This is a genomic window from Streptomyces sp. NPDC101178, from assembly GCF_044767965.1.
Classification (GTDB): Bacteria; Actinomycetota; Actinomycetes; order Streptomycetales; family Streptomycetaceae; genus Streptomyces.
In genome coordinates, this window is record NZ_JBIWOZ010000005.1 from 113,916 (window position 1) to 169,232 (window position 55,317).

55 protein-coding genes (2 of these 55 running past the window's edge) are annotated in these 55,317 nt (G+C 72.2%); 16 read left to right on the plus strand and 39 right to left on the minus strand.

The window, feature by feature from the left end; all coding sequences use genetic code 11:
* Both ACIRR8_RS16210 and ACIRR8_RS16215 read right to left on the minus strand, forming a co-directional pair.
* Nucleotides 1-43, minus strand: the 5' end (the start) of a protein-coding gene (locus ACIRR8_RS16210; protein WP_356836762.1) for a sigma-70 family RNA polymerase sigma factor. It extends 533 nt beyond the left edge of the window; only the first 43 of its 576 coding nucleotides appear in the window; the start codon lies at nt 41-43; the stop codon falls past the left edge of the window.
* A gap of 287 nt (nt 44-330) precedes the next feature.
* Nucleotides 331-942 (minus strand): response regulator transcription factor, encoded by a 612-nt coding sequence (locus ACIRR8_RS16215; protein WP_003948568.1) that lies wholly within the window; start codon nt 940-942, stop codon nt 331-333.
* Between the two features lie 451 nt (nt 943-1,393).
* On the opposite strand from ACIRR8_RS16215, the gene ACIRR8_RS16220 reads away from it, so the two are divergent.
* Entirely contained in the window at nt 1,394-1,735 is a 342-nt protein-coding gene (locus tag ACIRR8_RS16220; RefSeq protein ID WP_026238029.1) for a WhiB family transcriptional regulator, read from the plus strand.
* Between the two features lie 93 nt (nt 1,736-1,828).
* Here ACIRR8_RS16220 and ACIRR8_RS16225 read toward each other — a convergent pair whose 3' ends face one another.
* Entirely contained in the window at nt 1,829-2,719 is an 891-nt protein-coding gene (locus ACIRR8_RS16225) for a LysR family transcriptional regulator (RefSeq protein ID WP_404064579.1), read from the minus strand.
* 80 nt (nt 2,720-2,799) lie between these two features.
* On the opposite strand from ACIRR8_RS16225, the gene ACIRR8_RS16230 reads away from it, so the two are divergent.
* Nucleotides 2,800-3,492, plus strand: a complete 693-nt coding sequence (locus ACIRR8_RS16230) for an MOSC domain-containing protein (RefSeq protein WP_404064581.1) — start codon at nt 2,800-2,802, stop codon at nt 3,490-3,492.
* 10 nt (nt 3,493-3,502) lie between these two features.
* Nucleotides 3,503-4,276 carry an SDR family NAD(P)-dependent oxidoreductase gene (locus ACIRR8_RS16235; protein WP_404064583.1) on the plus strand — a complete coding sequence of 258 codons (774 nt, stop codon included), beginning with the start codon at nt 3,503-3,505 and terminating at the stop codon, nt 4,274-4,276.
* 99 nt (nt 4,277-4,375) lie between these two features.
* Here ACIRR8_RS16235 and groL read toward each other — a convergent pair whose 3' ends face one another.
* The 3 genes from groL to ACIRR8_RS16250 form a co-directional block, all read right to left on the minus strand.
* On the minus strand, nt 4,376-6,001 hold the full coding sequence (gene groL, locus ACIRR8_RS16240; protein WP_018510538.1) for a chaperonin GroEL: 1,626 nt from the start codon (nt 5,999-6,001) through the stop codon (nt 4,376-4,378).
* Between the two features lie 100 nt (nt 6,002-6,101).
* Nucleotides 6,102-6,410, minus strand: a complete 309-nt coding sequence (gene groES, locus ACIRR8_RS16245) for a co-chaperone GroES (RefSeq protein ID WP_030084405.1) — start codon at nt 6,408-6,410, stop codon at nt 6,102-6,104.
* Between the two features lie 224 nt (nt 6,411-6,634).
* Nucleotides 6,635-7,588, minus strand: coding sequence for a polysaccharide deacetylase family protein (locus tag ACIRR8_RS16250; RefSeq protein ID WP_404064590.1), 954 nt, complete (start codon nt 7,586-7,588; stop codon nt 6,635-6,637).
* 105 nt (nt 7,589-7,693) lie between these two features.
* On the opposite strand from ACIRR8_RS16250, the gene ACIRR8_RS16255 reads away from it, so the two are divergent.
* Complete coding sequence (locus ACIRR8_RS16255; protein WP_404064593.1) at nt 7,694-8,920, plus strand: methyltransferase domain-containing protein; 1,227 nt, start codon at nt 7,694-7,696, stop codon at nt 8,918-8,920.
* On the opposite strand, the gene ACIRR8_RS16260 is transcribed toward ACIRR8_RS16255, so the two are convergent.
* The 3 genes from ACIRR8_RS16260 to ACIRR8_RS16270 form a co-directional block, all read right to left on the minus strand.
* Nucleotides 8,838-9,569: a hypothetical protein gene (locus ACIRR8_RS16260; protein ID WP_404064596.1), complete on the minus strand. Its 732-nt coding sequence runs from the start codon at nt 9,567-9,569 to the stop codon at nt 8,838-8,840. The genes ACIRR8_RS16255 and ACIRR8_RS16260 overlap by 83 nt on opposite strands.
* Nucleotides 9,570-9,608: 39 nt before the next feature.
* Nucleotides 9,609-10,073, minus strand: a complete 465-nt coding sequence (locus ACIRR8_RS16265) for a VOC family protein (RefSeq protein ID WP_404064599.1) — start codon at nt 10,071-10,073, stop codon at nt 9,609-9,611.
* Nucleotides 10,074-10,150: 77 nt separating this feature from the next.
* Complete coding sequence (locus ACIRR8_RS16270; protein ID WP_404064602.1) at nt 10,151-11,647, minus strand: MFS transporter; 1,497 nt, start codon at nt 11,645-11,647, stop codon at nt 10,151-10,153.
* 103 nt (nt 11,648-11,750) lie between these two features.
* Between ACIRR8_RS16270 and ACIRR8_RS16275 the strand changes: the two genes are divergently transcribed.
* A complete protein-coding gene (locus ACIRR8_RS16275) occupies nt 11,751-12,455 on the plus strand; it encodes a TetR/AcrR family transcriptional regulator (RefSeq protein WP_404064605.1) in 705 nt (234 codons plus the stop codon).
* Between the two features lie 33 nt (nt 12,456-12,488).
* Here the strand turns inward: ACIRR8_RS16275 and ACIRR8_RS16280 are convergent, their stop codons facing one another.
* The 4 genes from ACIRR8_RS16280 to tsaB are packed head-to-tail and all read right to left on the minus strand — an operon-like array spanning nt 12,489 to nt 15,029.
* The gene (locus ACIRR8_RS16280) at nt 12,489-12,758 is read right to left on the minus strand and encodes a hypothetical protein (RefSeq protein WP_404064607.1); all 270 of its coding nucleotides are present in this window, start codon (nt 12,756-12,758) and stop codon (nt 12,489-12,491) included.
* On the minus strand, nt 12,755-13,864 hold the full coding sequence (tsaD, locus tag ACIRR8_RS16285; RefSeq protein ID WP_404064610.1) for a tRNA (adenosine(37)-N6)-threonylcarbamoyltransferase complex transferase subunit TsaD: 1,110 nt from the start codon (nt 13,862-13,864) through the stop codon (nt 12,755-12,757). The genes ACIRR8_RS16280 and tsaD overlap by 4 nt, the downstream gene beginning before the upstream one ends.
* Nucleotides 13,864-14,349, minus strand: a complete 486-nt coding sequence (rimI, locus tag ACIRR8_RS16290) for a ribosomal protein S18-alanine N-acetyltransferase (protein WP_404065489.1) — start codon at nt 14,347-14,349, stop codon at nt 13,864-13,866. Before rimI ends, tsaD begins: the two co-directional genes overlap by 1 nt.
* Nucleotides 14,350-14,378: 29 nt before the next feature.
* Complete coding sequence (gene tsaB / locus ACIRR8_RS16295; protein ID WP_404065492.1) at nt 14,379-15,029, minus strand: tRNA (adenosine(37)-N6)-threonylcarbamoyltransferase complex dimerization subunit type 1 TsaB; 651 nt, start codon at nt 15,027-15,029, stop codon at nt 14,379-14,381.
* A 189-nt stretch (nt 15,030-15,218) separates the two neighbouring features.
* Between tsaB and ACIRR8_RS16300 the strand changes: the two genes are divergently transcribed.
* Nucleotides 15,219-15,767 carry a hypothetical protein gene (locus ACIRR8_RS16300; RefSeq protein ID WP_404064613.1) on the plus strand — a complete coding sequence of 183 codons (549 nt, stop codon included), beginning with the start codon at nt 15,219-15,221 and terminating at the stop codon, nt 15,765-15,767.
* Nucleotides 15,768-15,868: 101 nt separating this feature from the next.
* Here ACIRR8_RS16300 and ACIRR8_RS16305 read toward each other — a convergent pair whose 3' ends face one another.
* The 12 genes from ACIRR8_RS16305 to ACIRR8_RS16360 form a co-directional block, all read right to left on the minus strand.
* On the minus strand, nt 15,869-16,054 hold the full coding sequence (locus ACIRR8_RS16305) for a hypothetical protein (RefSeq protein WP_404064616.1): 186 nt from the start codon (nt 16,052-16,054) through the stop codon (nt 15,869-15,871).
* Between the two features lie 149 nt (nt 16,055-16,203).
* A complete protein-coding gene (gene tsaE, locus ACIRR8_RS16310) occupies nt 16,204-16,764 on the minus strand; it encodes a tRNA (adenosine(37)-N6)-threonylcarbamoyltransferase complex ATPase subunit type 1 TsaE (protein WP_404064618.1) in 561 nt (186 codons plus the stop codon).
* Complete coding sequence (locus ACIRR8_RS16315; RefSeq protein ID WP_404065495.1) at nt 16,730-17,941, minus strand: alpha/beta fold hydrolase; 1,212 nt, start codon at nt 17,939-17,941, stop codon at nt 16,730-16,732. The genes tsaE and ACIRR8_RS16315 overlap by 35 nt, the downstream gene beginning before the upstream one ends.
* A gap of 35 nt (nt 17,942-17,976) precedes the next feature.
* On the minus strand, nt 17,977-19,140 hold the full coding sequence (gene alr, locus ACIRR8_RS16320; RefSeq protein ID WP_404064621.1) for an alanine racemase: 1,164 nt from the start codon (nt 19,138-19,140) through the stop codon (nt 17,977-17,979).
* Between the two features lie 60 nt (nt 19,141-19,200).
* Nucleotides 19,201-19,581, minus strand: coding sequence for a DUF488 domain-containing protein (locus ACIRR8_RS16325; protein WP_404064623.1), 381 nt, complete (start codon nt 19,579-19,581; stop codon nt 19,201-19,203).
* Nucleotides 19,582-19,649: 68 nt separating this feature from the next.
* The gene (locus tag ACIRR8_RS16330) at nt 19,650-21,107 is read right to left on the minus strand and encodes an NAD(P)H-hydrate dehydratase (RefSeq protein ID WP_404064626.1); all 1,458 of its coding nucleotides are present in this window, start codon (nt 21,105-21,107) and stop codon (nt 19,650-19,652) included.
* 107 nt (nt 21,108-21,214) lie between these two features.
* Nucleotides 21,215-21,583: a holo-ACP synthase gene (locus ACIRR8_RS16335; protein ID WP_404064628.1), complete on the minus strand. Its 369-nt coding sequence runs from the start codon at nt 21,581-21,583 to the stop codon at nt 21,215-21,217.
* 45 nt (nt 21,584-21,628) lie between these two features.
* The gene (glmS, locus tag ACIRR8_RS16340) at nt 21,629-23,476 is read right to left on the minus strand and encodes a glutamine--fructose-6-phosphate transaminase (isomerizing) (protein ID WP_404064631.1); all 1,848 of its coding nucleotides are present in this window, start codon (nt 23,474-23,476) and stop codon (nt 21,629-21,631) included.
* A 323-nt stretch (nt 23,477-23,799) separates the two neighbouring features.
* A complete protein-coding gene (locus ACIRR8_RS16345) occupies nt 23,800-25,185 on the minus strand; it encodes a M14 family metallopeptidase (RefSeq protein ID WP_404064633.1) in 1,386 nt (461 codons plus the stop codon).
* A gap of 122 nt (nt 25,186-25,307) precedes the next feature.
* Nucleotides 25,308-26,846, minus strand: coding sequence for a helix-turn-helix domain-containing protein (locus ACIRR8_RS16350; protein WP_404064635.1), 1,539 nt, complete (start codon nt 26,844-26,846; stop codon nt 25,308-25,310).
* An 86-nt stretch (nt 26,847-26,932) separates the two neighbouring features.
* Nucleotides 26,933-27,739, minus strand: coding sequence for an SAM-dependent methyltransferase (locus ACIRR8_RS16355; RefSeq protein ID WP_404064638.1), 807 nt, complete (start codon nt 27,737-27,739; stop codon nt 26,933-26,935).
* Nucleotides 27,714-28,583: a helix-turn-helix domain-containing protein gene (locus ACIRR8_RS16360; RefSeq protein ID WP_404064641.1), complete on the minus strand. Its 870-nt coding sequence runs from the start codon at nt 28,581-28,583 to the stop codon at nt 27,714-27,716. Before ACIRR8_RS16360 ends, ACIRR8_RS16355 begins: the two co-directional genes overlap by 26 nt.
* A gap of 407 nt (nt 28,584-28,990) precedes the next feature.
* Here ACIRR8_RS16360 and ACIRR8_RS16365 point away from each other — a divergent pair, with 407 nt between their 5' ends.
* Nucleotides 28,991-29,389 carry a hypothetical protein gene (locus ACIRR8_RS16365; protein WP_404064644.1) on the plus strand — a complete coding sequence of 133 codons (399 nt, stop codon included), beginning with the start codon at nt 28,991-28,993 and terminating at the stop codon, nt 29,387-29,389.
* Nucleotides 29,390-29,422: 33 nt separating this feature from the next.
* On the plus strand, nt 29,423-30,688 hold the full coding sequence (locus ACIRR8_RS16370) for an erythromycin esterase family protein (RefSeq protein WP_404064646.1): 1,266 nt from the start codon (nt 29,423-29,425) through the stop codon (nt 30,686-30,688).
* An 18-nt stretch (nt 30,689-30,706) separates the two neighbouring features.
* Here the strand turns inward: ACIRR8_RS16370 and ACIRR8_RS16375 are convergent, their stop codons facing one another.
* From ACIRR8_RS16375 to ACIRR8_RS16400, 6 genes are all read right to left on the minus strand, one after another.
* Entirely contained in the window at nt 30,707-31,963 is a 1,257-nt protein-coding gene (locus tag ACIRR8_RS16375; protein WP_404064649.1) for an RNA polymerase sigma factor, read from the minus strand.
* A 5-nt stretch (nt 31,964-31,968) separates the two neighbouring features.
* The gene (locus ACIRR8_RS16380) at nt 31,969-32,319 is read right to left on the minus strand and encodes a YciI family protein (protein WP_030561860.1); all 351 of its coding nucleotides are present in this window, start codon (nt 32,317-32,319) and stop codon (nt 31,969-31,971) included.
* 111 nt (nt 32,320-32,430) lie between these two features.
* Complete coding sequence (locus tag ACIRR8_RS16385) at nt 32,431-32,841, minus strand: type II toxin-antitoxin system VapC family toxin (protein WP_404064652.1); 411 nt, start codon at nt 32,839-32,841, stop codon at nt 32,431-32,433.
* Entirely contained in the window at nt 32,838-33,110 is a 273-nt protein-coding gene (locus tag ACIRR8_RS16390; RefSeq protein WP_404064655.1) for a hypothetical protein, read from the minus strand. The genes ACIRR8_RS16385 and ACIRR8_RS16390 overlap by 4 nt, the downstream gene beginning before the upstream one ends.
* A 50-nt stretch (nt 33,111-33,160) precedes the next feature.
* A complete protein-coding gene (locus tag ACIRR8_RS16395) occupies nt 33,161-34,105 on the minus strand; it encodes a hypothetical protein (protein WP_404064657.1) in 945 nt (314 codons plus the stop codon).
* Nucleotides 34,106-34,458: 353 nt separating this feature from the next.
* The gene (locus ACIRR8_RS16400) at nt 34,459-36,006 is read right to left on the minus strand and encodes an ABC transporter substrate-binding protein (RefSeq protein WP_404064660.1); all 1,548 of its coding nucleotides are present in this window, start codon (nt 36,004-36,006) and stop codon (nt 34,459-34,461) included.
* A gap of 241 nt (nt 36,007-36,247) precedes the next feature.
* Between ACIRR8_RS16400 and ACIRR8_RS16405 the strand changes: the two genes are divergently transcribed.
* Nucleotides 36,248-36,568, plus strand: a complete 321-nt coding sequence (locus ACIRR8_RS16405) for a hypothetical protein (protein ID WP_404064663.1) — start codon at nt 36,248-36,250, stop codon at nt 36,566-36,568.
* Here ACIRR8_RS16405 and ACIRR8_RS16410 read toward each other — a convergent pair.
* Complete coding sequence (locus tag ACIRR8_RS16410) at nt 36,544-39,381, minus strand: LuxR C-terminal-related transcriptional regulator (protein ID WP_404064666.1); 2,838 nt, start codon at nt 39,379-39,381, stop codon at nt 36,544-36,546. The two genes, ACIRR8_RS16405 and ACIRR8_RS16410, sit on opposite strands and share 25 nt — an antisense overlap.
* Nucleotides 39,382-40,237: 856 nt before the next feature.
* Between ACIRR8_RS16410 and ACIRR8_RS16415 the strand changes: the two genes are divergently transcribed.
* The 5 genes from ACIRR8_RS16415 (at nt 40,238) to ACIRR8_RS16435 (ending at nt 46,485) form a co-directional block, all read left to right on the plus strand.
* On the plus strand, nt 40,238-41,686 hold the full coding sequence (locus tag ACIRR8_RS16415; RefSeq protein WP_404064668.1) for a S8 family peptidase: 1,449 nt from the start codon (nt 40,238-40,240) through the stop codon (nt 41,684-41,686).
* 48 nt (nt 41,687-41,734) lie between these two features.
* Complete coding sequence (locus ACIRR8_RS16420) at nt 41,735-42,961, plus strand: S1 family peptidase (RefSeq protein ID WP_404064671.1); 1,227 nt, start codon at nt 41,735-41,737, stop codon at nt 42,959-42,961.
* Between the two features lie 268 nt (nt 42,962-43,229).
* Nucleotides 43,230-44,336: a CU044_5270 family protein gene (locus ACIRR8_RS16425; protein ID WP_404065498.1), complete on the plus strand. Its 1,107-nt coding sequence runs from the start codon at nt 43,230-43,232 to the stop codon at nt 44,334-44,336.
* 164 nt (nt 44,337-44,500) lie between these two features.
* On the plus strand, nt 44,501-45,496 hold the full coding sequence (gene coaA, locus ACIRR8_RS16430) for a type I pantothenate kinase (RefSeq protein WP_404064674.1): 996 nt from the start codon (nt 44,501-44,503) through the stop codon (nt 45,494-45,496).
* 23 nt (nt 45,497-45,519) lie between these two features.
* Nucleotides 45,520-46,485, plus strand: a complete 966-nt coding sequence (locus ACIRR8_RS16435; RefSeq protein ID WP_404064676.1) for a DUF389 domain-containing protein — start codon at nt 45,520-45,522, stop codon at nt 46,483-46,485.
* A gap of 170 nt (nt 46,486-46,655) precedes the next feature.
* Here ACIRR8_RS16435 and glmM read toward each other — a convergent pair whose 3' ends face one another.
* The 4 genes from glmM to ACIRR8_RS16455 all read right to left on the minus strand — a co-directional run bounded on the left by glmM (nt 46,656) and on the right by ACIRR8_RS16455 (nt 51,349).
* Complete coding sequence (gene glmM / locus ACIRR8_RS16440; RefSeq protein WP_404064678.1) at nt 46,656-48,014, minus strand: phosphoglucosamine mutase; 1,359 nt, start codon at nt 48,012-48,014, stop codon at nt 46,656-46,658.
* A 243-nt stretch (nt 48,015-48,257) separates the two neighbouring features.
* Nucleotides 48,258-48,785 (minus strand): 30S ribosomal protein S9, encoded by a 528-nt coding sequence (gene rpsI, locus ACIRR8_RS16445; protein WP_010058767.1) that lies wholly within the window; start codon nt 48,783-48,785, stop codon nt 48,258-48,260.
* 44 nt (nt 48,786-48,829) lie between these two features.
* Nucleotides 48,830-49,273 (minus strand): 50S ribosomal protein L13, encoded by a 444-nt coding sequence (rplM, locus tag ACIRR8_RS16450; protein WP_003966932.1) that lies wholly within the window; start codon nt 49,271-49,273, stop codon nt 48,830-48,832.
* A gap of 456 nt (nt 49,274-49,729) precedes the next feature.
* Nucleotides 49,730-51,349 carry an ABC-F family ATP-binding cassette domain-containing protein gene (locus ACIRR8_RS16455; protein ID WP_404064681.1) on the minus strand — a complete coding sequence of 540 codons (1,620 nt, stop codon included), beginning with the start codon at nt 51,347-51,349 and terminating at the stop codon, nt 49,730-49,732.
* Between the two features lie 66 nt (nt 51,350-51,415).
* Between ACIRR8_RS16455 and ACIRR8_RS16460 the strand changes: the two genes are divergently transcribed.
* Together ACIRR8_RS16460 and ACIRR8_RS16465 are read left to right on the plus strand one after the other, a co-directional pair.
* Nucleotides 51,416-52,261, plus strand: coding sequence for a hypothetical protein (locus ACIRR8_RS16460; RefSeq protein ID WP_404064684.1), 846 nt, complete (start codon nt 51,416-51,418; stop codon nt 52,259-52,261).
* A gap of 57 nt (nt 52,262-52,318) precedes the next feature.
* Nucleotides 52,319-52,660 (plus strand): hypothetical protein, encoded by a 342-nt coding sequence (locus ACIRR8_RS16465; protein ID WP_404064686.1) that lies wholly within the window; start codon nt 52,319-52,321, stop codon nt 52,658-52,660.
* Between the two features lie 12 nt (nt 52,661-52,672).
* On the opposite strand, the gene truA is transcribed toward ACIRR8_RS16465, so the two are convergent.
* From truA to ACIRR8_RS16480, 3 genes are all read right to left on the minus strand, one after another.
* Nucleotides 52,673-53,530: a tRNA pseudouridine(38-40) synthase TruA gene (gene truA / locus ACIRR8_RS16470; protein ID WP_404064688.1), complete on the minus strand. Its 858-nt coding sequence runs from the start codon at nt 53,528-53,530 to the stop codon at nt 52,673-52,675.
* 90 nt (nt 53,531-53,620) lie between these two features.
* Complete coding sequence (rplQ, locus tag ACIRR8_RS16475) at nt 53,621-54,136, minus strand: 50S ribosomal protein L17 (RefSeq protein ID WP_018510586.1); 516 nt, start codon at nt 54,134-54,136, stop codon at nt 53,621-53,623.
* Nucleotides 54,137-54,324: 188 nt separating this feature from the next.
* Nucleotides 54,325-55,317, minus strand: the 3' portion of a protein-coding gene (locus ACIRR8_RS16480) for a DNA-directed RNA polymerase subunit alpha (RefSeq protein ID WP_003966937.1). It continues 30 nt past the right edge of the window; 993 of the gene's 1,023 nt are visible here — the last part of the coding sequence; its start codon lies beyond the right edge, outside the window; the stop codon is at nt 54,325-54,327.

Below are 55,317 nucleotides of genomic sequence, written 5' to 3' on the forward strand. Positions count from 1 at the left end.
GGTGCACGAGGGCACCGATCGCCGTTGTCTCGTCGTCGCGCATCGGACCATGGTGCCCTGATGCCTCACGGTCCGCTCCATCGCGTCCCGAGTTGTGCACCGAAGCGTTATGAGCGGGTGCGCCGGATGTCATGTCCTGCGCCCTCCCCTTCCGCTCGACCGAATCGTTCCCACCGTTTCCGAGGAACTCCACGACTCAAGGATGCGTCATCGGCCGGGAAGCGTCACACGGCGCCGTCGTCGGGCGCCCGGATCCGGGGTCGTACCGCTGATGACCCGTCCCGTCACCCCGTCCGCCGGCCTGCGGACGGGGGCGGTCCGGGCCGGGCGTCAGCGGACCAGCCCCCAGCGGAATCCCAGGGCCACCGCGTGGGCGCGGTCCGAGGCTCCGAGCTTCTTGAACAGCCGCCTGGCGTGGGTCTTGACCGTGTCCTCGGAGAGGAACAGCTCACGGCCGATCTCCGCGTTGGAGCGGCCGTGGCTCATGCCTTCGAGCACCTGGATCTCCCGCGCGGTGAGCGTGGGGGCCGCGCCCATCTCGGCGGACCGCAGCCGGCGCGGGGCGAGCCGCCACGTCGGGTCGGCCAGCGCCTGGGTGACGGTGGCCCGCAGCTCGGCGCGGGACGCGTCCTTGTGGAGATAGCCGCGGGCACCGGCGGCGACCGCGAGCGCGACACCGTCCAGGTCCTCGGCGACGGTCAGCATGATGATCCGGGCGCCGGGGTCGGCGGAGAGCAGCCGCCGGACCGTCTCCACGCCTCCCAGACCGGGCATGCGTACGTCCATCAGAATCAGATCCGAACGGTCGGCCCCCCAGCGGCGGAGGACTTCCTCGCCGTTGGCCGCCGTGGTCACGCGCTCGACACCGGGCACGGTGGCCACCGCGCGACGGAGCGCTTCTCGGGCAAGCGGGGAATCGTCGCAGACGAGCACGGATGTCATGACCGGCCTCCGCAGCTGATGCGCGTCACCTTGAGCCTCCAGGCTGATACAAGTCGTCACCTGTGCGGTTGACCCCTTCGGACATGTGCCCGACCTCGTTCTCCGTCAACCGCATCCGCCCTCTTAACGATGGTCACTCGAAAGAGTTACGGGTCGGACCTTCGGGTTCGGCACTCTACGTGAGGGCCCGTACACGGAGGAGAGCGACGCGGGTGATTCACCCGTCAACCGGATCTTCACTCCCCGGCTTGCCCTATTTGGCGAGATTTCTTCCCTTTTAAGGGTGTCTGTGGCTAGATTCGCAAACAGTCATATTTACATCTACTAGCACCGCAGATGTACGGTCGAGACTCAGGTCACCGAAGAGACGATCGCCGATCACGGACCGCCGGTTCACCGGCGGTCGAGGATGCCGCTTCCGACGCAGCACGGCTTCGAGGGGACAAGCGCAATGGCAGATTTCTCCCGCCTTCCCGGACCCAACGCAGACCTGTGGGACTGGCAGTTGCTCGCCGCCTGCCGAGGCGTCGACAGCTCCCTGTTCTTCCATCCCGAAGGTGAGCGCGGCGCCGCCCGCAGCGCTCGTGAGACCTCCGCGAAGGAGGTGTGCATGCGGTGCCCGGTACGCGCCGAGTGCGCGGCCCACGCCCTCGCCGTCCGGGAGCCCTACGGAGTGTGGGGCGGCCTGACCGAGGACGAGCGCGAGGAGCTCATGGGCCGGGCCAGAACCAGACTGATCACCGCGGCGCCCTCCGGCGCCACCACCGCCACCACGGGCTCCCGCCCGACCTGACACCCGGCAGCCCCGGTCGAACGCAGAAACGTTTCTTTGACACAGATCCCCAGCAGTACGGCCCCCAGCCCGCCGTCCCCGGCAGCACGCCCCTCAGCGCGCGGCCGCCAGGGACAGCTGGTCCAGGGTGGCCGCCACCGCCGGAACCCGGGCCAGGTCCGGCAGCGTGAGCGCCACGATCTCCCGCTCGATCGCGGGCTCCACGGTGACGGTCCGCGCACCCTTGGGCCGTACCGACTCGACGGCCAGCTCCGGCAGGACCGCGACCCCGAGTCCGGCCCCCACCAGGCCCATCACCGCCGGGTAGTCGTCGGTGGCGAAGTCGATCCGGGGCGTGAAACCGGACGCCTCGCAGACCTCCACCAGCTGGCGGCGGCAGCGCGGGCAGCCGGCGATCCAGGACTCGTCGGCCAGCTCGCCGATGGAGACGCCCTCCGCTTCCGCCAGCCGGTGGCCGTCCGGGACCAGGCCGATCAGCCGGTCGGTGAGGAGCGGCCGGACCACCAGGTCGTCCCACTCGCCGCCGGAGGCGCCGTACCGGAAGGCGAGCGCGATGTCGCAGTCGCCGTCGCGCAGCAGGTCGACCGAGCGCGGCGGTTCGGCCTCGACCAGCGAGACCCTGGTGCCGGGGTGCTCGGCGCGCAGAGCTGCCAGCGCGCCGGGCACCAGGGTGGAGCTGCCGCTGGGGAAGGAGACGAGCCGGACCCGGCCGGCCCGCAGCCCGGCGATGGCGGCGACCTCCTCCTCGGCGGCGGTCAGCCCGGCGAGGATGCCGGAGGCGTGCCGTACCAGCGCCTCGCCCGCCTGGGTGAGGCGCATCTCGCGGCCGGTGCGGATCAGCAGGGTGGTGCCGGCGGAGGACTCCAGGGCCTTCATCTGCTGGCTCACCGCGGGCTGGGTGCAGCCGAGTTCGCGGGCGGCGGCGGAGAACGAGCCGGTGGTGGCGACGGCGCGCAGGACGCGGAGGTGGCGTGCTTCGATCACGCTCCCACCATAAGAGCTTCTTGGGTGAGAGGCGAATTAATGATGTACCCCTTTGAGGGTTGAGCCATTAGCGTGACCGTATGAGATTGCTGAGCGTGAATGTCGGCCGCCCTGCTCCTCTCCCCTCCGCCGGTGGTCCCGGCGGTCTGAGCGGGATCGACAAGCGGCCGTACGAGGGGGCCGTGCGGGTCTCGGACCCCGGCCCCAAGGGCACGGGCGGCAGTGGGCTCGCCGGGGACGCGGTCTGCGATCTGCGCCACCACGGCGGCAGCGACCAGGCGGTGTACGCCTTCGCGCGGGAGGAGCTGGACGCGTGGGAGCGGCAGCTGGGCGGCCGGGAGCTGGCCAACGGCTCGTTCGGCGAGAACCTGACCACCGCCGGGGTCGATGTGAGCGGCGCGCTGATCGGTGAGCGGTGGCGGGTGGGGCCGGAGCTGCTGCTGGAGGTGACGTCCGGACGCATCCCGTGCCGGACCTTCGCCGACCACATCGGTGAGGAGAAGTGGGTGCGGCGGTTCACCCGGGAGGCGGTGACCGGCGCGTATCTGCGGGTGATCGAGCCGGGCACGATCCGGGCCGGCGACCCGGTCGAGATCGTGCACCGCCCGGACCACGAGGTGACCGCGGCCCTGCAGTTCCGGGCCGTCACCACCGAGCGCACCCTGCTGCCGTCCCTGCTGGCCGCCGCGCCGGCCCTGCATCCGGAGGCGCTGCGCACGGCCCGGGAGTACGTGGCGGCGGGCGGTGGTTCCGGCGCGGGCGCGGGGCACTAACGTGCCGCGTATGACGACTGCACTGATCACGGGCGCGACGGCGGGTATCGGGGCGGCCTTCGCGCGGCGGCTCGCGAGCCAGGGGCACAACCTGGTGCTGGTGGCCCGGGACACCGCCCGGCTGCGCGAACAGGCCACCGAACTGCACGACCGGCACGGCATCGAGGCCGAGGTGCTGCGCGCCGACCTGTCCACGGACGCCGGGATCGAGGCGGTCGAGAAGCGGCTCGCGGACCGTACGCACCCGGTCGACCTGCTGGTCAACAACGCCGGGTTCGGCAACAAGGGGCGCTACCTGGAAGTGCCCATGGCCGACGAGCTGACGATGCTGAAGGTGCACTGCGAGGCGGTGCTGCGGCTGACCTCGGCCGCCGCCACCGGCATGAAGGAGCGCGGCCGGGGCGGGGTGATCAACGTGGCGTCGGTCGCGGCGTTCGTGCCGCGCGGCACGTACGGCGCGTCCAAGGCGTGGGTCGTGCAGTTCACCCAGGGCGCGGCGAAGGACCTGGCCGGGTCGGGGGTGCGGCTGATGGCGCTCTGCCCTGGCTTCGTCCGTACGGAGTTCCACGAGCGGGCCGGGATGGGCACCGGCAACATCCCGGGGTGGATGTGGCTGGACGCGGACAAGCTGGTGGCCTCGGCCCTGGCCGACCTGGCCCGCGGCCGGACGGTGTCGGTCCCCGACCCGCGCTACAAGGCGCTGATGGGGCTGGTCAAGGTCACGCCGCGTGGCCTGCTGGGCGGTGTCACCTCGCGTACGGGGCGCAAGTACGGGCCCCAGTGAGCCCATGCGGGTACGGGCCCCGGCAGGCCCGCGTACGCACCGAGGCCCGGTGCCCCCGCGACGGGGGTACCGGGCCTCAGGCGTACGGAAAGCTGCGTACTAGTGGGAGTGGCCGTGGCCGCCGTGACCGGCGTCGGCCTCTTCCTCTGCCGGCTTCTCGACGACCAGGGTCTCGGTCGTGAGCAGCAGCGACGCGATGGACGCGGCGTTCTCCAGGGCGGAGCGGGTGACCTTGACCGGGTCGATGACGCCGGCCTTGACCAGGTCGCCGTACTCGCCGGTGGCGGCGTTGAAGCCCTGGCCCTTGTCGAGCTCGGAGACCTTGGAGGTGATGACGTAACCCTCCAGGCCGGCGTTCTCGGCGATCCAGCGCAGCGGCTCGACGGCGGCGCGGCGGACGACCGCGACACCGGTGGCCTCGTCGCCGGTCTTGCCGAGGTTGCCCTCCAGGACCTTCACGGCGTGGACGAGGGAGGAGCCACCGCCGGAGACGATGCCCTCCTCGACCGCGGCGCGGGTGGCGGAGATGGCGTCCTCGAGGCGGTGCTTCTTCTCCTTGAGCTCCACCTCGGTGGCGGCACCGACGCGGATGACGCACACGCCGCCGGCCAGCTTCGCGAGGCGCTCCTGGAGCTTCTCGCGGTCCCAGTCGGAGTCCGTGGACTCGATCTCGGCCTTGATCTGGTTGACGCGGCCCTTGACGTCGTCGGCGTTGCCGCCGCCGTCGACGATGGTCGTGTCGTCCTTGGAGACGGTGACGCGGCGGGCGGTGCCGAGCACGTCCAGACCGGCCTGGTCGAGCTTGAGGCCGACCTCCTCGGCGATGACGGTCGCACCGGTGAGGGTGGCGATGTCGCCGAGCATGGCCTTGCGGCGGTCGCCGAAGCCCGGGGCCTTCACCGCGACGGCGTTGAAGGTGCCGCGGATCTTGTTGACGACGAGGGTGGAGAGCGCCTCGCCCTCGACGTCCTCTGCGATGATCAGGAGCGGCTTGGAGCCACCGGACTGGATGACCTTCTCCAGCAGCGGGAGCAGCTCCTGGATCGAGCCGATCTTGCCCTGGTGGATCAGGATGTACGGGTCGTCGAGGACGGCCTCCATACGCTCCTGGTCGGTCACCATGTACGGCGACAGGTAGCCCTTGTCGAAGGCCATGCCCTCGGTGAACTCCAGGTCCAGACCGAAGGTGTTGGACTCCTCGACGGTGATGACACCGTCCTTGCCGACCTTGTCCATCGCGTCCGCGATGAGCTCGCCGACCTGGGTGTCCTGCGCGGAGAGCGCGGCCACGGCGGCGATGTCGGACTTGTCGTCGATCGGGCGCGCGGTCGCGAGGAGCTCCTCGGACACGGCCTTGACGGCGGCGTCGATGCCCTTCTTCAGGGCGGCCGGGGAGGCGCCGGCGGCGACGTTGCGCAGGCCCTCGCGGACGAGCGCCTGGGCCAGGACGGTCGCGGTGGTGGTGCCGTCACCCGCTACGTCGTTGGTCTTGGTCGCCACCTCCTTGACGAGCTGGGCACCGAGGTTCTCGTACGGGTCGTCGAGCTCGACCTCGCGCGCGATGGTGACACCGTCGTTGGTGATGGTGGGTGCGCCGAACTTCTTGTCGATGACGACGTTGCGGCCCTTGGGGCCGATCGTCACCTTGACCGTGTCGGCAAGCTTGTTGACGCCGCGCTCAAGGGCGCGACGGGCGTCCTCGTCGAACTTCAGAATCTTCGCCATGGGCTGTACTTTCCCTCTCAAAATGAACTGCGCCCCTCGCCGCCCGGCTAGTTGTTACGCAGGGGGCCAGGGGCGCAGAACACAGGCAAACGTGGGTGAATTACTTCTCGACGATCGCGAGGACGTCGCGGGCCGAGAGGACGAGGTACTCCTCGCCGCTGTACTTCACCTCGGTGCCGCCGTACTTGCTGTACAGGACGACGTCGCCGGTCTTGACGTCGAGCGGAAGACGCTCGCCGTTCTCGAAGCGGCCCGGGCCCACGGCGAGGACGACGCCCTCCTGGGGCTTCTCCTTCGCGGTGTCCGGAATGACCAGGCCGGAGGCCGTGGTCTGCTCGGCGTCGAGCGGCTGGACCACAATGCGGTCCTCAAGCGGCTTGATCGCAACCTTGGAGCTGGTGGTCGACACGATCCGGTCTCCCCCTTCGGAGATCTCACGGGGTTTAGCAGTCAGTGGGCGGCGACCAGACCGATCCGTCGTCGCGGGTGCCGGACCTGCCCTGTCGCACAGTGTGGTGCTGGCACTCCCCAGGGGGGAGTGCCAGCACTGAGACTATGACCGCGATTAGCACTCGGTCAAGCGGAGTGCCAATTCACCACCCTCGCGCCGTCCCGGCCGGGGCGGGGCGCCCCTCAGACGTAGTCCTCCAGCTTCGCCACCGCGTACCCCTTGTCCGTGATCGTCTTCATGACCAGGCGGATCATGTCCGGCATCGTGCCCTTCCAGGCGCCCTTGCCGCGGAAGTGGGTGAGGACGATGTCGCCGGGGTGCAGGTCCCGGTCCCACTCGCGCCACTCCATATGGTCGGCGAAGGCCTCGGCGGACCAGAGAGGTACGGCGGTGATGCCGCAGGACTTGGCGACGACGAGGGTGTCGCGGTTGTAGTTGCCGTACGGCGGGCGGAAGAGGGTCGGCCGCTTCCCGTACTGCTTGAGGATCTTCTCCTGCTGGCCGCAGATCTCCCGCTTCTGCTCGGCGTAGGAGAGGCCGGGCAGATAGCGGTGGTTGAGCGTGTGGTTGCTGATGACCACCCCGCGCTCCTGCATCTTCCTGAAGTAGCCGTAGTCGTCGTTGATGACGTAGTCGCTGACGAACGCGCTGTACGGGATGGACAGTTCGGTCATCATCCGCAGCAGCGCGGGATCCTTCTCCGCACCGTCGTCCATGGTGAGGAAGACGATCTTCTCCTTGGTGGGGACGGTGGTGAAGACCGGCGGCAGCCCCTCGTCGTCCCGGACCTCGAACCCCTTACGGGTGGTGATGCGCGGCTTCACCTTCGGCGGTTCGGGCGCCGCGAGCGGGACCTTGGCCAGCCCCCACTTCTTCGCGGCGACGGCCCGTGCGGCCTGTTTCCGCTTGAGCTCCTCGGCGTATACGTCCGGAGCGCGGGCGGGCCCGCCCTGCGCGGCCTCGCCCTGCTGGCCGGCGGCGGGCTTCGCCGGTCCGCCCGGGGCTTCCGCACCGCCGCCGGCCGTCTCCGCCGCGCAGGCCGAGGTGACGGTGGCGGCCAGGAGGGCCGCCAGCACGACGGAGACCGGCCGGTGCCGCTTCGTGGGTGATTTTCCTTTTTGTCGTACTAGCTGCATGGCGCCGCATCCTGCCAGCCGCCCGTCCGCCGCCCGTCCCGACACCGCGAGAGGGCCGCGCCCGTCGCCCGACCGGCGGACAGGGGCCGGCGCGCACCGGCCACAATGGACCGGGTGAACGCATCGACCCCCTCCGCCCCCTCGGCCGGCGACCCCGCCCGCGCCGCCTTCGCCGCGCTGCGCACCCCCGAGGGCGGGCACCTGCTGGCCGAGCTGCGCGACCACGACCCGGCCGACGAGCTGGCCACCGCGACCCGGCTGCGGCGTACGCACCCGGCGGAGCTGGTGTCGGCGGCGCTCGGCCAGGCCCGGCTGCGGCAGCGGGCGGTGGCGAAGTTCGGGGCGGAGGACGCGTACCGGATGTACTTCACGCCCAACGGCGTCGAACAGGCCACCCGTACCTCGGTGGCGGAACACCGGGCCGACCGGTTCGCCGCGCTCGGCGTGCGGAGCGTGGCGGACCTGTGCTGCGGCATCGGCGGCGACGCCATCGCGCTGGCCCGCGCCGGGATCGCCGTCCTCGCCGTCGACCGCGACCCGCTCACCGCCGAGGTGGCCCGCGCCAACGCGGAGGCGCTCGGCCTGGGCGGGCTGATCGAGGTGCGGTGCGCCGACGTCACGGAGATCGACACCTCTCCGTACGACGCCGTCTTCGTGGACCCGGCCCGGCGCGGCGGACGCGGCAGGATCTTCGACCCGGAGGCGTACTCACCGCCGCTCTCCTGGGCCACGGCCGCCGCGCTGAAGGCCCCGCGCGCCGCGCTGAAGATCGCGCCCGGCATCCCGCACGAGGCGATCGGCCCGGAGGCGGAGGCCGAGTGGATCTCGGACGGCGGAGACGTGAAGGAGGCGGTGCTCTGGTACGGGGAGGGCATCGCGCCCGGCTCGTTCCGGGCCACGCTGCTGCCGTCCGGCGCCACCCTGACCGCCCCGGCCCCGCTGCCCGCCCCGCCGGTGGGCCCGGTCGGGCGCTATCTGTACGAGCCGGACGGCGCGGTGATCCGGGCGCACCTGGTCGCCGGCATCGTCGAGCGGTGCGGCGGACGGCTGGTGGACGAGACGATCGCGTACGTCACGAGCGATGTGCCGTACTCCTCGCCGTACGTCGCCGGGTACGAGATCACCGATCAGCTGCCGTTCAACATGAAGAGGCTGAAGGCGCTGCTGCGGGAGCGTCAGGTCGGCGTGCTGACCGTCAAGAAGCGCGGTTCGGCGGTCGAGCCGGAGGAGCTGCGGCGCCGGATGAAGCTCAGCGGCCCGAACGCGGCGACGGTGTTCCTGACCCGGGTGGCCGGGGCTCCGACGATGCTGATCGGCCGCCCGCTGGGGTGAGCGCGGCCGGGGTGGGCCGGTCCGGGGCAGGCGCCGTCAGGACGCGCAGTACCCAGCGGCGGTGCGCCAACGCCTTGACGGCGCCGATGAGTCCGGTGAGCCAGGCGGCCATGCCGAGGCCCATGATCAGGGCGACCATGCCGTACGTGTGGTCGCCGGGCCGGGCGCTCGCCGGGCCGACCACGCAGAGCGCCAGCCCGCCCGCCGCCAGGACGAACGACAGCAGCAGCCAGAGCAGGCTCATCCCCGGCAGCCGCAACTCCCGGTCGCGCTCCGGATCCCGGTCCAGCGCGCCCCACTCCACGAGCAGCGCGCGGATCTCCCGGTCCCGGGCGACGTGGAGGGAGGCCAGGACGACGGCGGGGATCAGCGCGCCCGCCCCGAGGAGCAGGGACAGGATTCCGGCGATCCCGCTGAAGAAGTCCGCCGCCGCCTGCTCGACCATGACGAGTCCGGACCCCACGAGCAGCCAGCCGAACGCGGCGAGCCCGGCCCACATCAGCAGCACACCGAGCCGCCCCGGCCCCAGGTGCATCCGCACCAGCGCGTGAAGGATCACCGCCCGGTCGGCGAGCATCGCCTCGCGGTCCGGCCAGGTCCGGATCTCCACGGGAGGCGGGGGCGGGGGCAGGGTGGGGCGGGATGACATGGACCAGACACTATCCGGGGCGGCCCGGAGCCCCGTGGCTCAGGCGTCCCGCAGCGCCTGGACGTCCAGCTTCCGCATCCCGAGCATCGCCTTCATCGTGCGCTCGGCCTTCGCCGGGTCCGGGTCGGCGAGCAGCTTGGGCAGCTCGTTCGGGACGATCTGCCAGGAGACGCCGTACCGGTCCTTGAGCCAGCCGCACTGGCTCTCCTCGCCGCCCTCCGAGAGCGCGGTCCAGAACCGGTCCACCTCGGCCTGGTCGGCGCAGTCCACGGAGAGCGAGATCGCCTCGGTGAACGGGAACTGCGGGCCGCCGTTGAGGCCCAGGTACTCCTGGCCCGCGAGCCGGAAGCTGACGGTGAGGACGGAGCCGGTCTCGCCGGGGGCCTCTTCGCCGTAGTAGCTGATGTCCAGGATGCGGGAGTCGCCGCCGAAGATCGCGATGTAGTGCTCGGCGGCCTCCTTCGCCTGGCCGTCGTACCAGAGGCAGGGGGTGATCTTCTGCATGATGGTCGTCTCCTCGTCCGGCCGCCCCGTGGTCGGGACGGACCTCCTGGAAGGTGGACCGGCCGACGCGCCCGAACTCATCGGTCCGTCGCGTCGCCTCCATGCTCCGCCGCGACGGCCTCGCCGGCCACCGGACCGCCGAAGCCCCGCCCCTCCCCCGGGAGCAGGACGTACGCCGCCAGCGCGGCCACCGCCAGGAGCCCCGCCGCGACCCAGAACGCGGCCGCGTACCCGGAGGCCAGAGCGGTACGTCCGGTGGCGTCACCCGTGACCTGGGCGGCGACGGTGACCAGCACCGCCAGCCCGAGCGAACCGCCCACCTGGCGCGAGCTGTTGAGCAGCCCGGAGGCCATGCCGGTCTCGCCGGGCACCACGTCGGTGGTGGCGGCCGTGCCGAGCGGGACGAAGCAGAGGCCGATGCCGAGCGAGCAGAGCAGCGACGGGCCGAGGATCGCGGTGAGGAAGGAGCCGTCGGCCGTGGCGGTGGCCGCGAACCAGCCCATCCCGAGCGCCGCCAGCGCGCCGCCCACGGCCATCAGCCGCCGGATGCCGAGGACCGCGACGGCGCGGGTGGCGAGGAGAGCGCCCGCGACGACGCCCACGCAGAACGGCAGGAACGCGAACCCGGTGGCGGTCGGCCCGTAACCGAGGACCAGCTGCAGGTGGAGCGAGACGAAGTAGAACGCGCCGAACTGGGCCGAGGCCAGCAGCAGGCAGAACAGGTTGGCGGTGAGCACCGGCCGCCCGCGCAGCAGGCCGGGCCGGAGCAGAGGCGACTCCGTACGGAGTTCCACGGCGGTGAAGGCGGCCAGCAGGAGCACCGCCGCGCCGAGCGTGGAGAGTGTGACGGCCGAGGACCAGCCGTCGTCCGAGGCGCGTACGAGTCCGAGGACCAGCAGCGTCGTCCCGGCCGTGGCGAGGAGTGCTCCGGCGAGGTCCAGCCGGGCGCCGGTCCGCCGCCGCCCGCCGACCGGTCCGGTGCGCGCGGCGGCGGCCAGGGCGAAGGCGACGATCGGCACGTTGACGAGCATCACGGCCCGCCAGCCCGCCGCGTCGGTGAGCACGCCGCCCGCCAGCACCCCGACCGCGCCGCCCGCCGCACCCGCCATGCCCCAGAGCCCGAGCGCCCGGGAGCGGGCGGGCCCGGCCGGGAAGGCGAGGGTGATCAGGGCGAACGCCACCGGCGCGAGGGCCGCGGCGCCGACGCCCTGGACGGCTCGCGCGGCCACCAGCGACCCGGGCGACCAGGCGAGGCCGCCGGCCAGACTGGCTAGCCCGAAGAGGGCGAGCCCGGCTCTCAGGACGCGGCGCGGACCGGCCAGGTCGGCGAGCCTGCCGCCGAGCAGGAGGAGCCCGCCGAAGGCGAGGGCGTACGCGTTCACCACCCAGAGCAGCCCGTCCCGGCCGAAGCCGAAATCGCCGCCGATGTCGGGCAGGGCGACGTTCACCACGGACATGTCCAGCGACACCAGGAACTGCACGGTGAGTGCCACCACCAGCAGCCACCGCGCCTGCCGCGCGGCCGCCCCGTCCGCCTCCTTCTCCGACCCGCCTGCCACCGTGCCGCCGCCCATGACGCGCCCTCCCCTTCGCCACCCTCGGCCGGAGAATTACCATACACGTATAGAAACTAAACCCGCCGGTCCGGAGAAGGACCCGAAAGGGGAGAATGCCGGGGTGTCATGCAGCGAGAAGACCGAGAAGCAGAGCCGGAAGACCGAGCGGAAGAAGAAACCCGTGGGCCGCCCCCGCAGGCTCGACCCCGACGTGATGGTCACCACCGCGCGCCGCATCGTCGAGGAGGAGGGCGTGGACGCGCTGTCCATGCGGCGGGTGGCGAAGGAGCTGGGCTCCACGCCGATGGCGCTGTACCACTACGTGCAGGACAAGGACGAGCTCCTCATGCTCACCCTCTCCGGCACCGCGGCCGCCTTCCCGCGCCCCGAGCTGCCCGAGGACCCGCGCGAGCGGCTGGTGGCGGTGGCCGCGCACATGCACGACATCATCGGCCGCATCCCCTGGGTACTGGACATCCTGGCGCTCGGCGAGCTGACCGACCGGAACGCGCTGTGGATGGTGGAGGAGATCATCGACTGCGCCCTGGCCTGCGGCCTCTCCCCCGCCCGCGCGGTGCGGGCGTACCGGACGATCTGGAGTTACGTCTACGGCGACCTGGTCTTCCGCAGAGCGGCGGCCCGCCGGGCGGAGCAGCCCTCGCGCCGGGAGTTCTTCCCGGAGATGGTCACGGAGAAGGACGCGCTGGAGCTGCCCCGGCTGACCGAGGTGAGGGAGCACTGGCGGGAGTACGCCGCCGACTACGAGACCGCCGCCGAACTGGACGCGATCGTGGAGGGGCTGATCAGCCGAGGGGCGCGGGGCTGACGGGCCTCGTCAAGACGCCGCTGAAGGCGCCCCTCACCCCACCGCCTCGAACCGCCACCGGTGCACCGGCCGGGTGATCAGGGCGGCGTCGGGCTCGGGGAGTTCGGGGAGGTCGTCGGCGTACGACGCCTGCTCCCACCACGTCATGACCAGCACCCGGTCCTGCGGGGCGCGCAGGAGTTCGCGGCGGGCGGGCTCGCGGGAGAGTTCCGCGGACCGGGCCCGCGCCCACTCCAGGAGCTCGCTGCCACGGCCCTCCACGGCGCGCGCCTCCCACATCAGGACGATGGTCGCGGCGCTCATGAGTACAGGTTGTCCTTGCTGATCTCGTGCACGTGGTCGTGGTCATGCGCGTGCTGGTGCTTCCCCGGAACGTGCGGTTCCGTCACCGGCAGCGAGGAGTCCGCCGACAGCTCCAGGTCGGACGGGCGCCGGTTGCGGGCGACCATCTCCGCGCCGAGCGCCGCGACCATCGCGCCGTTGTCCGTGCAGAGCCCCGGTCGCGGCACCCGCAGCCGGATGCCGGCCCGCTCGCACCGCTCCTGGGCCAGCGCGCGGAGCCGGGAGTTGGCCGCCACCCCGCCGCCGATCATCAGGTGGTCGACGCCCTCGTCCTTGCAGGCCCGGACCGCCTTCCGGGTGAGCACGTCCACCACGGCCTCCTGGAAGGACGCCGCCACATCCCGTACCGGCACCTCCTCGCCCGCCACCCGCTTCGCCTCGATCCAGCGCGCGACCGAGGTCTTCAGGCCGGAGAAGGAGAAGTCGTACGGGGCGTCGCGCGGGCCGGTCAGGCCGCGTGGGAACGCGATGGCCGCCGGGTCGCCCTCGCGCGCCAGGCGGTCGATGACCGGGCCGCCGGGGAAGCCGAGGTCCAGCACCCGGGCGATCTTGTCGAACGCCTCGCCCGCCGCGTCGTCGATCGTCGCGCCGAGCGGCCGCACGTCGCTGGTGATGTCGGGCGCGAGCAGGAGCGAGGAGTGGCCGCCGCTGACCAGGAGCGCCATGGTCGGCTCGGGCAGCGGGCCGTGTTCCAGCTGGTCGACGCAGATGTGCGAGGCGAGGTGGTTGACCCCGTAGAGCGGCTTGTTCAGGGCGTACGCGTACGCCTTCGCGGCCGACACGCCGACCAGCAGCGCGCCCGCGAGCCCGGGGCCGGAGGTGACCGCGATCCCGTCCAGGTCGCGGGCGCTGACGCCGGCCTGTTTCAGGGCGCGCTCGATGGTGGGGACCATCGCCTCCAGGTGGGCGCGGGAGGCGATCTCCGGGACGACGCCGCCGAAGCGGGCATGGGTGTCGACGCTGGAGGCGACGGCGTCCGCGAGCAGGGTGGTTCCGCGCACGATGCCGACGCCGGTCTCGTCGCAGGAGGTCTCGATGCCGAGTACGAGGGGTTCGTCGGCAGCCATCATTCAGTCCCGGTCTCTGGTGCGATTTCCGTTGCGTGTTCGTGCATGGTGAGGCGCATGACGAGCGCGTCGATGTTCCCCGGCTGGTAGTAGCCGCGCCGGAAGCCGATCGGCTCGAAGCCGAACCGCTCGTACAGCTTCTGCGCGCGCGTGTTGTCGACCCGGACCTCGAGGAGCACGGTGGCGCACTCGAAGGCGGTCGCGGCCTTCAGCAGGTCGGCGAGGAGTTCGGAGCCGAGGCCGGTGCCCCACGCCTCGCGGCTGACGGCGATGGTCTGGACGTCGGAGAGGTCGCCGAGGGCGGCGAGCCCGGCGTACCCGGTGATCTTGCCGGTGGCCGGCTCCTCGGCGACGACGTAGTGACGGGTGGCGCCGGGGCCGCGCGCGTGGGCCAGCTCGGACCAGAACATGCCGGGTGACCAGGCGTCGTCCGGGAAGAGCGCGTGCTCCAGCTCCAGGACGGGTTCGATGTCCCACCAGCGCATCTCGCGCAGCACGGTCGTGACGGCGGTGCTCACCGGGGAGTGACCACCTTGTAGTTCTTCGGGACCTGCGCGTCGGGCCGGCGCAGATAGAGCGGCTGCGGCTCCAGCAGCTCCTGCCCCGCCGCGAGCCGTTCGGCGGCGAGCGCGGCGAGCGCGCCGGCGGCCACGTGCTCGGGGCCGCGGGCGTCCGGGAAGGCGTCCGGGTAGAGCACCGCGCCCTGGCCGACCACGGGGAGCCCGGCGAGCGCCCCGGCGATGTCGGCGGGCCGGTCGACGGCCGGATCACCCGTACGGGTGCGGGCGTCCTCGTACCGCGCCCAGTACACCTCCTTGCGCCGCGCGTCCGTCGCCACGGCGAAGGGCCCGTCCAGGCCGCCGTCCCCTCCGGCGGCGTACGCCAGTCCGTCCAGGGTGCAGATCCCGTGTACGGGGACGTCGAGGGCGGAGCCGAAGGTGGCGGCGGTGACCAGGCCGACCCGCAGCCCGGTGTACGGGCCGGGGCCGACGCCCACGACCACGCCCGTCACGGCGTCGAGCTTCACACCGGCCTCGGCGAGGACCCGGTCGACGGCGGGCAGCAGCAGTTCGCCGTGCCTGCGGGCGTCGACCTGGCCGGAGGCGGCGATGACGGACGCCCCGTCGTGCAGGGCGACGGTGACGGCGGGCGTGGCGGTATCCATGGCGAGCAAGAGCACGCAAACAGCCTACGGCTCCGCCGACGGCGGTACGGCGCCCGTCCGGCGTCCCGGCCTGCCCGCCGCCTGCTGCTAACGTCACCGGGTATCCGCGGGTACGACGTAAACGCTTGTACGACATGCGGCAGGGCGCGGTCGAAAGGGGAGTTCACGGTGTCAAGGGGAAGCTCGGGAATGGTGGCCGGGCTCACTGCGGCGGCGGTCGTCGTGGTCGGCGTCCTCGCCTACCAGGCATCGGCGAACGCACCCGATTCGGTGGCGTCCTCCTCCTCGGCCACTCCGAAGACCTCGGCCTCCGCCTCCGCGCAGCCGACCGCGAAGCCGAAGCCCGAACAGGACCCCTTGGCCGTCCCGGCGGCCTCGGGCACCGGCGAGCGCGTCGTCTACGCGCTGAAGGACCGGCGGGTCTGGCTGGTGGAGGACGACGGCAAGGCGCTCCGCACGTTCACGGTGATGCCGAGCCCCGTCAGCCCGCCGCCCGGCACCTACCGGGTCTCCTCGCGCTCGGGCACGGTCCAGGGTTCGGACGGCGTCCCGATCGAGCACGTGGTGCGGTTCGCCAACGTCGGCGAGGTCGCGGTGGGCTTCAGCGCGGCGCAGGACGGCTCGATGGAGGCCCCGGACCCGGCGTCGAAGACCGGCGGCGTACGGATGAAGCGGGCGGACGGCAACGCGATGTGGACCTTCGCGACGGTCGGCGCCAAGGTGGTCGTGGTCCCGTAGCCCGCGCGGCCCGGCGCGACCGCACCGCGGCCTCGGACCCGTAACGCGTTTTTACGCGCAGCCCCGTAGCGCGTTCCTACGCCGCGGCCCGTCCCGCGTTCTTACGCCGCCCGGCGCCGCTCAGCGCTCCCGTCGCCGGTCTCCTCGTCACCGTCGGCCGCGTCCCGCTCGCTCGGCGGGGTGGAGACCGCGGTGGCCGCCGCGCACGAGGCGAGCAGATCCTTCATCGACAGGTCGGACGGCGTCGGCTGCTGCCGCGGCTGCTCCGCACGCTCGGGCGTCGGCATGGATGCCTCCTGGGTTCCGGTGGAGGTCGTGGTTAGGCAGACCTAACCACGTCTCGTACCCATGTGACCACGACCACGGTCCCGTGCGCAACAATTTACCGACAGTCCGTCGGGAAGTGATCTCCGCGTGCGCCCCGGCCGGACACGCCCTACGCCAGCTCCTCCCGCAGCCCCGCCCAGCGCTGGCCGATGCCGACCAGCGTCACCTCGCGCCGCTCGTCGTCCGTGTCGCCCTTCGCTCGGTCGATGAGCACCCGCAGCCGGTCCTCGGCCAGCTCCTCCACCTTGCCGTCGCCCCACTCCACGACCACCACCGACTCCGGCAGCGACACATCGAGGTCCAGGTCCTCCATCTCGTCGAGCCCGCCGCCGAGGCGGTACGCGTCGACGTGGACCAGGGCGGGTCCTTCCACCAGGGAGGGGTGGACGCGGGCGATGACGAAGGTGGGCGAGGTGACCGCGCCGCGCACGCCGAGGCCCTCGCCGAGCCCCCGGGTCAGCGTCGTCTTACCGGCGCCCAGCTCGCCCGTGAGCATGACCAGGTCGCCGGGGGCCAGGACGCGGGCGAGGCGGCGGCCCAGGTCCTGCATCCGCTCGGGCGACTCGACGGTGAGCGTGACGGTGACGGCCTCGGGAACGGCCTCGGTGACGGCTGCCGGAACGGCCGTCCCCGGGCTAGCGGCGGCCGGGCTGCTGTGCGGTGCTTCCATGCTCGCCAACGTTAGCGGCAGCCACCGCTCCGCCGCGTACGAGCAGGTCGGCCAGCCGGTCGGTGACCGCCTCCGGGTGCTCCAGCATCACCAGGTGCCCGGCGTCCGGCACCAGGACCAGCTCGGCCTCCGGCAGCACGTCCGCGATGGCCTCGCTGTGCGAGCTGGGGGTGACCAGATCCTTCTCTCCGGCCAGGATCAGCACCGGCAGGTCCCGGAAGACGGGCAGCGCGCCGCTCTTGTCGTGCTCGGTGAAGGCCGGATAGAACTCGGCGACCACGTCGATCGGGGTCGACTCGATCAGCCGCTCCGCGAACCGGGCGACCGCCGGGTCCACGTCCCGCGAGCTGAACGAGTACCGCTTGATCAGCCCGGCGAAGAGGTCGGCGGTGGCCCGGCGCCCCTTCTCCACCAGCTCCGCCTGCGTCCCCAGCGCCCGCAGCACCCCCGGCAGCACCCGGCGCACCGCCCGCACGCCCGCCACCGGCAGCCCGAAGTTGACCTCGCCGAGCTTGCCGCTGGAGGTGCCGACGAACGCCACGGCCGCGACCCGGTCGCGGATGAGGGCCGGGTACTGGTCGGCCAGCGCCATCATCGTCATGCCGCCCATGGAGTGGCCGACGAGCACGACGCGCCCTTCGGGGGCCGCCGCGTCGATGACGGCCTTCAGGTCGCGGCCCAGCTGGTCGATGGCGACGGGCACCCCGTCCGCCTGGGCGCGCCCGCGCTCGGAGCGGCCGTGGCTGCGCTGGTCCCAGTAGACGGCCCGGACGAGGCCGCGCAGGGCGGCGCGCTGGAAGTGCCAGGAGTCCTGGCCGAGGCAGTAGCCGTGGCTGAAGACGACGGTGACGGGGGCGGGGGCCTTGCGCCCGAAGAGCCGGCGGCGGCGGTTGCCCTCGGAGCCGGTCCGGTCTTCCGGCTGCGCGGGCTCGACCTCGTCGACCTCGTAGTACAGCTCGGTCCCGTCGTCGGCGACGGCCCGGCCCGGTGCCCCGCGCAGGGAGCCGTACGGTCCGGTCGCGTCCAGCGCGAGGCGGGCCTTCTTGCGCATCCCGCGCCCGACGGTGAGCCGCTCCACGGCGACCCCGGCCGCCGCACCGGCGGCGAGCACTCCTATCGCGGCCCCGGCCACGCCCGCCCGGCGCCAGCCGGGTGCCGTCGCGGCGGCCACCGCCATGACGTCCCCCGCCACCGCCCCCGCGCTGCTGTCACTCACGGTCCCGTGCCCCCGCTCGGTTCTGCCGTCTCGTTCACGTACACCCTCGGTACCCGGCCGCCGATCCGGGTGACGATCTCGTACCCGATCGTGTCGGCGGCCACCGCCCAGTCCTCGACGGTCGGCTCGCCGCGGTCGCCCGGTCCGAACAGCACGGCCTCCGCGCCCGGTTCGGGCCGGTCGCCGCCCAGGTCGACGACGAACTGGTCCATGGCGACGCGGCCCGCCGCCGTACGGACCGTGCCGCCGACCAGGACGGGCCCGCGCCCCGACGCGTGGCGCGGGACGCCGTCCGCGTAGCCGACCGGGATGAGGCCGAGCGTGGTCTCGGCGGAGGTGGCGTAGTGGTGGCCGTAGCTGACGCCGTGTCCGGCCGGGACGTCCTTGACCAGCGCGACGGCGGCGGCGAGCGTCATCACCGGGCGCAGTCCCAGCTCGGCGGGGGTGCCCAGCTCGGGGGCGGGTGAGACGCCGTACATCGCGATGCCGGTCCGTACGAGGTCGAAGTGCGCCTCCGGAAGCGTCAGCGTGGCCGGGGAGTTGGCCAGGTGGCGCACCTCGGGCTCGACGCCCTCCTTCTCGGCGTACGCGACCATGTCCCGGAACGCGGCGAGCTGGGCGGCGTTGGCCGGGTGGCCGGGCTCGTCGGCGCAGGCGAAGTGGGACCAGAGGCCGGTGATCCGGATGGTGCCGGTCCGCTCGGCGGCGCGGGCCTCGGCGACGAGTTCCGGCCAGTCGGCGGGCTGGCAGCCGCCCCGGCCGAGGCCGGTGTCGGCCTTGAGCTGGACGCGGGCCGGGCGGTCGGCTCCGGCCGCGAGGATCTCGCGCAGCGCCCACAGCGCGCTGACCGACACGTCGATGTCGGCCTCGATCGCCTCGCGCCAGGGCCCGCCCGGCGTCCAGAGCCAGCACATGATCGGACCGTCGAGCCCGGCGGCCCGCAGTGCGAGGGCCTCGTGCGGGGTGGCGGTGCCGAGCCAGGTGGCCCCGGCCTCGCGGGCGGCGCGGGCCACGGGCACGGCCCCGTGCCCGTACCCGTCGGACTTCACCACGGCCATGAGCTGTGCCCCGGCCGCGCGCTCGCGCAGGGCGCGCACATTGGCGCGCAGCGCGGCGAGGTCGATCTCGGCACGGGCTCTCAGGGACGCGGTCTCGTTCATCGCGCCCAGTCTCTCAGAGGCACCCGCCGCCTCCCCGGCAGTGCACGCCGGTATCCACACCTATGTACGTTTCATCACATGCCGGAGGTGGTCGACCAGGACCGGCACATGGCTGTCGGCGACATCCTTCACGGCCGTGATCAGCGTGACCGGCCCGCCTTCGCGCACGATCCCCACCAGCCGGTCGACGGCCTCGGTGTGGGCCGGGTCGTCCAGTTCGGCGCGGTAGCGGTCGACGAAGGTGTCGTGCCGGGCGCCGGAGCGGTCCTGGTGGTACCAGGACCGCAGCTCGTCAGACGGGGTGATGTCCTTCAGCCACACGTCGATCGCGGCGCGCTCCTTGGAGACGCCGCGCGGCCAGAGCCGGTCGACGAGCACGCGGGTGGAGTCGCCGTCCTCGGGCGGGTCGTAGACCCTGCGTACGCGTACGGGGTCGTCCATGGCCTGAACCGCCCTTTCGCCGGGGCCCGGAGGCATTGAGGCCTGGGGGCTTCCACCCTCTCCCCCGCTCACCCCGCCCGCACGTCGCGCCAGGCCGCCGGGATGGAGTCCGCGACGTCCTGCGCGGAGACCGGGGCGCCGTCGGAGCGGTGCCGGGCGGCGAGTCCGTGCAGGTAGGCGCCGACGGACGCGGCGTCACGCGGGGCCAGTCCGGCCGCGAGCAGCGATCCGGTCAGCCCGGAGAGCACATCGCCGCTGCCGGCCGTGGCGAGCCAGGCGGTCCCGGTCGGGTTGACCCGTACGGGCGTGTCGCGGGCCTCCGCGACCAGGGTCGTGGACCCCTTGAGGAGCACGGTGGCGCGGTAGCGGGCGGCCAGCTCGCGTACGGCGGCGAGCCGCCCGGCCTCCACCTCCTCGCGCGCCACGCCGAGCAGCGCCGCGGCCTCCCCGGCGTGCGGGGTCAGGACGGTGGCGGCGGTCCGGGTCCGTACGGTCTCGGGCTCCAGCAGCCGCAGCCCGTCCGCGTCGACCAGTACGGGGACGTCCGCGCCGAGCACGTCGGCGACGGCCTCCTCCGCCCACCGGCCGTCCCCGAGCCCCGGCCCGATCACCCAGGCCTGGACGCGTCCGGCCTTCGACGGCGGCCCGGCGTGCACCAGCGTCTCCGGGAAGCGGGCGATCACCGCGTCCGCGCCGGGCCCGACGTACCGCACGGCCCCGGCTCCGCCGCGCAGCGCGCCCGCGACCGCCAGGACGGCCGCGCCCGGATAGCGCTCGGACCCGGCGACGACGCCGACCACGCCCCGGCTGTACTTGTCGCTCTCGCCGCCCGGCACCGGCAGCAGCGCCGCCACGTCCGCGTACTGGAGCGCCTCCAGGTCCGGCGGCTCCGGCAGCTCCGGTCCGAGCCCGATGTCCACCAGCCGCAGGGCGCCCGCGTGTTCGGCGGCCGGGTCGATGAGGTGGCCCGGCTTGTACGTGCCGAAAGTGACGGTCGCGTCGGCGCGGACGGCCTCCCCGTGCACCTCACCGCTGTCGGCCTCGACGCCGCTCGGCAGGTCGACGGCGACGACCGGCGTACGGCCGTGCTCCCGGGTCACCGCCCGCAGCAGGGCCGAGGCGCTCTCGCGGAGGCCGCCGCGCCCGCCGATGCCGGTGATGCCGTCCACGACGAGGTCGAGCGGGCCGCCGATGTCGTCCGGCTTGTCGAGGACCTGGCCTCCGGCGGCCAGGAAGGCGGCGAGACCGCCGGCGTGCGCCCGGTCGGGCGAGACGAGGAGGGCACGCACTCCGGCGCCCCGCCGGGCGAGGCGCGCCCCCGCGTACAGGGCGTCGCCGCCGTTGTCGCCGCTGCCGACCAGGAGCAGGACCCGGGACCCGTACACCCGGCCGCCGCGCCGCAGCAGATCGCCGCAGGCGACGGCGAGCCCGGCGGCGGCGCGCTGCATCAGGGCGCCTTCGGGCACCCGCTTCATGAGGGCGGCCTCGGCGGCCCGTACGGTCTCCACGCTGTAGGCACGTCGCATGGCACCAACCCTCGGCGATCACGGGGCCGAACGCCACCCCCACGGCCGGAGGCGGTCACCCCCTCCGTGATCACGACGGCCGGAGCCGCCCCGCGGACCCGGGCCGGTCACCCCTCCGCGATCACCACGGCCGAAGCCACCCCCGCGTCATGGCTGAGCGAGACGTGCCAGCCGCGCACGCCCAGTTCGGCCGCGCGGGCGGCGACCGTGCCGGTCACCCGCAGCCGGGGCTGCCCGCTCTCCTCGACCCAGACCTCCGCGTCGCTCCAGAGCAGCCCGCCCGGTGCGCCGAGCGCCTTCGCGAGGGCCTCCTTCGCGGCGAACCGGGCGGCGAGCGAGGCGACGCCGCGCCGCTCGCCGCTGGGCAGGGTCAGCTCGCTCGCCGAGAAGAGCCGGTCGGCCAACTGGGGCGTACGCTCCAGCGCGGCGCCGAACCGCTCGATCTCGGCCACGTCGATCCCGACTCCGATGATCACGAACCCACCCTCGCCATCCCCATCACGCGGGGCGCGCGCCCCGGCTCACTCCACGGTCACGGACTTCGCCAGATTGCGCGGCTGGTCCACCTCGTTGCCACGGGCCGTCGCCAGCTCGCAGGCGAAGACCTGGAGCGGCACGGTGGCGACCAGCGGCTGGAGAAGCGTAGGCGTTACGGGGACGGTGATGAGGTGGTCGGCGTACGGGACGACGGCCTCGTCGCCCTCCTCGGCGATGACGATGGTGCGCGCGCCCCGGGCCCGGATCTCCTGGATGTTGGAGACGATCTTGTCGTGGAGGACGGAACGGCCGCGCGGCGAGGGCACGATGACGACGACCGGCAGGCCTTCCTCGATGAGCGCGATGGGCCCGTGCTTGAGCTCGCCGGCCGCGAACCCCTCGGCGTGCATGTAGGCGAGCTCCTTGAGCTTGAGCGCGCCTTCGAGGGCGACGGGGTAGCCGACGTGGCGTCCGAGGAAGAGGACGGTGTCGTGGTGGGCGAGGGAGCGGGCCAGCGCGCGGACGGGCTCCATGGTCGTGAGGACGCTCTCGACCTCGGCGGAGATCGCGGAGAGCTGGCGCACCACCGTACGGATCTCGTCGCCCCACTTCGTGCCGCGCAGCTGGCCGAGGTACAGGGCGACGAGGTAGCAGGCGACGAGCTGGGTGAGGAAGGCCTTGGTGGAGGCGACGGCGACCTCGGGCCCGGCGTGGGTGTAGAGGACGGCGTCGGATTCGCGCGGGATCGTCGAGCCGTTGGTGTTGCAGATGGCGAGGACCTTGGCGCCCTGTTCGCGGGCGTGGCGCAGCGCCATCAGGGTGTCCATGGTCTCGCCGGACTGGGAGATGGCGATGACGAGGGTGCGCTGGTCGAGGATCGGGTCGCGGTAGCGGAACTCGCTGGCCAGCTCGGTCTCGCAGGGCAGCCGGGTCCAGTGCTCGATGGCGTACTTGGCGATCATCCCGGCGTGGAAGGCGGTCCCGCAGGCGACGATGACGACCTTGTCGACCTCGCGGAGTTCGGCGTCGGGGATACGGACCTCGTCGAGGCTCAGTGAGCCCTCGCCGTCGATCCGGCCGAGGAGGGTGTCGGCGACGGCCTGGGGCTGGTCGGCGATCTCCTTGAGCATGAACGAGGCGTAACCGCCCTTCTCGGCGGCGGAGGCGTCCCAGTCGACGTGGTACTCGCGCACCTCCGCCAGGTCCCCGTCGAACCCGGTGACGGTGACGCCCTCGCGGCTCAGCTCGACGACCTGGTCCTGGCCCAGCTCGATCGCGGAGCGGGTGTGGGCGATGAAGGCGGCGACGTCGGAGGCGAGGAACCACTCGTCGTCCCCCACGCCCACGACGAGCGGCGAGTTGCGCCGGGCACCGACGACGACGTCCGGCTGGTCCGCGTGGACGGCGACGAGGGTGAACGCCCCCTCCAGCCGCCGGCACACCTGCCGCATCGCCTCCGCGAGGTCCCCGCCCGCCGAGAACGCCTCGGCCAGCAGATGCGCGACGACCTCGGTGTCCGTCTCCGACCCGAGCGCGTGCCCGCGCCCGGTCAGCTCGCGCCGCAGGGCCGCGAAGTTCTCGATGATCCCGTTGTGGACGACGGCGACCCGGCCCGCGTTGTCCAGGTGCGGATGGGCGTTCACATCGTTGGGCGCCCCGTGCGTGGCCCACCGCGTATGCCCGATCCCGGTCCGCCCGGCCGGCAGCGGCCGGTCCCCCAGCTCCTTCTCCAGATTGACGAGCCTGCCCGCCTTCTTCGCGGCGGCGAGCCCGCCGTCCGCGAGTACGGCGACACCCGCCGAGTCGTAGCCCCGGTATTCGAGGCGCTTGAGTCCCGCGACGACGACGTCCTGCGCCGACTGCCCACCGACATATCCCACGATTCCGCACATAGCGGCAGCCTAAGGCCGGAAGCGGCTCGGGGGAGGAAAGCGGACGACACACAATTCCCCGCGGATGAACCACCTGCGACGGGGAGGCGGCCGGACACGTCGGAGCGGCGGACGGACCACGCCGAGCGACAGGAGCAGCCGGCTCGGGCCGAGCGTCACTTCGAGCGTGCGCGCGGTCGGGGCGCGGTCACAGATGCCGAGCGGGTCACCGGGCGGGTCACCGGGCGGAGAAGGACGCCCGGTGACCCGCTCTCCGGCCGGTGGGGCACCGGCACCCACGCACCGGAGGTGGGTGCCGACGTGCCGTCACCGGGCGTGTATCACTAGCAGTACTGCGCCGCCTTGCCGATCGACCGGTACATGCAGTCCGCGTTCTCGATCAGTTGCAGCACCGCGTCCCGGTTGCGGGAGGTCTCGCGTTCGATGACCTCGTCCGGCGGGTAGAAGCCGCCGCCCGAAGCCGAGCGCGGGTACATCTCGAAGGTGTAGCCGAAGATCCGCTGCGAGCCCCACAGCCAGTCGTCGATCGAGCCGTCCGTGATGTACAGGTCGCTGGACTGCTCGGCGGTGTAGCCGTTGCTCGCCGCCATCTTCTGGCCCACCGCCGCGAACGCGTTGCGGTCGTCGGCCGTCATGCCGGGGGCCGTGTCGTTGTACGTGTAGCCGAACGGCCACAGCACCAGCTCGCTGTACGTGTGGAAGTCGATGGCCGCCGTGATCTGCTGCTTCCCGCCGACCACCCGGCTGCGTACGAAGTCCGCCACGACCTTCGTCTCCGGCGCGGACTCGGCGGCCCGGCCCCGGTAGGTGTCCGAGGACGGGCTGGAGGAGGAGCCGCCGCAGCAGCCCCACTTGAAGGCCCAGTTGCGGTTGAGGTCGGTGCCGATCGCGGTGGAGCCGGAGTTGGGCTGCCGGTTCTTGCGCCAGCTGCGGTACGCGCCGGTGGCGATGTCGTACTCGCCGCCGTCCGGGTTCATGTCCGGGATGATCCACAGCTCGCGGCCGTTGACCGCCTGGGTGATCCGGGAGTCGCTCCCGTACCCCGCCGCGAACTCACGGAGCAGGTAGAGCGACATCTCGACCGTCAGGTGCTCGCGGGCGTGCTGGTGGGCGGTGAAGAGGACCTCGGGCTCGGCCTCGTCGGTGGCCACGTTGTCGCTGATCTTGATCGCGACGATGTCCCGGCCCTGGTAGGTCTTGCCGATGACGCGCTTGCTCATGATCGAGGGGTTGGCGGCGACGCGGGCGTCGATCGCCGCCGTCATCTCGGCGTAGTTGTGGTACCGGGAGTCGGCCGGCGGGAAGTCGAGCGCGCCGACGCCCTCCTCGCCGTGGGCGTGGGCGTCGGGCGCGGGCAGCGCCGCCAGGACGTGGCCCTTGGCGCGGAGCTTCCTGACCTGGTCGGCCTTGGCGCTGATCACGATGCCGTGGTCGTGCACCTCGTCGATCGTGACGCCGGTACGGAGGATCTCGGTGCGGGCGGCAGGGGTGGTGCGCCCGGTGATCTCGTACTGGACCGGCCGCTCGTCCGCCGCGACGACCGTGTTCCGGGCGGCGGGCTCGGCGGTGGCGACGGCGGTCGCCGGAGCGGCGAGACCGAGGGCGAGGAGGACGGCGAGGGTGGCGTTCCGCCGGGCCTTCGTCCTGGCCGTGCCGGGCTTCGTTCTGGCTTTCGCCGGGCGGGATTTCCGTGTGTTGGCGAGTCGCATGCTGGCAGTCTCCTGAGTCCGTCGGGATGGGGGGTGGAGCTGTGCGACGGGCACAGGATGGAGCCATGTCATGAGCGGGTCAAGAACTGGGTTTCGGCCACTTCCGCACGGCCCCGGTGTGCTCAGAGGCGGCGGTAGGTGCGGCCGCCCCGCCGGGGCAGCGCCCTCGGGTCGTCCCCGTCCGTCGCGGTGGCCTCCAGGGCGAGGTGCAGTTCGGCTCGCACGGTGGCGTCGGTGAGGTTCTGCCCGAGGCGCTCGGCGCACCGGGTGAGCCAGATCGTCAGGGTGGTGCGGTGGACGTGCAGCTCGGTCGCGGCGGGAGCGGTTCTGGCGTGGTGGCGCAGCCAGCAGGCGAGTGCGATCCGCAGATGGGGTTCGAGCCCGCCGACCAGGCCGACGGCCCAGGTGCGGGCCGCGCCGGTGTCCAGGATCCCGGCGGGCAGCGTCTCCAGCCGGGCCCGGCCGTCCTCCTCACCGGCCTTCTGGAGGCCCTCCTCGCCGCCCCTGTAGGCGTCCTCCCCACCGTCCTCCTGGTCGTCGCACTCTGCCCGACGGTCGCCGTCCTCCTGGTCGTCCCCCCGCGTGGGAGCGCGGAGCGCGAGCAGCAGATGGGCCTGCACCGTGATGTCGTCGAGGTCCGCGCCGAGCAGGACGGCGAGGCCGCGGAGCCGGGTGCGGACGGTGCCCGGCGAGAGGCCGAGCGCGGCGGCGGCACGCGGGGCGCTGCCGGTGCGGAGCCGGACCAGGAGCAGGTGCCGGTGTTCCGGGGTCAGCGGGCCCAGCACGGATCGCGCCCAGGCGGTGTACGGGCCCGGGGGGAGCAGGCGGGCGAGCTGCGGGGTGCCGACGGCATCGGCGGGGACGATGCGGTGGGCGGGGGTGGCGCTGTGCCGGGCCGACCCGGCGTCGGCGTGGGCGGTGGGCATCTCGGCCAGGGGCAGGGGTCCGGCCAGGCCCGCGAGGAGCCCGTGGCGTTCGCTCACCCGGGACACCAGGCGCAGGATCCGCCCGTCGTCGCTGCCGGGGTGGAGCTCGGCGACCAGGAGTTCGCCGTCCACCTCACCGATCAGGGCGCAGGATCCGCCGTGCCCGGCCAGGGACGGGCGGGCGGCCCGCCAGAGGACCTGGTGGGCGGTGGGGACGTCGGGGCCGATGAGCCGGTAGAGCGTGACGTGGGTGAGCCCGCCGGCGCCCACGGTGTTCGTGACGGAGGTGGTGTGGCCGGCCAGGAGCAGCCGCAGCAGGGTGGCGTGCAGCCGCATCTGCTCGGCGCGCAGCTCGGCGGCGCGCTGCCCCCGCACCTCCAGGAGGGCAGCCGTGGTGGTGGCGACGAGCCCGACGTGCTCGGCGTGCACGGTCGGTGCCGGACGCAGGACGAGGACGGCACCGGCCGCCGGGCGCTGCACATGGTGCGGGTGGTCCTGCGGATGGGCCGCGGCCTGGACACCGTCGGCCGCCGCGCCGGCAGGCGTGCTGCAGACGGCACCGGCGATCGGGTCGGCCAGCACCGCCGATCCCTGGACGAGGACGGCGGCCTCGCTGACCAGCTGCGCACCGGACCGTGTCGCGGCCCGCAGCAGCCGGTCCGCCACCGCTTCCCGCGCCGTGCGGACAGCCCTCTGCCCGGCGGCGTCGGGTCCGGTCGTGTACGTGGTGCTCATACCGCGCCCCCTCGGCGGACGGAGCGCGCCGCGCACCCGCGGTCCGGGTGCGCGGCGCGGCGATGACGGGAGATGACGGGAACGGGTCAGGGAATGCGGGCGACGGCTCCCCAGCCGGCCCGGGCGGTCGTGGTGCCGGTGTTCGCGTCGGGCCGCCAGTTCGGCCAGGACACCATCCCCGGCTCCACCATCTCCAGTCCGTCGAAGAAGGCGATGGTGGTCTCCGGCTCGCGGAAGATGTACGGGATCGCCCCGCTGCTGTTGTACTCGTCCTGGACCGCCCGGTGGGCCTCGTCCGAAGCGGTGGAGTGGGACAGGGAGAGGTAACTGCCCGAGGGCAGGCGCTCCACCAGCCGCCGCACCAGGGACAGCGCGTCGTCCCAGTCCACGATGTGCCCCAGCACGTCGGAGATCACGAGGGCGACGGGCTCGCTCAGGTCCAGGGTCTTCGCCGCGCCCTCCAGGACGGCCTCCGTGTCCCGCATGTCCGCCTCCACGTAGGCGGTCGCGCCCTCGGCGCTGCTGGTCAGCAGCGCGTGGACGTGCAGCAGCACGAGCGGGTCGTGGTCGACGTAGACGATCTTCGCGTCCGGGGCTATCCGCTGCGCGACCTCGTGCGTGTTGTTCGCCGTCGGCAGGCCCGCGCCGACGTCCAGGAACTGCCTGATCCCGGCGTCCCGGGCGAGGTAGGTCACCGTACGGCGCAGGAAGTCGCGCGACTCCTTCGCGAACGTCTCGATCAGCGGGTACTTCTCCCGGTAGGCGTCGCCCGCCGCCCGGTCCGCCGGAAAGTTGTCCTTCCCGCCGAGCCAGTAGTTCCACACGCGCGCGGAGTGCGCGACGCTCGTGTCGATCTGCGCGGGCAGTTCAGCCCCGTTCCCGGTCGTACTCATCCTGAAGAACCTTCCTCGTCCGATCCGGACGCATCGCCATCACGCACGAAACGTCCAGCATCGCCTGATATTCCTGTACCGACGGATTGCTGTCCCACACCTCCGCCGTTCCCCGCAGCCCGCCCTCACGCACCACATGATCCGCGATTTCCCGGATCTCCACGCGGTACAGGCTCAAGGCCGGAACTCCGGTCAACGGATGGGGCGGTGAGTCCTCCGAGTGCAGCTGCACCATCACGTCCGGCCGGTCCGCGGCCTCCTGGAGCGCGGCGAGCTGCTCACGCATCACCTCACCGCCGCCGACCCGGCAGCGCAGCGCGGAGAGCGGCAGGAGCGCCCACACCCGCGCCTGCTGCTCCCGCAGCCGCCGCTGACGCATCGCCAGCAGGTCCGCGCGCCGCCGCCGGGTCGCGGCGTCCAGGTCCGGCCGCATCGCCGCGTCCACGGCCATGGCGTACGCCGGGGTCCGCAGCAGCAGCGGCACGAGCGCCGGGTCCCAGGTGCGTACGAAGCTCGTGGCGGACTCCACGCTCATCAGGTCCATGAGCCAGGGGTCCATCGCATCGCGCCACGGATGCCACCAGCCGGGCATGTTGGCCGCGTTGAGCCGGCCCATGATGTCGTCGGTCTCGGCCGCACCCGCCCCGTACCGGTCGAGCAGGGCGGACACCTGCCCCACGTCCAGCGAGGTCTGCGCCTGCTCCAGCCTCCGCAGCGTCGAGGGGTGCCAGCCGAGCAGCTTGGCGGCCTGGGGTACGGACAGGCCGGCGCCTTCCCGCAGGTGCCGCAGCCGCGCCACCAGGACCAGGTGCTGAGCCGTCCGGCCCGACCGTTCACGCGCCACGGCTCCTCCTCCTGCTCCAGCTCGGCATCCGACTCCGACTCCTCCTCCGACTCCGACTTCTGCTCCTGCTCTGCTGCTCCTGTTCTCCTGCTCTCCCGCTCCCCGCTCACGCTCGGGATGCGGCTCCGGCCCCTGCTCCGGCATCCGACACTTCGCGCAACCTGCGCACAGTGCACACAGCGCACCTTGCGACGATCGCGCGCCGCTCCCATCGTGAGTATGTCCGACTCCAACGACCGCAGCACGGCGGAGCGTTCCCGTCCCACCATCATCGCCCGCCCATGGAACGTCAGTTGAGCGGCGGGTGACCTGACCTGCCGGTACGCGACGAGCGGGGCACCGACACCCCTCCCGCGCACCGGACCTGACGGTCCCTTACGCCCGCACCGCACCCTGGAGCCCGCCCCATGACCCACCCGCACCTGATCCACCCGGACCCCCGCCCAGCCCCGGCCCCCGCCCTCGCCCCACCGAGGCAGCTCCCCCGGCGCCCCCTGGACCTCCGCGTCCGCACCCGGCGCATCCAGGTCGAGGAGCTCATCGTCGACGACCCCGGCAAGGTTCTCGACCACGCCCGGCAGGCCGCCCTCACCGCCCCCGACACCGCCGCCGTCCTCGGCCACAGCCCCACCACCCCCCTCACCCTCCCGGCGGCGGCGGCCCTGCTCTCCGCCCTCCACGAACCCGGGGAACTCGCCGAGATGGGCCTGCGCCTCACCGTCCGCACGACCCACGTCACCGCCTCCGACCAGCAGACCGAGCCCGTCTCCCTGGAGCTGTCGTACGCCCCCGCCCCGGAGGCTTGACCTCAAGCCGACTTGAGGTCGGAGGGTGACCTCATGACGATCTCACCGGAAGACCGCACGGCGGTTCAGAACTGGATCAGGAGCACGGCGTACCCCCTCACCACCGCCGACCCCTGGGCGTCCCTGGAAGACCTGAGGCTGCTCCTGGACCTGCTCGGCGAGCGGACGGCCGTGGTCGGTTGCGGGGCCGGCACCCGTGGAGCGCATGAACTCTTCGCCCTCCAGATGCGCGTCGCCAGGCTTCTGGTCGGTGAGGCCGGATTCCGCGCCGTCGCCTTCGACCAGGACTGGACGCTCGGTGTCCGGCTCGACACCTACGTACGCACCGGGGCGGGAGATCCCGTGGCGCTGCTGGAGTCCGCGGAGCCCTTCTGCCGCACCCGCGAAGTGCTGGCCCTCGTTCGGTGGATGCGCGCCTTCAACGAGGACCACCCGCACGACCCCGTCCGCTTCGCCGGGGTCAGCCCCCACGAGACGGGGCCGTCGGCATACGACACGGTGGCCGGCTATGTGCGCCGGGCCGCACCCGCGCTGCTGGACGAGCTGGAGTCCTGTTACGCCGCCCTCCGGCCGGAGGGCGAGGTGGCCGCGCATACGCGCCGGTTCCGCGCCCTGCCGGACAGGCGGTCCTGGCGCGACCGGGCGCGGGCGGCCCACGCCCTGGTGGCGGGGGTACCGGCCTCCGACGGCCACGCCTGGGCGCTCCACAACGCCCGGGTGATCGTCCAGTACCACGAGCTCCACGACCACGACGACGATCCGCTGGACCCGCACAACATGGCCGCCTACGAGCGGTTCTTCGCCGAGAACGTCCTGTGGTGGCACCAGCACACCGGCCATCAGGTGCTGTTCTGGACCTCCAGCTCCCATTCCGCCAAGGCACCCGGCCGGATCATCAGCTTCCCGCCCGACCCGGGCGGCGCCTCGCGCAACGCCGGCAGCCACCTCCAGGACCGGCTCGGGGACCGCTACCTGTCGATCGGGCTCACCTTCGGCCGCGGCGAACTGGCCACGTACACCGGCACCCCGCCCCACCGGGTGCCCGGACCCGTACCACCGCTGGTGGAAGCGGTCCTGGAGGACGACGCGGCGGGTGACTACCTGCTGAACCTCCGTACGGACGCTCCGGCGCCCGTCACCGACTGGCTCGCCGGGACCGCCGTGTCCCGGGCCATCGGACCACGCCACGACCCGGACGACGACACCGCTCACCACATGACGGGCGGTTCCCTGGCCGAGTGGTTCGACGTCCTCGTGCACCGGCGGCGGGTGACACCGGCACGTCCTCTCCGCAGCTGAAGCAGCCTGGCGGGAGGATCACCCCTCCCCCACCTTCCGCCGCAGCGCCGCCCTCTCCGGCTCGGTGCCCGCCAGCTCCAGCGCCTCCCGATAGGCCACGGCGGCCTCCCCGTCCCGCCCCAACCGGCTCAGCAGATCGCCGCGCGCCACCGCGTACGGCCCGTACGCCCGCAGCCGGGGCTCACCGCCCAGCCCGTCCAGCAGCGCCAGCCCCTCCGCCGGCCCGTCCCGCATCGCCACCGCGACCGCGCGGTTCACCTCGACCACGGGGGACGGGGTCAGGGTGAGGAGCACGTCGTACAGGGCCACGATCTGCGCCCAGTCCGTCGACCCCACGTCCGCCGCCTCGTCGTGCAGCGCGGCGATGGCGGCCTGCACGCCGTACGGCCCGGCCGGTCCGCCGGTCAGCGCCCGCACCACCAGGGCCCGGCCCTCGTCGATCATGGGCCGGTCCCAGAGCCTGCGGTCCTGGTCCTCCAGGAGCACCGGCTCGCCCTCCGGACCGGTCCGCGCCGCGCGCCGGGCGTGGACGAGGAGCAGCAGCGCGAGAAGCCCGGCGCTCTCCCGCTCACCGGGGAGCAGGCGGTGCAGTATCCGGGCCAGCCGGAGCGCCTCCTCGGCCAGGTCCAGCCGCTGGAGACGGGGGCCGGAGCTGGCCGCGTACCCCTCGGTGAAGACCGAGTAGACGACCTGGAGCACCCCGGGCAGCCGCTCGGGCAGTTCGTCGGGGCCGGGCACCCGGAACGGGATCCGGGCCTCGCGGATCTTCTTCTTGGCCCGCACGATCCGCTGCGCCATGGTCGCCGTCGGTACGAGGAAGGCCCGCGCCACCTCGGGGGTGGTGAGCCCGGCGAGACAGCGCAGGGTGAGGGCGGTACGGTCCTCGGCGGCGAGGGCGGGATGGGCACAGGTGAAGAACAACTGCAGTCGCTCGTCCGGCAGTTCATCAGTCCCGGCCGGTGCTGCGACGGCCTCGCCCCGTTCCGCGTCCGCCTGGAGTACGGCGAGCCGTGCCGCGTACGCCTGGTCCCGCCGCAACCGGTCCACCGCCTTGCGCCGCGCGGTCGTCAGCAGCCAGGCCCCGGGCCGGGCGGGAACGCCCTCGGCCGGCCAGTGGCGCAGGGCCGCCTCGATCGCCTCGGACGTCACCTCCTCGGCCAGATCGAGATCCCCGAACCGTCGTACGAGGGAGGCGAGCAGCAGCCCCCGCTCCTCCCGGAACACGGCCTCGACGGCGACCTGCGCATCCCCGGGGTCCGCTCCCTCGCCCGCCACCGCCGTCAGCCCCCGAAGTCCGCGACCGGCCGGACGACGACCGAGCCGCCGTCGCGCGCCCCGGGGCAGCGGGCCGCCCAGTCGAGGGCCGCGTCGAGGTCCGGCACGTCGATCACGAGGAACCCGCCCAGCAGCTCCCGCGTCTCCGCGAACGGCCCGTCCGTCACGGTCCGCTCCCCGGCCGGCGAGACCCGCACGGTGGTCGCGGTCACCAGATCGGCCAGCGACTCGCCGGAGACGAGGATCCCGGCGTCGCGTACGTCCTTGTCGTAGGCCATCCAGTCCTCGACGGTGCACTGCGGCGCCCCGCCCTGCTCGTCGACGGCCCCGCTGTGGATCAGCAGCATGTACTTCATGGTCCGGCTCCTGTCGCCTCGGTGTTCCGAGCCCCTCGGGGCTGCCTTACACCATGACGACGAACGGCCCGGGCCCCGATCGACACGCCGCCCGAAGTTTTCTTCCGGACCTCAGGGAAGGAGCGTCAGCGCGGGCACATGCCTGGGCTTGACCACCGTGAAGTGACGACGGTCGAGGGTCGCGACCCGCTCCACGCCGTAACGCTCAGCCACCGCGATCACTGACGCGTCGACCGCTCCGAGAGGGAAGTCCGCGTACTGCAGAACCAGCTCGCTCATGCGCGCCAGATCGGCGGCCGTGAGGTGCACCAGTTCAAAGGTGCCGCGTCGGACCTCCTCCAGAAACGCGGCCTCCACCTTGGGCCAGCGTTCCAGGAGCCAGCAGACCTCGGTGAGGACGGGGCTGGGGAGCAGTCGGCGGCCGGTGAGGGTGGCCAGGAACCTGCCGCATTCGACGTGGCGCCGGTCCCCAGCGTTGAGTGCCGCAGCCAGCGGGCCGGTGTCGAGGACCGTGGTGATCACTCGGTGTTCCCGAAGCGCCGCTCCATGCGCTCGCGAAGGTAGTCGTCGTGCCGCTCCGCAAGGTCCGCCGGTCCCTGGATGCTGCCGATCAGAGCGATCAGCCCCTCCGGCACCGGCTCGTCCTCGGACGGCTGCTCGGGTGGGACGGCTCCGGCTACCTGCGCCAGCTCCTCGTCCTGCGTCACCAGCAGCCGCAACCGCCGCACCTGGCGGGGCGAGAGCCGGTCCACCAGGTGGTGCATGTCTTCGTAGTCGCGCGCAGCAGTCACTCCAGCAGTGTAGAACCGCGCAACCCCGCGCGAACAGGACAGCGCCGCCTTCACGCGCTCAGGCGAAACGGCTCGGTACCGTCCGCGCGGGCCTCACCGCATCCCCGGCACACCCCCGCCACCGGTGACCGGAACGCCCGGTCGCAGTCCTCGCAGTTCTGCAGGGGCACGACCGGCGCCGCGACGGGCAGCGGCGGCGGGATGAGCGTGATCAGGCGGTGGCGCAGCAGCTTCGCCGGGTGCCGGAGCGGTACGGGCGGGTCGTCGGTGAGCGCCTCCCGTACGGCATCGGGCCGCATCCCCCGCTCCAGCCAGGCCGCGCCCCCGGGAACGAGCCGCCGCACGTCCTCCTCGGAGAGGACGAAGACGGGCGCGGTCCGCCGCAGCCCGGCCAGCAGGTCGGCCGCCGCCGCGTACAGCGCCTCGGTGGGACGGCACGGACCGGGCAGCGGCGGGCGCGGCGGCTTGGCCGCGGTGGGCGGCGGGAGAAGCCGGGGCTCGGGTTCGGCCTCAGGCTCCGGTTCGGGCTCGGCCTCAGGCTCTCGTACGGGTTCGGCCTCGGGCTCTCGTACGGGCTCCGGTTCGGCCTCCGGCTCCGCTACGGGAACGGGTTCACGGTCCCGTGCGGGCGTCGCTTCCGCCCACCGGGCCGCCGCCTCCGGGTGGTTGTACGACTCCGTGCGCGTGGCCACCCGGCCGCCTTCCACCCGCTCCCGGGTGCGGCGCAGGAATCCGTGGCGCTCCAGCTCGCGCAGCCCGGCCGCGATGGCCGTCTCGCCCTCCGGGAAGGTCGCGGCGAGCGCCTTGATGCCGATGCGCCTTCCGGCGGGCAGCGACTGGATGTGGGTGCCGAGGCCGATGGCCAGCAGGGACAGGTCCTGGTGCTGGGAGAGCCGGTTGGAGATGATCGAGTAGCCGTCGGTGAGGCGGATGTTGATGTGCACGACGCCGGAGGACGGGGCGCGCGAGGGCGCGCTAATCTGCTGGGTATCCATCAGGAAGGGACTTCTTCCTCGGTGGTCAGGCCTTCGGTCGGGATGCCAGTCCCGGCCGGGGCCGTCTCATGTCTGTGGTGGTGGTCAGCGTGAGCATATGCCCGCCAACAGGGCCAAAATCCATCCCGGTTGGCACAGTTCACCCGTGTGAGTGACGGCGCCCTCGCGCGCCCCGAGGGTGACCGACGGCCGGTCACGGGTTGGGTTATTTATCCAGTAATGAAAAGCAAGTAATTAAAAGCACGTACTTAAAAGCTTTTACGTCGTGGCCGACCACGTCGCGGCCCACCGCATCGCGGTCCACCGGGTCGCGGCAGTCACGATCCGGTGGAACCACCGACCGTCCTCGTCCCTCAGAGCCGGCGAAGCTCCCACAGACGCCAGACGGCGTCCTCGGCGAGGCGGTGCCCGCCCAGGACGGCTGAGCGCGTCACCACGTGGCGTTGCCGGTGCCAGACCGGGATCAGCGGGGCGTCCTCCGCGATGGCGTCCTGGATGGCGCGGAACGGCTTCATCGCTCGGTCGCGGTCGGCGAACCGCTGCGTTTCCCTGATGACGTGGTCGACCTCGGCCGATGCGTAACCGTTGTCGAGAACGTTCCCGGTCCCCACCAACGGCTGGACGAACGTGTCCGCGTCCGGGAAGTCAGGCACCCATTGGAAGAGATGGATGTCGAAATCGCCTTTGCGGCTGCGCTTCTGGTACGTGGTGAAGTCGCGTTCCTCGATCAGCTCGACCCGGAAAAGGCCGCCTTTCTCGAACTGGCGCTTGAGTTCGCGCGCCTCGATGGCGGCGGTACCGCCCTGGTGGCCCAGCCTGACGCGCACCGGTGGGGTGATACCGGCGGATCGCAGAAGCTGCCTCGCATACGCCGGGTCCGCCTCCGGGTAGCGGTCGAAGAACGCCGTGCTGTGTCCGGCAACGCCTTGCGGGACCAGTGAATACAGCGGCGTCACCGTGTGCTTGAAGACCTCGCCCGCCAGATGTCCGCGGTCGATGAGGGCGGCGACGGCTCGGCGGGCCGCGACGTTCCGCAAGGGCCTGCGCGAGGAGTTCATGTTCAGGACGAGATAGTGCGCCTCGGCGCTGTTTCCGACGGAGAGGCGTACGTCGGTGTCGCCGGGATCGATTCCCGCGAGGGTGGCGGACGGGAGCCCCGCGTAGGCGATGTCGACCGTTCTGGCGTTCCACGCCGCTTCGACGTCCTGCGGGGTCTCGAAGTAGCGGACCGCGACCGCGACGCCCTTCGTGGTCACGGCTCCCTTGTACGCGGGGTTCGGTTCGAGGGTGAGGGATTCCTGCTCCTTGTAGGACGACAGGAGGTAGGGGCCCGAGCCCGAGGCGCTCTTCTCCTCCCGCAGCCGGTCCGCCGGGAACTCCGCCGGGTCGACGATGGAACCCGCTCCCGTGGCGATCTTCGACGGCCAGGTGGCGTCGGCGGTCGTGAGGTGGAACGTCACGAGAGACCCCCGGGCCTCCACGGAGTCCAGGTTGGCGAACAAGGGCGCCGGTCCCAGCGGGTCACGGATACGGAGGATGCGGTCGAACGAACGCTTCACCGCGCTTGCCGTGAGCGGATTCCCGTTCGAGAACGTGAGGTCGCCGCGTATTGCGCATCGATACGTGGTGAGCGCGGATCCGACGAAGGCGCACGACTCGGCCGCGTCGGGTTTCGGTACGGGCGAACCCGGCTCGAAGGTGAGGAGGCCCTGATAGATGTTGTTGTACACCGCCCAGGACCCGTTGTCGTACACACCGGCCGGGTCGAGGCTCGTCAGATGGCTCGACGTACCGATGACGATCGGTTCCTCTTTCGCCGCCTCGGTCTGCGGCAGCTGACAGCCATTGGCGAAGAGAAGAGCGAGAGACCCGGCTGCTATTCCGGGACGGATGAGTTTCATGAACGCGCTCGTGCTTCCTTGGTCCATGGGCAGGGCAATGGGGGTGCCGTGCCACGGTGGCTGGAACGTAAGGGCAGCGCGTGGGGGTTGCCATCCGTAGGCCGGAATCACGGATACGGCACCACGGATCACCGCGCGGGATACGTACGAGATACGTATAGGTGATCGGCCCGCCCCGGATATTCAGGGCCGGAGGCATTTCCTACGTTGGTCATGACCGCGATCCCGAGGAGATGGCGCCATGACCAAGGTCTACTTCCAGGTCAATGTCCCCACCCGGAACGCCGTACAGCCAGAGCGGTGCGGCCTGCACGTCTTCACCGGGGCCGCCGAGACCGAGGCGGAAGCCCTCCGCATCGCGCGCGAGACCTGTGACGCTGCGGCCGTCGCCCGCGCGGCGGGCTTCGCGGTCCCGCGCCGACGGCCGGACGGCTGGGGAGCGCGCGGAGTGCGTTCGGGCTGGGTGTTCGACTGGGCGGGCGCCACCGTGGCCGTGTGGGAGCACGACAGGACGTTCTGGACCTTCCGGGACCGGGATCAGGGAGTCGGTCCCAGGCGGTGAGCGAGGTCGCGGCGGGAGAGCGCGCCGGACTTCCGCATCGCGCCGGCGATGTGCTGCTCCACGGTGCGCGGGGAGAGGTGCAGGGTCGCGGCGATCTCCCGGTTGGTCAGGCCGGAGACGGCCAGCTGCGCCACCTCCTCCTCGCGCGGCGACAGCTGGTCGGCATGGGAAGGACGGCCGGGGGGCCGCCCCTTCCTGGCCGGCTGGCGCGTCCGCAGCAGGGCCCTGGCCCGTGCGGCATCCCAGACGGCCCCCAGATCGGTGAAGCGCTGGGCACAGCCCTCCAGCTCCGCGAGCGCCGCGAGGGTCGCGGCGGTGTCATGGGGGGCTGAGGCGGGGCAAGGGGTCCCCTTCCCCTTGGCGTCCGGGGCCGGGCCGGAGCTCCCGTCACCGGCAGGGGCCGGGTCCGAAGCCGCCGCCGGCCCCCGGACCGCCCCCGAAGTCCCCTCCGTATCCGCCGCGAGCACACAACGCGCCGCGCCCTCCGTCGTCAGTGCCTGCGCGTACGGCCGCGGCAGCTCCCCGTACGCGCCCGCGGCCTCCTCGTACAGCTCGGCGGCCTCCAGCAGGCCGCTCCGGCGCTCCTCGGCCAACGCCTCCGTCTCGGCGAGGACGGCCCGGCTCCAGGTCAGCGCGGCTCCGGCGGCGGGTGCGTCGCGGCGGCCGAGGCCCTGGGAGAAGTTGCGGACCATGGTGTGCGCCGCGGGCCCGTCGCCCGCGCGTGCCACGGCCTCCACGGCCCACGGCGCGAGTTCCGCCGCCCACGGCCAGACTCCTTTGCCGGCCACCACCTTCCAGGCCGCCCGCGCCTGTTCCGCCGCGGCGGCCACCTCCTGCCGGGCCAGGGCCAGCCGGATCACGGCTCCGGCCGCCGCCGCGCCCAAGGGCACCGGCAGCTTCTCCGTGCCGAACGTCCCTTGCTGGGACAGCCAGGACCGCGCCTCGCCCCAGTCACCCTGCGCGAGCGCGAGCAACCCGCGTACGACATAGGCGTCGGAGGCGATGAACGGCATGTCGGCGGTGGCGGCGACGAAGTCCTCGCACCGCTTGTCCAGGCCCAGCCACCGGCCGGTCCACCACTCCTGGAGCAGCCGCGTCCCGAGCGCGCTGTGCTCGGTGTACGGCGCTCCGCTCCGCGCGGACAGGTCACGGCCCTCGGCCAGCAGGTCGGCGCCGCGCTCGTAGAAACCGAGCCAGACCGCCGAGTCCGCGCCGTTGCACAGACCGCGCGCCGCCTGCCGGGCGCAGGCCGGGTCGGTGCTCTTCACGGGCAGCTTCTCCACCAGCTCCCACGCGTCGGGGTCGGCGCAACTCATGGCGAGCCCCACGTGGTTGGCGAGCACCGCCGTACGCATCGGCTCGTCCCCGCTGTCGTCCGCGGCGACCTCCGCCTTGATCAGCCACTCCCGGTGGACATCCACGGAGACGCCCGGCCAGTACGGCGTGACCAGGGCCGCCATGGCACGCGCGGCCAGGACGGACCGGACCTCGCGCAGTTCGCCGGCGGCGACCTCCAGGACCCGCCAACCCTCGTCGGACCGGCCCATCTGGTTGCACAGCATCAGCCCCAGGTCGAGCCGGAGCTCTCCCCGTACGGCCGGCGGGAGCGCCGCGTCCTGCACGATCTGCGCCAGCACCTCCACCGTCTGGTCCGAGCGCAGTCCGGTCACCGCGGTGCGGGCCAGCAGCGGCGCCAGCCGGGCGCGGGCCTGCGGAGGCAGGCCGGGCAGGGCCAGCGTCCGCTCCAGGAGCCCGATCGCCTGCTCGTGCCGGCCGGAGGCCTCCGCCGCCTCGGCCGCCCGCTCCACCGCTCTGAGCCACCGGTGGCTCTCACCGGCCGCCCGGTGGTGCTCGGCCACGGCGGCCCAGGCCACCGGCTGTCTGCGGCTGAGTACGTTCGCCGTCCGCCGGTGCAGATCCTGGCGTACGGGACCGGGCACGGTGGCCCGTACCGCTGAGGCGGCCAGCGGGACCGCAAAGCCGTAGCGGCCCTCGGCCGCCTCCGCCAGGACCGCGCTCTCCAGGGCCCGCAGCAGTGCGGCGCCTCCGGTCGCGGCTCCGAGGCCCGACACCGCGATCAGCTCGTCACGGCCGGCGGGCCCGTCGAGGACGGCGGCCGCCCAGACCACCGGCCGGTGCTCGGGCGACACGGCGTGCGTGCGGCTCAGGACCAGCTCCGCGAGCCGGGTCGGCACACCGGCCGCGTCGATCTCGGCGGCCGTGCCGGTGAAGGCCGGCCACTGCGCGCGGACCAGGGCCAGCAGGTCGACGACGACCCGGGGCACTCCGCCGGTGCGCTCGTGGAGCCGGGCCACGGCCTCGTCCGTACAGCTGCCCTCGCCCAGCGCCTCCACGGCGGCCCGGCGGACGCGCTCCTCGTCCCAGGGCGCCAGCCGGTTCCTGAGGACCGTCAGGCCGTTCGGATACGTCACCGGCGGGCCGCCCAGCGGGAGACCGGGCACCGGGAGTTCCTCGGGGCGGTAGGTCACGGCGGCCGCCGAGCCCGGCGCCAGCTCCTCCAGCAACCGGCGCAGCCGTCGCAGCCCGTCCCCGTCCGCCCGGTGGACGTCGTCCACCAGCCACAGAGTCGCCTCCCGCAGGTGCCCGTCCTCCTCCGGCGGCCCGTCCTCGGCTCCGCACCGCCACCACCGGCGGGCCAGGTCCGGCGGGCCCGGCAGGTCGGCCAGCTCCTGGAGCAGGTGGCTCTTCCCCTCGCCGGCGGCGCCTTCGACGAACATCAGCACCGGCTCGGCGTTCCGGGTGGGCAGCGCCCGTACGAAGGACCGCAAGGCCGAACCACAGGTCGTGATCACGTTGCCGCCCTCACCACGAGATGTCTTTCCTGCCTCCTGGAGAAACAAGTAGATCACTTGTTCCCGATGAACAACAGTGGACCGAACACGTTCGGTGAGCGGCCGTCACTCCCGCCTTCGGGCGGTATCCCGGCAGGCGAACGCACGGGTGCGCGGATGAATGGACGGGTGCGCGGAAGAGCTTTCGGCGCTGCGGCGCGCAGCGGAGCACGCTCGGCCGACTGCTGGAAACACAGGGCGCAATGCCTTCGGCCGGGACTGCCGAAAGCGGCGCGCACAGCTCGTTCCGCACACCCGTGCCCGGACCGGCCGCACCGCGCCCACGCAGGTGTCGCGCATCCCGCTCGCACGTTCCGCACGTCCGGTCGGCCGCGGTCCGAACGTACGCCCTCTGCGCCCACGCCAACATCCGGAAGTGCCGGTCCACGGATACGTAATCAACTCTCACCGCTCACCGCCGGTAAGGAAGTTGTCACGGCGCTCACCGCCAGGCGGACGCTTCTCGGATTCACCCCTCACCTCTGCGCCCGGGCGGACGGGACCGGCCCGGACCGGAAAACGGATCGGAAAACGGGGCGGTGAACGGCCGGTGAATTAAACAGGGATCCGTATACGCGGCACCCGGATGGTCATCGGGATGGCGCGTTCATAGGTTTCCCCCCATCGACCGATCACTCGGACCCCACAGTGATCAGCCGTATCTCGACAGGCTCCCGTCCCACCGGGTTCCCGAGAGCTGAGCATGCGCGTGCCCTTGATTCCGCACCCACGCATGCGCCACCCCCCTCTGATTGTCATGCCCCGTTCGAGCTGGTCGACCTGCTCGATCTGCCCGAACGGATCGAAAGGAACCGACGTGCACGGTTTTACCCCCCTCCGCATATCCGTCGCGCTCGCCACCGCCGCCGCTGTCATGGGCACCGGCGTCGCCTTCGCCGGCAGCTCCCCCGACACCGCCCGCCCGGCCCAGACGTCCGCCCCTGCGGCGTCCGACCCCACCGAGGCCGCCCAGGGCTTCATCGTCGGCTACAAGTCCCATGCCGAGGAGGCCAGATCGAACGCGGCGATCGTGAAGGACGCCAAGGCCAAGGGCGACCGGGCCGGCGAACGCCTCTCCTTCGAACGCCGTCTGGGAACGGGCGCCGCCCTCGTGGAGCTGCCCGACACCGCGAAGCCCGAGGACACCCGGGAAGCCATGGCGGCCTTCCGGTCCGACCCCGACGTCGCCTATGTCGTCCCCGACCGCCGGGTCTTCCCCACCGCGGTCGACCCCGCCGAGTACCGCTACCAGTGGGACCTGTACGAGTCCCGGGCCGGCATGAACGTTCCTTCGGCCTGGAAGCAGGCCACCGGCAAGGGCGTCACCGTGGCGGTCATCGACACCGGCATCACCAAACACACCGAGCTGGGCTCCCGGCTGGTGCCGGGATACGACTTCATCTCCAACTCCTGGACGGCCACGGACGGCGGCGGCCGCGACAGCGACCCGTCCGACACCGGGGACTGGGCCAACCGCGGCGAGTGCGGCCGGGACAGGAACGGCAACCCGGTCCCGGCCCGTGACACCAACAACTCCTGGCACGGCACCCATGTAGCCGGCACCATCGCGGCCACCGCCAACGGCTACGGCACGGTCGGCGTGGCCCACGAGGCGAACATCCAGCCGATCCGCGTCCTCGGCAAGTGCGGCGGATCGACCTCCGACATCATCGACGCGATCACCTGGGCGTCCGGCGGAACGGTCTCCGGAGCGCCCGCCAACAAGACCCCCGCGGCGGTCATCAACATGAGCCTCGGCGGCGGGTTCACCTGCGACCAGGCGTACAACACCGCCATCAAGGCCGCCGTGGACCGCGGAACCTCCGTCGTCGTGGCCGCCGGCAACGACAACGCCGACGCCTCCGCCTACAGCCCGGCCGGCTGCGGAAACGTCATCACCGTCGCCGCCTCCGACCGCGAGGGCAACCGCGCGGCCTACTCCAACTACGGCAGGTCCGTCGACGTCACCGCACCCGGCGGCGAGACCACCGTCCGTGCCGACGACGGCATCTGGTCCACGATCAACAAGGGCACCCGCTCGCTCGGCAGCGAAGGCTACGCCTCCTACCAGGGCACCAGCATGGCCACTCCGCACATCGCCGGTCTGGCCGCGCTGCTGAAGCAGACGAGCCCCTCCCTCACCCCCGCCCAGATCGAAACAGCGATCAAGAACAACACGCGCGGCCTGCCCGGCTCCTGCTCCGGCGGCTGCGGCGCCGGCCTCGCCGACGCGGCCAGGACCCTCACCGCCGTCACCGGCAACTGACCCGGTCCTGAGCACGCCCGCACGGCACCGCACCCCCCAGGAGAAGACGTGAACAAGTTCAGCAAGACGCTGTCGATCGGCGCGATAGCCGGAGCGGTCGCCCTGACCGGAGGCATGGCGGCCGCCTCACAGCCCGCCACCACCGATCCGACGCCCGCACCGACCACCCGTACGCAGCCCACCGGCATGGTGAAGGCGCTCGCCGACTCGCTCGGCGTCTCCGTCGCGGAGGCCGAGCGGAAGCTCGACCGCCAGGAGGCCCAGCAGCGGACCCTGGAGCGCCTCGGCGCCTCCGGAGTGCCCATCGGCAGCGCGTACTTCGACGCCCGGGGCACCCTCACCGTCGACGTCACCACCGCACGGCAGGCCGCCGACGTGAAGGCGGCCGGACTCGCCGCCCGCATCCCGGCCCGCGCCCCGTCGGCGCTCGACCGGATCAAGGCGGAGCTCGACCGGCTCGCCGAGAGGAAGCTCCCGGCCGGCGTGGAGTCGTGGCACGTCGACCCGGCCGGCAACAAGGTCGTCGTCACCGTCCGCGACACCGCCGACGCCACCGGGCGGGCCTTCGTCGCCGCCGCGCGCGCCCACGGCCCGGCCGTCACCGTGGAGACCACCACCGACGACGCCCCGCAGGCCGCCGCCGCCATCGCGCCCGGCAGCAAGATGAACATCAACACCTCGGATGTGAACGGCAATTACTGCTCCGTCGGCTTCGGAGCCCGGGACCAGCAGGGCCGGCAGTACCTGGCCACCGCCGGCCACTGCGTCAAGGGCCCGGACACGCTGTACTTCAACGGCTCGCAGTTCGCCAAGGGGACCAAGACCCGCTTCGCGCACGGCTACGACAGCGTCGACATGGGCATCGCCGCCATCAGCTCCGGCAACTCCGTCACCACCACGGTCGGCGGCTGGCGCGTCGTGGCGGACACCCCGGTCAAGGGGGGCCAGCGGGCCGCCGTCGGTTCGACGGTCTGCAAGTCCGGTGCGACCACCGGGTGGACCTGCGGCACCATCAGCAGCTACAACCACTCGGTCACCTACACCGACCCGGGCCAGCCGCAGACCCTGGTCAAGGGCCTGGCCAAGTCCACCGTCTGCATCCACAAGGGCGACAGCGGCGGCGCCTGGATCACCAACCAGGGCCAGGCCCAGGGTGTGACGTCCGGCTCCAGCAACACCGGCTGCGACGGCAGCTTCGGCAGCGGCGCCAGCTGGATGCAGCCGCTGGACGACCTGCTCCGCCACTACGGCCTGACGCTGAACACCACGTCCTGACCGGAACCCGATGAGAACGGCGGCCACCCGACCCCCCGTCGGATGGCCGCCGCCCCTTGCCCGCGCCCGTGCCCGTGCGCGACCTTGACCTTCGTGACGACCGGCGGGCTCATCCCCTTGCCCGTACCCGTGCCCGTGCCCGTGCCCGGACCCGACGGGTCAGTCGTCCGACTCCACCGACGGCAGCTGGGTCTCCACCACTCCGACCCACGACCCCCAGGACGTCACGGTGACGTTGAGCCGGTCCCCCGTGTCCCGGGCCACCCCGGTGTACTCGCCGGCCGGCTCCCCCACGGCCCGGCCCACCCCCGACGGTGCCGACGACGCCGACGTCATCGCACAGTCCCTCGACGAGCCCGAGCTGTTCGCCGGGCTCTACGACCGGCACGCCCCGGACATCCACCGCTACGTCGCCCGCCGGCTCGGGGAGGGCCCGGCGGACGACATCACCGCGGAGACGTTCCTCATCGCTTTCCGCACCCGGCACCGGTACGACACCGCCCACCGGCTGGCCCGGCCCTGGCTGTACGGCATCGCCGCCAACCTGATCGGCAGGCACCGGCGTACCGAGGTACGGGCGCTGAAGGCGCTGGCCCGTACCGGTCACGACCCCGTCGCCGCGTCCTGGAGCGACCGGGCCGCCGACTACCTGGAGCGGCAGAAGGTCCCGCCGGAGCCGCGCAGCGACCAGCGGATCCACCTCCGCGAGGTGGACGGCGCCTCCGGGAACGCGCAGGCCGTGAAGGAGCTCCGGGAAGCGGGCGTCGAAGTGCCCCCGGAGCTCAGCTCCGACCGGTGGATCCCGTACGACGGCAAGGACGCCGGGAACGACGTGTCCGACACCGACCACCGGACGGCCCGCGAGTCCTACCGCATCGCAGCCGCGCTGCCGGAGAACCCGGAGGCGCTGCTCGCGAAACTCCGCGCGACGTTTCCCACCGGGGACGGGACGGACGGCGGGGAGGAGGAGAGCGAGGACGCGCACTCCTTCCGCGCCGTCTCCGTCCTGCTCCGCTCGTATCCGATCCCGCCGGACGCCATGGCCCGGATCTACCGGGCGCTGGCCACGGTCAAAGGCGTCAAGGTGACCCACCACCTGGTCGAGGACGCGGCAGGCCGGGAGGTCATCGCGGTGGTCCGGCAGGAGCACATGGAGTTCACCCGGACCGATCTCCTGATCGACCCCGTGGACTACGGCTACGCGGGCACCCGCGAGGTCGTCGTCGAGTCGTACGGGACCGTCGGCTCCGACGAGGAGCCGGCCGAGCAGCGGGAGCCCGGCGACGTCCTCATCGACATCGCCCGCACCCACGCCGCCGTCGTCGACGCCAAGGGCGACACGGGCGACAGGGGCGACAGGGGCGACAAGCCCTGACCGTACGGCTCGCAGGAAGCCCGGGCACGGGCCCGGTGTCCGGCACAGGGGAGCGGACACCGCGCCCGCGTCCGCCGTACGGAGGCGGCCCGACATCCACGGGCCCGACACCCACGTGACCGACCCCACCCCCCACTCCGTTAAAACTCCCGCAACAATGAAGGGTGATCACTTCGCCCGCACGGAGCCCGCAGCGCCGCACCGAGCATGCGCCGACCCCTTACGTCGACCTCTCGCGCGACGAGTGGAGCGCCCTGAGGGACAAGACGCCGCTGCCGCTGACCGCCGACGAGGTGGAGCGGCTGCGCGGGCTCGGGGACGTCATCGACCTGGACGAGGTACGGGACGTCTACCTGCCGCTCTCCCGGCTCCTCAACCTGTACGTCCAGGCCACGTCCGGGCTGCGCGGTGCGCTGAACACCTTCCTCGGCGACGCCGGGAACGGGCACGGGGAGCAGCGCGGGACCCCGTTCGTCATAGGGGTCGCGGGCAGTGTCGCCGTCGGCAAGTCCACCAGCGCCCGTATCCTCCAGGCGCTGCTGGCCCGCTGGCCCGAGCACCCGCGCGTGGAGCTGGTGACCACGGACGGGTTCCTGCTGCCGATGAAGGAGCTGCGGGCGCGCGGGCTGACCTCGCGCAAAGGGTTCCCGGAGTCGTACGACCGGCGGGCGCTGACCCGGTTCGTGGCGGACATCAAGGCGGGCAAGGACGAGGTGACCGCGCCGGTCTACTCGCACCTGATCTACGACATCGTCCCCGGTGAGCGGCTCACCGTCCGCCGCCCGGACATCCTCATCGTCGAGGGGCTCAACGTCCTGCAGCCCGCGCTGCCCGGCAGCGACGGCCGGACGAGGGTCGGGCTGGCCGACTACTTCGACTTCAGCGTCTACGTGGACGCGCGCGCCGAGGACATCGAGACCTGGTACCTCAGCCGCTTCCGCAAGCTGCGCGACACGGCGTTCCAGGACCCGTCCTCGTACTTCCGCAAGTACACCCAGGTCTCCGAGGAGGAGGCCCTGGAGTACGCGCGCACCATGTGGCGGACCATCAACAGGCCGAACCTGATGGAGAACGTGGCTCCGACGCGCGGCCGTGCCACTCTGGTCCTCCGCAAAGGGGCGGACCACAAGGTCCAGAAGCTCTCCCTGCGCAAGCTCTGACACTTCCGGGGAAGGTGTGCCGCGTGCTGCATCTGCGTCTCATCGTGCCCGCCGCGACCACCGACGAGGTCGTCACCCTGCTGGAGTCCACCGTCGGCACGGCCCACCTCGTGGTCCTGCCCGGCGCGGCCCGCTCCCCGGCCGGGGACGTGGTGATGTGCGACGTCGCGCGGGAGGCCGGTGACGAGCTGATCGCCGCGCTGCGCCGCCTCGGCATCGACGAGTCCGGGGCGATCAGCATCGAGCACCTGGACCTCACGCTCTCCTCGCGCGCCGACAAGGCGGAGCGCGAGGCGCCGGGCGACAGCGCGGACGCGGTGCTGTGGGAGGAGCTGACGGAGGCGACGCACGAGGAGTCGACGTTCTCCATCACGTACGTCTCCTTCCTCGCGCTGGCCACCATGCTCGCCGCCTGCGGGGTGATGCTGGACAACGCGGTGCTGATCGTGGGCGCGATGGCGGTGGGCCCGGAGTTCGGGCCGCTGGCCGGGATCTCCACGGCCATCGTGCAGCGCGCGCCCCGGCTGGTGGCGCGCTCGCTGTGGGCGCTGGTCGGCGGCTTCGCGCTGGCGATGATCATCACGGCCGGGTTCGCCTGGCTGCTGGACGCCGTCGGCCTGTTCGAGAAGTCGATGATCGAGGCGGAGCGGCCGATCACGGGGTTCATCTGGCAGCCGGACTGGATGTCGTTCGTCGTGGCGTTCCTGGCGGGCATCGCCGGAACGCTCTCCCTCACCTCCGCGAAGTCCGGGGCGCTGATCGGCGTGGCGATCTCCGTGACGACGGTCCCGGCCGCCGCCAACGCGGCCGTCGCGTTCAGCTACTCCGACTACCAGCAGACCGTCGGCTCCGGGCAGCAGCTGCTCGCCAACCTCGGCGGGATCGTCCTCGCGGGCACGCTGACGCTGCTGCTGGAGAAGGGCCTGTGGCGGGTCCGGCGCACGCAGAAGCCCCCGGCGGGCACGCCGGGGGCTTCGGTGCGCAGGTGAGCCGGGGGCTTCGGTGCGCAGGTGAGCCGGGGGCTTCGGTGCGCAGGTGAGCCGGGGGCTTCGGTACGACGGCCGAGGCTTCCGCAGTAGGCCTTTAGGCCTCCGTAGTACGTCCACGGGGCCTCCGTAGCACGTCCACGGGGGCTCCCGTACGCCGGTGAGGCGGCGGCTCAGCCCAGCGCGGACTTCACCACATCGGCCAGCCGGCCCGCGACCGCGCGCGCCTGCTCGATGTCGGCGGCCTCGACCATGACCCGTACCAGCGGCTCCGTACCCGACTGGCGCAGCAGGACACGACCGGTGGAGCCCAGCTCGCGCTCCGCCTCGGTCACCGCGGTGGCCAGCTCGGAGGAGGTGGCGACCCGGGACTTGTCGACGTCGGGGACGTTGATGAGGACCTGCGGCATCCGCTCCATGACCCCGGCCAGCTCGGCGAGGCTCCGGCCGGTGGCGGCGAGGCGGGCCGCCAGCATCAGGCCGGTCAGCGTGCCGTCACCGGTCGTGGCGTGGTCCAGGACGATGACGTGGCCGGACTGCTCGCCGCCGAGCGCGAAGCCCTCGGCCTTCATCGACTCCAGGACGTAACGGTCGCCGACCGCCGTCTGCACGAGCTGGATGCCCTCGCGCTCCATGGCGATCTTGAAGCCGAGGTTCGACATCACGGTGCCGACGACGGTGTCCTTGCGCAGCTGCCCGGCCTCCCGCATGGCGAGGGCGAGCACGGCGAGGATCTGGTCGCCGTCGACCTCCTCACCGGCGGCGTCCACGGCGAGGCAGCGGTCGGCGTCACCGTCGTGGGCGATGCCGAGGTCGGCGCCGTGCTCGACGACGGCGGCGCGCAGGAGGCCCAGGTGGGTGGAGCCGCAGCCGTCGTTGATGTTCAGGCCGTCCGGCGTCGCGCCGATGGTGACGACCTCGGCCCCGGCCCGCGCGAACGCCTCGGGCGACACCCGGGCGGCGGCGCCGTGCGCCTCGTCCAGGACGACCTTCAGCCCGTCGAGCCGGTTGGGGAGGACGCCGATGAGGTGGGCGACGTACCGGTCGAAGCCCTCCGTGTAGTCGGTGACCCGGCCGACGCCCGCGCCGGTCGGGCGGCTCCACGGCTCGCCGGTGCGGTGCTGCTCGTAGACCGTCTCGATCCGGTCCTCCAGCTCGTCGGCGAGCTTGTGGCCGCCGCGCGCGAAGAACTTGACGCCGTTGTCCGGCATGGCGTTGTGGCTGGCGGAGAGCATCACGCCGATGTCGGCGCCGAGCGATCCGGTGAGGTACGCCACGGCCGGCGTCGGCAGCACGCCGACGCGCAGGACGTCGACGCCGGCGCTGGCCAGACCGGCCACCACGGCGGCTTCCAGGAACTCTCCGGAGGCCCGGGGGTCGCGGCCGACCACGGCGGTCGGGCGATGGCCCTCGAAGGTGCCCGCCTCGGCGAGTACGTGCGCCGCCGCGACCGAGAGCCCGAGCGCGAGCTCGGCCGTCAGATCCGCGTTGGCGACACCGCGCACTCCGTCCGTACCGAAGAGTCGTCCCACTGGTGTCCTCCGAAGTGCTCAGAAACCGCAAAAAACAAAGCGAAGCGAAGCTAAACAACCACAACTACAAGAACAGCAAAGCGGCCGGGCAGGCGGCATGACACGGCCCGGGCGGCAGAGTCCGCACGTGCGGGCCGATGAACGTCTTATGCCGTTATACGCCTGCGGGGCCCGATAAACGAACGCCCCAGCAGCACGGAGTGCGCCGCCGGGGCGTTCGGGTAATGCGGACGAGCAGGCGATTTAGCGCTTGCTGTACTGCGGGGCCTTACGGGCCTTCTTGAGACCGGCCTTCTTGCGCTCGACCGCACGGTCGTCGCGGGAGAGGAAGCCGGCCTTCTTCAGCGTGGCGCGGTTGTTGTCCACGTCCGCCTCGTTCAGCGCACGGGCCACACCGAGGCGCAGGGCGCCGGCCTGACCGGAGACGCCGCCACCCGAGATGCGGGCGATGACGTCGTAGCGGCCGTCGAGCTCGAGCACCTTGAAGGGCTCGTTGACTTCCTGCTGGTGCACCTTGTTGGGGAAATAGTCCTCAAGGGTGCGACCGTTGATCTTCCACTTGCCGGTGCCCGGAACGATCCGGACGCGGGCGATGGCGTTCTTGCGACGGCCAAGGCCGGCCGCGGGCTGCGGGTCGCCGAAGCGGCCGGCGAGCGACTCGGAGGTGTACTCACCCTCGACGGGGACCTCCGACTCGAAGGTGGTCACCTCGGCGAAGGTCTCCTCGCCCTCGGTGCCCTCGACGGGGTTCTCAACAGTGGTCTCGGCCACGATTCTCCTCAGATCTTTCTGTACGTCTTAGGGGGTGGCCGGAACTACTGCGCGACCTGGGTGATCTCGAACGGGACCGGCTGCTGAGCAGCGTGCGGGTGCTGGTCGCCCGCGTAGACCTTGAGCTTCGAGAGCATCTGACGGCCCAGGGTGTTCTTGGGGATCATGCCCTTGATGGCCTTCTCGACGGCCTTCTCGGGGTTCTTCGCGAGGAGCTCGTCGTAGCGCACCGAACGGAGACCGCCCGGGAAGCCCGAGTGGCGGTACGCCATCTTCTGGGTCTTCTTGTTGCCGGACAGGTGCACCTTGTCGGCGTTGATGATGATGACGAAGTCGCCCATGTCCATGTGGGGGGCGTAGATCGCCTTGTGCTTGCCGCGGAGGAGATTGGCAGCCGTGGTGGCCAGACGCCCCAGGACGATGTCCTGAGCGTCGATGATGTGCCACTGGCGAGTGACATCGCCGGGCTTGGGGCTGTACGTACGCACTTCGTAGCCTTCGCTTCTTAGTGGATGAGGTCCAGACAACACATGGCACCCCTGAAGCGATCATGCAGCTGGGGCTCACACTGCCGGGACACCGCCCGTATGCGAGCCACTGGTAACTGCTCCAGAGAACCTACGTAGGGGCCCGTCGCGTGAGAACGACGACCCGATACGTATAACAAACCTCGACAGTACCCGCCCGCCCCCGGACGGGTCAAAACGGCCACTTTCAGCCCCGTCGGCTTCCCCAGCCCCGCCGGCGCTTGAGGCGACCTTCCCAGCCCCTCCGGCGTTTGAGGCGACCCTTCCAGCCCCGCCGGCGTTTGAGGCGACCTTCCCAGCCTCGCCGGCGTTTGAGGCGCGGGGGCCCGGGGGCAGAGCCCCCGCAACGGCGCCGCACGGCAACCCGCACCAGCACCCGCCACACCCCACCCCGCCGAGCCGAGCCGACCGCCAAGGTCACCGCACTCGCTGAACCCTCCGCTCATCCCACACCGGCTCAGCCGTCTCCCGCACCACCCCGTCCGACCCGAACACCAGATACCGGTCGAACGACTTCGCGAACCACCGGTCGTGCGTGACGGCCATCACCGTCCCGTCGTACACCTCAAGCCCGTCCTGCAACGCCTCCGCCGACTCCAGGTCCAGGTTGTCCGTCGGCTCGTCCAGCAGCAGCGCCGTCGTCCCCGCCAGCTCCAGCAGCAGGATCTGGAACCGCGCCTGCTGCCCGCCGGAGAGCCGCTCGAACGCCTGGTCCCCCTGTCGCTCCAGCTCGTACCGCCGCAGCACCCCCATCGCGCCGCCCCGGTCCTTCGCGTGCTCGGACCAGAGGATCTCCACCAGCGTCTTGCCGAGCAGCTCCGGATGCGCGTGCGTCTGCGCGAAGTGCCCCGGCACGACCCGCGCCCCGAGCTTCCACTCCCCCGTGTGCGCCACCGGTTCACCGGCCAGCAGCCGCAGGAAGTGCGACTTGCCGGACCCGTTGGAGCCGAGGACGGCGACGCGCTCCCCGTAATAGATCTCCAGGTCGAAGGGCTTCATCAGCCCGGTCAGCTCCAGGCCCTTGCAGGTCACCGCCCGCACCCCGGTCCGGCCACCGCGCAGCCGCATCCGGATGTCCTGCTCGCGCGGCGGCTCCGGCGGCGGTCCGGCCTCCTCGAACTTCTTGAAGCGGGTCTGCATCGCGTGGTAGCGGTTGGCCATGTCGGGGCTGTTCGCCGCCTGCTGCCGCATCCGCAGGACGAGCGCCTTCAGCCGGGCGTGCTCCTCCTGCCAGCGCCGCAGCAGCTCCTCGAACCGCGCGAACCGCTCCTTGCGGGCGTCGTGGTACGTGGCGAAGCCGCCACCGTGCACCCACACATCGCTGCCGGCCGCGCTCGGCTCGACGCTGACGATCTTCTCGGCCGCTCGGGAGAGCAGCTCGCGGTCGTGGGAGACGAAGAGGACCGTCTTACGGGTCTCCTTCAGCTTCTCCTCCAGCCACCGCTTGCCCGGCACGTCCAGATAGTTGTCCGGCTCGTCGAGCAGCAGCACCTCGTCGGGCCCGCGCAACAGCGCCTCCAGGACCAGCCGCTTCTGCTCACCGCCGCTGAGCGTGCGCACCTCACGCCACTGCGCCTTCTCGTACGGGACACCCAGCGCGGCCATCGTGCACATGTCCCAGACCGTCTCGGCCTCGTACCCGCGCGCCTCCGCCCAGTCGCTCAGCGCCTGCGCGTACGCCATCTGCGCGGCCTCGTCGTCGACGGTGAGAATGCGCTCCTCGGCCGCGTCGACAGCCTTCGCGGCCTCCCTGATCCGGGGCTGGGCCACCGACACCAGCAGGTCCCGTACGGTCCGCTCGTCCCGCACCGACCCCACGAACTGCGGCATCACCCCGAGCCCGCCGCTCACCGAGACCGTGCCGCCGTGCGGCTGGAGCTCGCCGGCGAGCAGCCGGAGCAGGGTCGTCTTGCCCGCTCCGTTCGCCCCGACGAGGGCGACGACGGCTCCGTCGGCCACCCGGAACGAGGCGTCGCCGAGCAGCACCCGCCCGTCCGGTAGGTAGTACTCCAGGTGGCCCGCTTCAAGATGTCCCATACAGAGCATTGTCACGGCCCGCGAAGCCATGGCCCAACCGGTTTACGCACCCTCTAGGATTCGCGCATGAGTTCATGGCAAGGGGGGCCCTCCTGGGGGCCAGGGGACAACGGAACTCCGGACTGGGCCGCGCTCGCCGACGAGTCCGCGGCGCGAGCCCGCCGGAAGCGCTGGCTGATGATCGGCGGCGGGATACTGGCCACCGGACTGGTCGGGGCGATCGTGGCGACCGCCGTGGTCACCACGGGCGGCAGGAGCGACCCGACCGGCAGCGCGAGCGAACTGCCGGCACCGGCCGACCTCCCCGAGGACACGTCGGCGCCCGAGCCCTCCTTCTCGTCGGTGGCGCCGCCGCCTCCGCCGGACCCGAAGGAGTACATATCCAGCGCCGGCAAGGACAAGGCGCCGATCACCGTCGGCAGCTTCTTCCCCGGCGAGAAGCTCGCCATGGGTGACCGCGTCCACGTCAAGGGCGCCACCAACCGCACCACCGACTGCGCGACCGGCACCCAGGGCGCCCTCGGCGCGGTCCTCACGGGCAACGGCTGTGAGCAGCTGATCCGCGCGACGTACAGAAAGGACGAAGTGGCCGTCACCGTCGGCATCGCGGTCTTCGACACCGAGGCCCGCGCGAAGAAGACGGTCGACCAGACCTCCGGCGGCCTCGCCTCCCTCAGCGGCGCGGGCGTCCCCACGTTCTGCCGCGGCGGCACGGTCTGCCGCCGCACGACCAACTCCTACGGCCGGTACGCCTACTTCACCGTCGGCGGCTTCACCAACGGCACCAGCGTCACCGCGCAGGACAGGGACGTCTTCGCGGTCGGCGACGACCTGACGAACTTCGTCTTCCGTCAGATCCACCAGCGCGGCCGGGTCCAGGCGTCACAGGCGGCGGCGGAACCGGCGCAGTAGAGGACCGCATCCGGGGGCGGCTCACGCCACACATAAATGAACATGTTCAATAACCCCATGAACACTCTCGGCCCTCGCAGCGTGCCCCGTCTCATCTCCGTCGGCTACGTCGGCCTGGTCCTGGCTGTCGCCCTGGCCGACGAGATCGCCGGTCATCCGTCGGCCCTCGACGCGGCGATGACGCCGGCCGCCTTCCCCGGCTCCATCCTGGTGCTGGTCTCCGTGCTCTACCCGCTGAATCTGCTGGCCGGCGACGACTCGTTCGAGGGGGAGAGCGGGTTCAGCCTCCTGACCCCGCTGTTCCACGGCACCGGCGCCCTGGTCAACGTGCTGATCGTGTGGGCCGTCATCGCCTTCGTACGCCACTTCCGGAACGAGGCCCGCCGCAGCGGCCGCTGACCGCGCACCACCTCAGCAGCACCCGGCGGCCCCCGGCAACGTCCTGACGTTCCGGGCCTCTTCGGCGCGCGCCGCCAGCAACTCGTCCGCCGGATAAGCCACTTCCTCCAGCGTCAGCCCGTGCGGCCGCACCACGTGCACTCCGGGGTCGCGGACCTTCGCCGCGAGCACCTCGGCGGGCCAGGCGGCCGGGCGGCGGCCGTCCCCGACGAACAGCGCCGCACCGATCAGGGCGCGGACCATGTTGTGGCAGAAGGCATCCGCCTGCACGGTCGCGGTGAGGACCCCGGACTCCGCCTCCCGAACCCAACTCAGCTTCTGCAGCGTACGGATGGTGGTCGCGCCCTCGCGCTTCTTGCAGTACGCGGCGAAGTCGTGCTCGCCCACCATCAGCGCGGCCGCCTCGTTCATCGCCTCCAGGTCCAACGGCCGGTCGTGCCACAGCACATGACCGCGCGTCAGCGGATCGACCCCGCCGGGCCGGTCGCCGACCCGGTAGGCGTAACGCCTCCAGAGCGCGGAGAAGCGGGCGTTGAACCCGGCCGGGGCGGGAGCCGCGCGCCAGATCCGTACGTCCAGCGGCAGCCGTCCCGCCAGCCGCCGCAGCAGCTTCTCCTCATGCTCGGCCCACACCGCCTCCGGCAGGTCCACGTGCGCCACCTGGCCGCGCGCGTGCACCCCGGCGTCCGTGCGGCCCGCCACCGTCAGGTCGTACGTCACCGGCGACCGGGTCACGGTCCGCAGGGCGTCCTCGATCTCGCCCTGCACCGTCCGCCGGCTGGTCTGCTTCGCCCAGCCGGAGAAGTCCTTGCCGTCGTACGACAGGTCCAGCCGCACCCGTACGAACCCGGGCTCCGCCTCGTCACTCACCGCGTCATCCTCTCCCTGCCCCTGCTCAGCAGAACGGGCCCGCACCGCCCCGAAGGGAGATGCGGGCCCGTCCCGTGGTCCTTAAGACGCTCAGGCGTCCTTGGACTCCTCGTCGGCCTTCTCGACCGGCTTGGCGTCCTCGACGGCCTCGGTGGACTCGGCCTTGGCCTCGTCCTTCTTGGCGGCGTCTTCCTTGACCGCGCGCTTCGTCGCGGCCTCGGCCTCACCGGTGGCCTGCTGGGCCACGGTCAGCGCCTCGACCAGCTCGATGACGGCCATCGGGGCGTTGTCGCCACGACGGTTGCCGATCTTGGTGATACGCGTGTAACCACCGGGGCGGTTCTCGTACCGGGGAGCGATCTCGGTGAAGAGCGTGTGGACGACGCTCTTGTCCGTGATCGTCTGCAGCACCAGGCGACGGTTGTGGATGTCGCCCTTCTTCGCCTTGGTGACGAGGCGCTCGGCGACGGGGCGCAGGCGGCGGGCCTTGGCCTCGGTCGTCGTGATGCGGCCGTGCTCGAACAGCGACTTCGCCAGGTTGGCGAGGAGCAGACGCTCGTGCGCGGCGCTGCCGCCCAGACGGGCACCCTTTGCGGGACGCGGCATGGTGATTCTCCTTGTGTGCTGCACCGGCCGTATCAGGTACCGGTGTCAGTTCCCGTGAAGCGGACGCCTCACGGAAGTCATAGCTGCCGGACATCGGCCGAAATCGAGCCCGTCCGGCGATTGAGGACAAAGCCTCAGCCCCGGCCCGGGGCACCCTCGAATACCGGGTACCCCAGCCGGGAGGCGACTCAGTACTGCTCGGTCTCCACGAAACCCGCGTCCGCGTCGTCGTCGGCGCCGAAGGCGTCCGCCGCGGCGGTCGGGTCGAAGCCGGGAGGCGAGTCCTTCAGCGCGAGGCCCATACCGGCCAGCTTCGCCTTGACCTCGTCGATCGACTTCGCACCGAAGTTGCGGATGTCGAGCAGGTCCGCCTCGGAACGGGCCACGAGCTCACCCACGGAGTGGATGCCCTCGCGCTTGAGGCAGTTGTACGAACGGACCGTGAGCTCCAGCTCCTCGATCGGCAGAGCCAGATCGGCGGCGAGAGCGGCGTCCGTCGGGGACGGGCCCATGTCGATGCCCTCGGCGTCGATGTTGAGCTCGCGCGCCAGACCGAACAGCTCGACCAGGGTCTTACCGGCCGACGCCATGGCGTCACGGGGACGCATGGCCTGCTTGGTCTCGACGTCGACGATCAGCTTGTCGAAGTCGGTGCGCTGCTCGACACGGGTCGCCTCGACCTTGTACGTGACCTTGAGCACCGGCGAGTAGATGGAGTCGACCGGGATGCGGCCGATCTCCTGGCCGACCTGCTTGTTCTGGACGGCGGAGACGTAGCCGCGACCGCGCTCGACGGTCAGCTCCATCTCCAGCTTGCCCTTGCCGTTGAGCGTGGCGAGAACGAGGTCGGGGTTGTGCACCTCGACACCGGCCGGAGGCGCGATGTCGGCGGCGGTGACCAGACCCGGGCCCTGCTTGCGCAGGTACATCACGACCGGCTCGTCGTGCTCCGAGGAGACGACCAGCTGCTTGATGTTGAGGATGAGGTCGGTGACGTCCTCCTTGACGCCCGGCACGGTGGTGAACTCGTGCAGGACACCGTCGATCCGGATGCTGGTGACAGCGGCACCGGGGATCGAGGAGAGGAGCGTACGGCGGAGGGAGTTGCCGAGGGTGTAACCGAAGCCCGGCTCCAGCGGCTCGATCACGAACCGGGAGCGGAACTCGTCGACGACCTCTTC

Bases quoted from the DNA above. Each gene is read 5' to 3' on its own strand.
- ACIRR8_RS16345 (WP_404064633.1), bottom strand. From the start codon at position 25,185: ATGCGACTCGCCAACACACGGAAATCCCGCCCGGCGAAAGCCAGAACG.
- rimI (WP_404065489.1), bottom strand. From the start codon at position 14,349: ATGCGCTGGTGGGACATCGAACCCGTCCTGGAGCTGGAGCACGCGCTC.
- ACIRR8_RS16305 (WP_404064616.1), bottom strand. From the start codon at position 16,054: ATGCCGACGCCCGAGCGTGCGGAGCAGCCGCGGCAGCAGCCGACGCCG.
- ACIRR8_RS16235 (WP_404064583.1), top strand. From the start codon at position 3,503: ATGACGACTGCACTGATCACGGGCGCGACGGCGGGTATCGGGGCGGCC.
- groL (WP_018510538.1), bottom strand. From the start codon at position 6,001: ATGGCGAAGATTCTGAAGTTCGACGAGGACGCCCGTCGCGCCCTTGAG.
- alr (WP_404064621.1), bottom strand. From the start codon at position 19,140: ATGAACGAGACCGCGTCCCTGAGAGCCCGTGCCGAGATCGACCTCGCC.
- ACIRR8_RS16215 (WP_003948568.1), bottom strand. From the start codon at position 942: ATGACATCCGTGCTCGTCTGCGACGATTCCCCGCTTGCCCGAGAAGCG.
- ACIRR8_RS16280 (WP_404064607.1), bottom strand. From the start codon at position 12,758: ATGAGCGCCGCGACCATCGTCCTGATGTGGGAGGCGCGCGCCGTGGAG.
- ACIRR8_RS16260 (WP_404064596.1), bottom strand. From the start codon at position 9,569: ATGTCATCCCGCCCCACCCTGCCCCCGCCCCCGCCTCCCGTGGAGATC.
- ACIRR8_RS16220 (WP_026238029.1), top strand. From the start codon at position 1,394: ATGGCAGATTTCTCCCGCCTTCCCGGACCCAACGCAGACCTGTGGGAC.
- ACIRR8_RS16230 (WP_404064581.1), top strand. From the start codon at position 2,800: ATGAGATTGCTGAGCGTGAATGTCGGCCGCCCTGCTCCTCTCCCCTCC.
- ACIRR8_RS16265 (WP_404064599.1), bottom strand. From the start codon at position 10,073: ATGCAGAAGATCACCCCCTGCCTCTGGTACGACGGCCAGGCGAAGGAG.
- ACIRR8_RS16300 (WP_404064613.1), top strand. From the start codon at position 15,219: ATGGTGGCCGGGCTCACTGCGGCGGCGGTCGTCGTGGTCGGCGTCCTC.
- ACIRR8_RS16270 (WP_404064602.1), bottom strand. From the start codon at position 11,647: ATGGGCGGCGGCACGGTGGCAGGCGGGTCGGAGAAGGAGGCGGACGGG.
- ACIRR8_RS16460 (WP_404064684.1), top strand. From the start codon at position 51,416: ATGAGTTCATGGCAAGGGGGGCCCTCCTGGGGGCCAGGGGACAACGGA.
- rplQ (WP_018510586.1), bottom strand. From the start codon at position 54,136: ATGCCGCGTCCCGCAAAGGGTGCCCGTCTGGGCGGCAGCGCCGCGCAC.
- ACIRR8_RS16255 (WP_404064593.1), top strand. From the start codon at position 7,694: ATGGACCGGGTGAACGCATCGACCCCCTCCGCCCCCTCGGCCGGCGAC.
- ACIRR8_RS16395 (WP_404064657.1), bottom strand. From the start codon at position 34,105: ATGGATACCCAGCAGATTAGCGCGCCCTCGCGCGCCCCGTCCTCCGGC.
- ACIRR8_RS16315 (WP_404065495.1), bottom strand. From the start codon at position 17,941: ATGGCGGTGGCCGCCGCGACGGCACCCGGCTGGCGCCGGGCGGGCGTG.
- ACIRR8_RS16380 (WP_030561860.1), bottom strand. From the start codon at position 32,319: ATGAAGTACATGCTGCTGATCCACAGCGGGGCCGTCGACGAGCAGGGC.
- tsaB (WP_404065492.1), bottom strand. From the start codon at position 15,029: ATGGATACCGCCACGCCCGCCGTCACCGTCGCCCTGCACGACGGGGCG.
- ACIRR8_RS16370 (WP_404064646.1), top strand. From the start codon at position 29,423: ATGACGATCTCACCGGAAGACCGCACGGCGGTTCAGAACTGGATCAGG.
- tsaD (WP_404064610.1), bottom strand. From the start codon at position 13,864: ATGGCTGCCGACGAACCCCTCGTACTCGGCATCGAGACCTCCTGCGAC.
- glmS (WP_404064631.1), bottom strand. From the start codon at position 23,476: ATGTGCGGAATCGTGGGATATGTCGGTGGGCAGTCGGCGCAGGACGTC.
- ACIRR8_RS16455 (WP_404064681.1), bottom strand. From the start codon at position 51,349: ATGGGACATCTTGAAGCGGGCCACCTGGAGTACTACCTACCGGACGGG.
- ACIRR8_RS16325 (WP_404064623.1), bottom strand. From the start codon at position 19,581: ATGGACGACCCCGTACGCGTACGCAGGGTCTACGACCCGCCCGAGGAC.
- ACIRR8_RS16465 (WP_404064686.1), top strand. From the start codon at position 52,319: ATGAACACTCTCGGCCCTCGCAGCGTGCCCCGTCTCATCTCCGTCGGC.
- tsaE (WP_404064618.1), bottom strand. From the start codon at position 16,764: ATGGAAGCACCGCACAGCAGCCCGGCCGCCGCTAGCCCGGGGACGGCC.
- ACIRR8_RS16350 (WP_404064635.1), bottom strand. From the start codon at position 26,846: ATGAGCACCACGTACACGACCGGACCCGACGCCGCCGGGCAGAGGGCT.
- ACIRR8_RS16355 (WP_404064638.1), bottom strand. From the start codon at position 27,739: ATGAGTACGACCGGGAACGGGGCTGAACTGCCCGCGCAGATCGACACG.
- ACIRR8_RS16365 (WP_404064644.1), top strand. From the start codon at position 28,991: ATGACCCACCCGCACCTGATCCACCCGGACCCCCGCCCAGCCCCGGCC.
- ACIRR8_RS16400 (WP_404064660.1), bottom strand. From the start codon at position 36,006: ATGAAACTCATCCGTCCCGGAATAGCAGCCGGGTCTCTCGCTCTTCTC.
- ACIRR8_RS16250 (WP_404064590.1), bottom strand. From the start codon at position 7,588: ATGCAGCTAGTACGACAAAAAGGAAAATCACCCACGAAGCGGCACCGG.
- ACIRR8_RS16405 (WP_404064663.1), top strand. From the start codon at position 36,248: ATGACCAAGGTCTACTTCCAGGTCAATGTCCCCACCCGGAACGCCGTA.
- ACIRR8_RS16330 (WP_404064626.1), bottom strand. From the start codon at position 21,107: ATGCGACGTGCCTACAGCGTGGAGACCGTACGGGCCGCCGAGGCCGCC.